The sequence below is a fragment of the Mesorhizobium sp. M0664 genome (genome assembly GCF_040320565.1).
Lineage (GTDB): Bacteria > Pseudomonadota > Alphaproteobacteria > Rhizobiales > Rhizobiaceae > Mesorhizobium.
Genome location: NZ_JAMYPW010000002.1, coordinates 227,732 through 283,812, shown reverse-complemented (window position 1 = coordinate 283,812; position 56,081 = coordinate 227,732). Strand labels below are relative to the sequence as shown.

General features: G+C 63.9%; 55 protein-coding genes and 1 pseudogene (2 of these 56 running past the window's edge). 31 read left to right on the top strand and 25 right to left on the bottom strand.

From position 1 onward, the window contains the following. The 3 genes from NKI39_RS04110 to NKI39_RS04100 form a co-directional block, all read left to right on the top strand. Positions 1-986, top strand: partial view of an ABC transporter ATP-binding protein gene (locus NKI39_RS04110; RefSeq protein ID WP_352540135.1) — the 3' portion only. The gene continues 100 nt to the left of window position 1, outside the view; the window shows 986 of its 1,086 coding nt (coding positions 101-1,086); the start codon falls outside the window, past its left edge; its stop codon occupies positions 984-986. A gap of 34 nt (positions 987-1,020) precedes the next feature. After that, positions 1,021-2,448: an aldehyde dehydrogenase family protein gene (locus NKI39_RS04105; protein WP_352830770.1), complete on the top strand. Its 1,428-nt coding sequence runs from the start codon at positions 1,021-1,023 to the stop codon at positions 2,446-2,448. Positions 2,449-2,744: 296 nt separating this feature from the next. Continuing rightward, a complete protein-coding gene (locus NKI39_RS04100) occupies positions 2,745-3,098 on the top strand; it encodes an ArsC family reductase (protein WP_352830769.1) in 354 nt (117 codons plus the stop codon). 155 nt (positions 3,099-3,253) lie between these two features. On the opposite strand, the gene NKI39_RS04095 is transcribed toward NKI39_RS04100, so the two are convergent. The 3 genes from NKI39_RS04095 to NKI39_RS04085 all read right to left on the bottom strand — a co-directional run bounded on the left by NKI39_RS04095 (position 3,254) and on the right by NKI39_RS04085 (position 5,928). After that, positions 3,254-3,619 (bottom strand): DUF488 domain-containing protein, encoded by a 366-nt coding sequence (locus tag NKI39_RS04095; RefSeq protein WP_352830767.1) that lies wholly within the window; start codon positions 3,617-3,619, stop codon positions 3,254-3,256. Between the two features lie 57 nt (positions 3,620-3,676). After that, a complete protein-coding gene (locus NKI39_RS04090; RefSeq protein ID WP_352830765.1) occupies positions 3,677-4,933 on the bottom strand; it encodes an aminopeptidase in 1,257 nt (418 codons plus the stop codon). Positions 4,934-5,013: 80 nt separating this feature from the next. Continuing rightward, positions 5,014-5,928, bottom strand: coding sequence for a LysR substrate-binding domain-containing protein (locus tag NKI39_RS04085; protein WP_352830763.1), 915 nt, complete (start codon positions 5,926-5,928; stop codon positions 5,014-5,016). A 97-nt stretch (positions 5,929-6,025) separates the two neighbouring features. On the opposite strand from NKI39_RS04085, the gene NKI39_RS04080 reads away from it, so the two are divergent. The 3 genes from NKI39_RS04080 to sbmA all read left to right on the top strand — a co-directional run bounded on the left by NKI39_RS04080 (position 6,026) and on the right by sbmA (position 8,897). Then, positions 6,026-6,235, top strand: a complete 210-nt coding sequence (locus NKI39_RS04080) for a hypothetical protein (RefSeq protein WP_352473371.1) — start codon at positions 6,026-6,028, stop codon at positions 6,233-6,235. 113 nt (positions 6,236-6,348) lie between these two features. Beyond that, positions 6,349-7,503, top strand: coding sequence for a YbfB/YjiJ family MFS transporter (locus tag NKI39_RS04075; RefSeq protein ID WP_352830761.1), 1,155 nt, complete (start codon positions 6,349-6,351; stop codon positions 7,501-7,503). A 116-nt stretch (positions 7,504-7,619) separates the two neighbouring features. Then, positions 7,620-8,897, top strand: a complete 1,278-nt coding sequence (gene sbmA / locus NKI39_RS04070; protein WP_352473368.1) for a peptide antibiotic transporter SbmA — start codon at positions 7,620-7,622, stop codon at positions 8,895-8,897. A 27-nt stretch (positions 8,898-8,924) separates the two neighbouring features. On the opposite strand, the gene NKI39_RS04065 is transcribed toward sbmA, so the two are convergent. Further along, complete coding sequence (locus NKI39_RS04065) at positions 8,925-9,917, bottom strand: polysaccharide deacetylase family protein (RefSeq protein ID WP_352830936.1); 993 nt, start codon at positions 9,915-9,917, stop codon at positions 8,925-8,927. 202 nt (positions 9,918-10,119) lie between these two features. Here NKI39_RS04065 and NKI39_RS04060 point away from each other — a divergent pair, with 202 nt between their 5' ends. After that, complete coding sequence (locus NKI39_RS04060) at positions 10,120-10,785, top strand: tetratricopeptide repeat protein (protein WP_023674063.1); 666 nt, start codon at positions 10,120-10,122, stop codon at positions 10,783-10,785. 6 nt (positions 10,786-10,791) lie between these two features. Continuing rightward, positions 10,792-12,225 (top strand): ribosome biogenesis GTPase Der, encoded by a 1,434-nt coding sequence (gene der, locus NKI39_RS04055; protein WP_352458795.1) that lies wholly within the window; start codon positions 10,792-10,794, stop codon positions 12,223-12,225. 14 nt (positions 12,226-12,239) lie between these two features. Here der and NKI39_RS04050 read toward each other — a convergent pair whose 3' ends face one another. After that, positions 12,240-13,157 (bottom strand): LysR substrate-binding domain-containing protein, encoded by a 918-nt coding sequence (locus tag NKI39_RS04050; protein ID WP_352830758.1) that lies wholly within the window; start codon positions 13,155-13,157, stop codon positions 12,240-12,242. 120 nt (positions 13,158-13,277) lie between these two features. Between NKI39_RS04050 and NKI39_RS04045 the strand changes: the two genes are divergently transcribed. The 7 genes from NKI39_RS04045 to NKI39_RS04015 all read left to right on the top strand — a co-directional run bounded on the left by NKI39_RS04045 (position 13,278) and on the right by NKI39_RS04015 (position 18,822). Beyond that, positions 13,278-14,597 carry an MFS transporter gene (locus tag NKI39_RS04045; protein ID WP_352830757.1) on the top strand — a complete coding sequence of 440 codons (1,320 nt, stop codon included), beginning with the start codon at positions 13,278-13,280 and terminating at the stop codon, positions 14,595-14,597. 106 nt (positions 14,598-14,703) lie between these two features. Continuing rightward, entirely contained in the window at positions 14,704-15,888 is a 1,185-nt protein-coding gene (locus NKI39_RS04040; RefSeq protein WP_352830755.1) for a cell wall hydrolase, read from the top strand. A gap of 255 nt (positions 15,889-16,143) precedes the next feature. After that, the gene (locus tag NKI39_RS04035) at positions 16,144-16,542 is read left to right on the top strand and encodes an AtpZ/AtpI family protein (protein ID WP_352473359.1); all 399 of its coding nucleotides are present in this window, start codon (positions 16,144-16,146) and stop codon (positions 16,540-16,542) included. A 70-nt stretch (positions 16,543-16,612) separates the two neighbouring features. Continuing rightward, positions 16,613-17,371, top strand: coding sequence for a F0F1 ATP synthase subunit A (locus NKI39_RS04030; RefSeq protein WP_352501993.1), 759 nt, complete (start codon positions 16,613-16,615; stop codon positions 17,369-17,371). Between the two features lie 67 nt (positions 17,372-17,438). After that, positions 17,439-17,663 carry a F0F1 ATP synthase subunit C gene (locus tag NKI39_RS04025; RefSeq protein WP_006206606.1) on the top strand — a complete coding sequence of 75 codons (225 nt, stop codon included), beginning with the start codon at positions 17,439-17,441 and terminating at the stop codon, positions 17,661-17,663. An 81-nt stretch (positions 17,664-17,744) separates the two neighbouring features. Further along, complete coding sequence (locus tag NKI39_RS04020; protein ID WP_352449932.1) at positions 17,745-18,320, top strand: F0F1 ATP synthase subunit B; 576 nt, start codon at positions 17,745-17,747, stop codon at positions 18,318-18,320. Positions 18,321-18,330: 10 nt separating this feature from the next. Further along, positions 18,331-18,822, top strand: coding sequence for a F0F1 ATP synthase subunit B (locus NKI39_RS04015; protein ID WP_023674071.1), 492 nt, complete (start codon positions 18,331-18,333; stop codon positions 18,820-18,822). A gap of 257 nt (positions 18,823-19,079) precedes the next feature. On the opposite strand, the gene rnhB is transcribed toward NKI39_RS04015, so the two are convergent. Both rnhB and NKI39_RS04005 read right to left on the bottom strand, forming a co-directional pair. Further along, a complete protein-coding gene (gene rnhB, locus NKI39_RS04010; RefSeq protein WP_352501990.1) occupies positions 19,080-19,775 on the bottom strand; it encodes a ribonuclease HII in 696 nt (231 codons plus the stop codon). 167 nt (positions 19,776-19,942) lie between these two features. Continuing rightward, on the bottom strand, positions 19,943-21,097 hold the full coding sequence (locus tag NKI39_RS04005) for a PA0069 family radical SAM protein (protein WP_254818651.1): 1,155 nt from the start codon (positions 21,095-21,097) through the stop codon (positions 19,943-19,945). A gap of 151 nt (positions 21,098-21,248) precedes the next feature. Between NKI39_RS04005 and NKI39_RS04000 the strand changes: the two genes are divergently transcribed. After that, positions 21,249-21,752: a glycosyltransferase gene (locus NKI39_RS04000; protein WP_352830753.1), complete on the top strand. Its 504-nt coding sequence runs from the start codon at positions 21,249-21,251 to the stop codon at positions 21,750-21,752. A 188-nt stretch (positions 21,753-21,940) separates the two neighbouring features. Next, on the top strand, positions 21,941-22,915 hold the full coding sequence (locus NKI39_RS03995; RefSeq protein WP_352830751.1) for a phytanoyl-CoA dioxygenase family protein: 975 nt from the start codon (positions 21,941-21,943) through the stop codon (positions 22,913-22,915). Between the two features lie 33 nt (positions 22,916-22,948). Here NKI39_RS03995 and moaB read toward each other — a convergent pair whose 3' ends face one another. The 6 genes from moaB to NKI39_RS03965 all read right to left on the bottom strand — a co-directional run bounded on the left by moaB (position 22,949) and on the right by NKI39_RS03965 (position 26,643). Continuing rightward, positions 22,949-23,491 carry a molybdenum cofactor biosynthesis protein B gene (gene moaB, locus NKI39_RS03990; RefSeq protein ID WP_352489568.1) on the bottom strand — a complete coding sequence of 181 codons (543 nt, stop codon included), beginning with the start codon at positions 23,489-23,491 and terminating at the stop codon, positions 22,949-22,951. Then, a complete protein-coding gene (locus NKI39_RS03985) occupies positions 23,478-24,380 on the bottom strand; it encodes a 4-(cytidine 5'-diphospho)-2-C-methyl-D-erythritol kinase (protein WP_352830934.1) in 903 nt (300 codons plus the stop codon). Before NKI39_RS03985 ends, moaB begins: the two co-directional genes overlap by 14 nt. A 26-nt stretch (positions 24,381-24,406) precedes the next feature. After that, on the bottom strand, positions 24,407-24,592 hold the full coding sequence (locus tag NKI39_RS03980) for a membrane protein (protein ID WP_023674078.1): 186 nt from the start codon (positions 24,590-24,592) through the stop codon (positions 24,407-24,409). Between the two features lie 81 nt (positions 24,593-24,673). Continuing rightward, positions 24,674-25,531, bottom strand: coding sequence for a S49 family peptidase (locus NKI39_RS03975; RefSeq protein WP_352830749.1), 858 nt, complete (start codon positions 25,529-25,531; stop codon positions 24,674-24,676). 87 nt (positions 25,532-25,618) lie between these two features. Next, positions 25,619-26,419, bottom strand: coding sequence for a tRNA1(Val) (adenine(37)-N6)-methyltransferase (locus tag NKI39_RS03970; RefSeq protein WP_352830747.1), 801 nt, complete (start codon positions 26,417-26,419; stop codon positions 25,619-25,621). Beyond that, on the bottom strand, positions 26,419-26,643 hold the full coding sequence (locus NKI39_RS03965) for a putative signal transducing protein (protein ID WP_023674082.1): 225 nt from the start codon (positions 26,641-26,643) through the stop codon (positions 26,419-26,421). Before NKI39_RS03965 ends, NKI39_RS03970 begins: the two co-directional genes overlap by 1 nt. Positions 26,644-27,069: 426 nt before the next feature. Between NKI39_RS03965 and NKI39_RS03960 the strand changes: the two genes are divergently transcribed. After that, on the top strand, positions 27,070-28,086 hold the full coding sequence (locus tag NKI39_RS03960) for a polyprenyl synthetase family protein (RefSeq protein ID WP_352540118.1): 1,017 nt from the start codon (positions 27,070-27,072) through the stop codon (positions 28,084-28,086). Positions 28,087-28,123: 37 nt separating this feature from the next. Here the strand turns inward: NKI39_RS03960 and NKI39_RS03955 are convergent, their stop codons facing one another. Next, entirely contained in the window at positions 28,124-29,557 is a 1,434-nt protein-coding gene (locus NKI39_RS03955; protein WP_352830745.1) for an MFS transporter, read from the bottom strand. A 104-nt stretch (positions 29,558-29,661) separates the two neighbouring features. On the opposite strand from NKI39_RS03955, the gene NKI39_RS03950 reads away from it, so the two are divergent. After that, entirely contained in the window at positions 29,662-30,267 is a 606-nt protein-coding gene (locus NKI39_RS03950) for a TetR/AcrR family transcriptional regulator (protein WP_352501986.1), read from the top strand. 19 nt (positions 30,268-30,286) lie between these two features. On the opposite strand, the gene NKI39_RS03945 is transcribed toward NKI39_RS03950, so the two are convergent. The 4 genes and pseudogenes from NKI39_RS03945 to NKI39_RS03930 all read right to left on the bottom strand — a co-directional run bounded on the left by NKI39_RS03945 (position 30,287) and on the right by NKI39_RS03930 (position 33,377). Beyond that, complete coding sequence (locus NKI39_RS03945; protein WP_352470686.1) at positions 30,287-30,919, bottom strand: hypothetical protein; 633 nt, start codon at positions 30,917-30,919, stop codon at positions 30,287-30,289. A 10-nt stretch (positions 30,920-30,929) separates the two neighbouring features. After that, the gene (locus tag NKI39_RS03940) at positions 30,930-31,685 is read right to left on the bottom strand and encodes a YadA C-terminal domain-containing protein (protein WP_352830932.1); all 756 of its coding nucleotides are present in this window, start codon (positions 31,683-31,685) and stop codon (positions 30,930-30,932) included. 12 nt (positions 31,686-31,697) lie between these two features. Next, a pseudogene (locus tag NKI39_RS03935) lies at positions 31,698-31,829 on the bottom strand (hypothetical protein); the annotation flags it as partial. A 462-nt stretch (positions 31,830-32,291) separates the two neighbouring features. Beyond that, the gene (locus NKI39_RS03930) at positions 32,292-33,377 is read right to left on the bottom strand and encodes a helix-turn-helix transcriptional regulator (protein ID WP_352830742.1); all 1,086 of its coding nucleotides are present in this window, start codon (positions 33,375-33,377) and stop codon (positions 32,292-32,294) included. A gap of 333 nt (positions 33,378-33,710) precedes the next feature. Between NKI39_RS03930 and NKI39_RS03925 the strand changes: the two genes are divergently transcribed. Next, positions 33,711-35,486 carry a tetratricopeptide repeat protein gene (locus tag NKI39_RS03925; RefSeq protein WP_352470709.1) on the top strand — a complete coding sequence of 592 codons (1,776 nt, stop codon included), beginning with the start codon at positions 33,711-33,713 and terminating at the stop codon, positions 35,484-35,486. Between the two features lie 266 nt (positions 35,487-35,752). Continuing rightward, complete coding sequence (locus NKI39_RS03920; protein WP_352830930.1) at positions 35,753-36,796, top strand: glycine--tRNA ligase subunit alpha; 1,044 nt, start codon at positions 35,753-35,755, stop codon at positions 36,794-36,796. On the opposite strand, the gene NKI39_RS03915 is transcribed toward NKI39_RS03920, so the two are convergent. Then, a complete protein-coding gene (locus NKI39_RS03915) occupies positions 36,793-36,966 on the bottom strand; it encodes a hypothetical protein (protein WP_352501982.1) in 174 nt (57 codons plus the stop codon). The two genes, NKI39_RS03920 and NKI39_RS03915, sit on opposite strands and share 4 nt — an antisense overlap. A 261-nt stretch (positions 36,967-37,227) precedes the next feature. On the opposite strand from NKI39_RS03915, the gene glyS reads away from it, so the two are divergent. Next, complete coding sequence (glyS, locus tag NKI39_RS03910) at positions 37,228-39,825, top strand: glycine--tRNA ligase subunit beta (protein ID WP_352830740.1); 2,598 nt, start codon at positions 37,228-37,230, stop codon at positions 39,823-39,825. 28 nt (positions 39,826-39,853) lie between these two features. Here the strand turns inward: glyS and NKI39_RS03905 are convergent, their stop codons facing one another. Further along, on the bottom strand, positions 39,854-40,285 hold the full coding sequence (locus NKI39_RS03905) for a hypothetical protein (RefSeq protein ID WP_352830738.1): 432 nt from the start codon (positions 40,283-40,285) through the stop codon (positions 39,854-39,856). Between the two features lie 159 nt (positions 40,286-40,444). Here NKI39_RS03905 and NKI39_RS03900 point away from each other — a divergent pair, with 159 nt between their 5' ends. The 3 genes from NKI39_RS03900 to NKI39_RS03890 all read left to right on the top strand — a co-directional run bounded on the left by NKI39_RS03900 (position 40,445) and on the right by NKI39_RS03890 (position 43,627). Continuing rightward, on the top strand, positions 40,445-41,425 hold the full coding sequence (locus tag NKI39_RS03900; protein WP_352737076.1) for an L-threonylcarbamoyladenylate synthase: 981 nt from the start codon (positions 40,445-40,447) through the stop codon (positions 41,423-41,425). An 18-nt stretch (positions 41,426-41,443) separates the two neighbouring features. Further along, the gene (locus tag NKI39_RS03895) at positions 41,444-42,874 is read left to right on the top strand and encodes an FAD-binding oxidoreductase (protein ID WP_352830737.1); all 1,431 of its coding nucleotides are present in this window, start codon (positions 41,444-41,446) and stop codon (positions 42,872-42,874) included. Between the two features lie 186 nt (positions 42,875-43,060). Beyond that, positions 43,061-43,627 (top strand): DUF6101 family protein, encoded by a 567-nt coding sequence (locus tag NKI39_RS03890; RefSeq protein WP_352830735.1) that lies wholly within the window; start codon positions 43,061-43,063, stop codon positions 43,625-43,627. Here NKI39_RS03890 and ubiA read toward each other — a convergent pair whose 3' ends face one another. Further along, positions 43,628-44,611, bottom strand: a complete 984-nt coding sequence (gene ubiA, locus NKI39_RS03885; protein WP_352830928.1) for a 4-hydroxybenzoate octaprenyltransferase — start codon at positions 44,609-44,611, stop codon at positions 43,628-43,630. Between the two features lie 156 nt (positions 44,612-44,767). Between ubiA and purD the strand changes: the two genes are divergently transcribed. Continuing rightward, positions 44,768-46,045, top strand: coding sequence for a phosphoribosylamine--glycine ligase (purD, locus tag NKI39_RS03880; protein ID WP_352830733.1), 1,278 nt, complete (start codon positions 44,768-44,770; stop codon positions 46,043-46,045). A gap of 10 nt (positions 46,046-46,055) precedes the next feature. Here purD and NKI39_RS03875 read toward each other — a convergent pair whose 3' ends face one another. Beyond that, positions 46,056-47,156, bottom strand: coding sequence for a glycoside hydrolase family 25 protein (locus tag NKI39_RS03875; RefSeq protein WP_352830926.1), 1,101 nt, complete (start codon positions 47,154-47,156; stop codon positions 46,056-46,058). Positions 47,157-47,767: 611 nt separating this feature from the next. On the opposite strand from NKI39_RS03875, the gene NKI39_RS03865 reads away from it, so the two are divergent. Next, entirely contained in the window at positions 47,768-49,531 is a 1,764-nt protein-coding gene (locus tag NKI39_RS03865) for an acyl-CoA dehydrogenase family protein (RefSeq protein WP_352830731.1), read from the top strand. Between the two features lie 53 nt (positions 49,532-49,584). Continuing rightward, complete coding sequence (locus NKI39_RS03860) at positions 49,585-50,337, top strand: crotonase/enoyl-CoA hydratase family protein (RefSeq protein ID WP_352830730.1); 753 nt, start codon at positions 49,585-49,587, stop codon at positions 50,335-50,337. Positions 50,338-50,409: 72 nt separating this feature from the next. On the opposite strand, the gene NKI39_RS03855 is transcribed toward NKI39_RS03860, so the two are convergent. Beyond that, a complete protein-coding gene (locus NKI39_RS03855; RefSeq protein WP_352830728.1) occupies positions 50,410-50,907 on the bottom strand; it encodes a hypothetical protein in 498 nt (165 codons plus the stop codon). 34 nt (positions 50,908-50,941) lie between these two features. After that, the gene (gene pdxH / locus NKI39_RS03850; RefSeq protein WP_352830726.1) at positions 50,942-51,559 is read right to left on the bottom strand and encodes a pyridoxamine 5'-phosphate oxidase; all 618 of its coding nucleotides are present in this window, start codon (positions 51,557-51,559) and stop codon (positions 50,942-50,944) included. Between the two features lie 39 nt (positions 51,560-51,598). Here pdxH and NKI39_RS03845 point away from each other — a divergent pair, with 39 nt between their 5' ends. Beyond that, positions 51,599-52,060 (top strand): RT0821/Lpp0805 family surface protein, encoded by a 462-nt coding sequence (locus NKI39_RS03845; RefSeq protein ID WP_352768769.1) that lies wholly within the window; start codon positions 51,599-51,601, stop codon positions 52,058-52,060. 100 nt (positions 52,061-52,160) lie between these two features. After that, on the top strand, positions 52,161-53,087 hold the full coding sequence (locus NKI39_RS03840) for a DnaJ C-terminal domain-containing protein (RefSeq protein WP_352501969.1): 927 nt from the start codon (positions 52,161-52,163) through the stop codon (positions 53,085-53,087). Positions 53,088-53,163: 76 nt separating this feature from the next. Here NKI39_RS03840 and NKI39_RS03835 read toward each other — a convergent pair whose 3' ends face one another. After that, positions 53,164-54,420, bottom strand: a complete 1,257-nt coding sequence (locus tag NKI39_RS03835; RefSeq protein ID WP_352748786.1) for a YcaO-like family protein — start codon at positions 54,418-54,420, stop codon at positions 53,164-53,166. 150 nt (positions 54,421-54,570) lie between these two features. Between NKI39_RS03835 and NKI39_RS03830 the strand changes: the two genes are divergently transcribed. Continuing rightward, a protein-coding gene (locus NKI39_RS03830; RefSeq protein WP_352748784.1) for an adenylate/guanylate cyclase domain-containing protein crosses the window boundary here: on the top strand, positions 54,571-56,081 show its 5' portion. It continues 220 nt past the right edge of the window; only the first 1,511 of its 1,731 coding nucleotides appear in the window; it begins with the start codon at positions 54,571-54,573; its stop codon lies beyond the right edge, outside the window.

Genomic DNA, 56,081 nt, shown 5'->3' with positions numbered 1-56,081 from the left:
AGTTCCTGACCTTGCTCGGACCGTCCGGCTGCGGCAAGACCACCAGCCTGCGTGTCATCGCCGGCTTCGAGAGCCCGTCGAACGGCAAGGTCCTGCTCGAAGGCCGCGACATCACGGCGCTCAGGCCCTTCGCCCGTCCTGTCAATACCGTGTTCCAGGACTACGCGCTGTTCCCACACATGAACGTTGCCGAAAATGTCGGCTTCGGCCTGTCGCTGCGCAAGCTCTCCGGTGCCGAACAGGCAAAGCGCGTCGGCGCAGCGCTCGACATGGTCGGCCTTGCCGAGAAGCCCGGCGCCCGCGTGTCCGAATTGTCGGGTGGCCAGCGCCAGCGCGTCGCACTTGCCCGCGCCATCGTCTGCGAGCCGCGTGTGCTGCTGCTCGACGAGCCGCTGTCGGCGCTCGATGCGCATCTGCGCGAGCAGATGCAGGTCGAACTGAAGCGGCTGCAGTCGCGGCTTGGCACCACTTTCGTCATGGTCACGCACGACCAGACCGAGGCGCTGTCGATCTCAGACCGCATCGTCGTCATGAACAAGGGCCGCATAGAGCAGATTGCGCCGCCGGCGACCCTTTACGACCGGCCCGCCACCAAATTCGTCGCCAGCTTCATCGGCACCATGAACCTTCTGCAGTCGCGCTTTGTCGGCCGCGATGGCGAGCGCTTGCGGTTCGCCGCCGGCGCCCTGCCGCTGGAAGCGGTTTCGGAGACGGGCGAACTGCCTGGCGAGGGCACGGTGCGCACCATCGGCGTGCGTCCGGAGGATCTTTTGGCGACGACCGAGGCCACGGCCGGCACTGTACCGGTGCGGGTGAACAGCATCGTCTTTCACGGCCGCACCTTGCGCCTTCATGCAGAGTTGGGGCAGGGGACACAGGTGGTGATCGACGCGCCGCGCCGGACAGAGGGTTTTCAATTCAGCGTCGGCGACGTGGCGCATATCAGCCTGCGCCGTGGTGCCAACTGCCCTATGCTGCCTAGCTAGTCTCACTCATTTCCACAAAACCGGAGCACGGCCCATGAGCAATCATCTCAATTTTTTCATCGGCGGCAAATGGGTCGGCCCGGTGGTTCCGGCAACGCTGGATGTGATCGATCCGTCCACTGAAGAGGCCTACACCAAAATCTCGGTCGGCTCGAAAGCCGATGTCGACAAGGCCGTGGCTGCAGCCAAGGCGGCATTCCCGGCCTTTTCGCAAACGACCAAGGCCGAGCGCCTGAAGCTGCTGAAGCGTATCCTCGACGTCTACAATGAGCGCTACGAGGACATCGCCCAGGCGGTCAGCCAGGAAATGGGCGCGCCGATCAGGTGGGCGCGCGAGGCGCAGGCCTGGGCGGGCAGGGCGCATATGGAAGCCACTATCAAGGCGCTGGAGGATTACGAATTCAGCGAGAAGCGCGGCACCACCATGGTGGTCAAGGAGCCGATCGGCGTCTGCGCGCTGATTACACCGTGGAATTGGCCGCTCAACCAGATAGTCTGCAAGGTGGCGCCGGCCATCGCCGCCGGCTGCACCGTCATTTTAAAGCCTTCCGAAATCGCGCCGATCAGCGGTATCATCTTTTCCGAGGTGATGGACGCCGCCGGCACGCCGAAGGGCGTCTACAATATGGTGAATGGCACCGGTCCGGATGTCGGCCAGGTCATGGCTGGCCATCCCGACGTAGACATGGTCTCGTTCACCGGGTCGACCCGGGCCGGCATCATCGTCGCCAAGACGGCGGCCGAGACCGTCAAGCGCGTGGCGCAGGAGCTCGGCGGCAAATCGGCCAACATCGTGCTGCCCGACGCTGACTTCGAGACGGCTGTGCGCAAGGGTGTCAACGCCTGCTTCGGCAATAGCGGCCAGTCCTGCGATGCGCCGACCCGCATGCTGGTGCCGGCCGGCCGTCACGACGAGGCGCTGACGATCGCCAGAAAGGCCGCCGAACGGCACAAGGTCGGCGACCCGCGCTCGGAGGAGACCAAGCTCGGGCCGGTGGTCAGCAACGTCCAGTTCGACAAGATCCAGCGGTTGATCGAGGCAGGTATCGCCGAGGGTGCGACGCTGGTCACCGGCGGCCCCGGCCGGCCGGAACACCTCAACCGTGGCTATTATGTGCGACCGACCGTTTTCGGCCACGTCAGGCCTGGCATGACCATCGAGAAGGAGGAGATTTTCGGGCCGGTCCTGTCGGTCATCTCCTACGATGACGATGATGATGCGGTGAAGATCGCCAACGACACCGTCTATGGCCTGGCTGCCTATGTGCAGTCCGGGGATATCGACCACGCCCGCAAGATTGCCAGCCGGCTACGCGCCGGGCAGGTGTCGATCAACTATCCGGAATGGGATACGTTCGCGCCCTTCGGCGGCTACAAGCAGTCCGGCAACGGCCGCGAATACGCCGACTGGGCGATCCACGATTTCCTCGAGATCAAGGGCATCATCGGCTACGGCGCCTGAGCGTTCAACATTGGCATTACGCCAACGTCAAGTTTGTTGCGAGCGTTGGTGCCTCGGCACCGGCGTTCGGTTGAACGGCCACGACGGCTTCGTGGCCGCAATGTGAGTGCGAAGCAGGGTCGCCTCAGATCGTCTTGAGATAGCCGGCCAACTGATCCGCCACCGTGCCCCAGCCGTCGTGAAAGCCCATCTCCTCGTGACAAGCGTGAAAATCGCCGACGGCCGGCGAGGCCGCTGGAAAAGTCAGAGGCGCGGTTTTAGGGTGCCGCTAGATTCGACCGGTCCGAGGATCCGTTTTGACGATCACCATGTACGGCATTACCAATTGCGATACGGTCAAGAAGGCGCGTTCCTGGCTGGCGAGCCATGATGTTGCCTATCGCTTTCACGACTACAGGGTAGACGGGCTTGAAGCGGATCGGCTGAACGGCTGGTCAGGCAAGGTCGGCTGGGAAATCCTGCTCAACAAGGCGAGCACAACGTTCCGTGAACTGTCGGACGAGGACAGACTGGGCTTGGACGAGAACAAGGCCAAGGCGCTTATGCTGGCCAAACCGACGATGATCAAGCGTCCGGTGCTGGAACTTGGCGACAGGGTTCTCGTTGGCTTCAAGCCTGATGTTTATCAGCAGGCGGTGAGTGGGAAATAGGACCGACCCGCCATGATCCGTCGCGTCCCCCTCTGTCCTGCCGGACATCTCCCCCACAAGGGTGGAGATTGGCAGCTTCGGCGCTCCGCTCACCACTGCGACCTTGGAGATTGGCGATAGCCGGCGACATGCCGCCGGCCTGCATATTGATCGTATCAAACGCTTGTGGTTTTCCCACGCAAATAGCTCGCCAGCGCCACCGCGTTATTGTGCTCCTCGTCATGCGCGCCGTAGAGCAGCGTCACCCGGCCTTTGTCGACCAGAGCGCACAGCTGGCCGACCGCCTCGCCGTTCCGGTCGAGCTCATCGCGGTATCGCCGCTGGAACTCCGCCCAGCGCGCCGGCTCATGGCCGAACCATTTGCGCAACCCATTGCTTGGCGCGATGTCCTTTAGCCATAGCGTCAGCGCCGCGTCCTCTTTGCGGACGCCGCGAGGCCATATGCGGTCGACGAGCACCCGCTGCCCGTCATCGGGCGCCGGCGGCTCATAGATGCGCTTGACCGCGAGCTCCATTGCCAACTCCGCATGGGCCAGCAGGCGCCGCTGCTTGCCAGCCTTCGTTTAGAGATCCCGGGCCTAAACCCACTCGCCCTTGCGCATCACCGGCACGCGGCTGCCGTCCTTATGGACGCCGTCTATGTCGATCTTGTCCGAGCCGATCATCCAGTCGATGTGGATGAAACTCTTGTTGCCGCCGCGCACCGCGATCTCGTCCTGGCCGAGCGAGGCGCCGTCGACGAAGCACTTCGAATAGCACTGGCCGAGCGCGATGTGGCAGGCGGCGTTCTCGTCGAACAGCGTGTTGAAAAACAGCAGCCCGCTCTTGGCGATCGGCGAGGAATGCGGCACCAGTGCCACCTCGCCGAGACGGCGCGAGCCTTCGTCGGTGTCGAGCACCTTTTGCAGCACATCCTCGCCCTTCGTGGCCTTGGCCTCGACAATGCGGCCCGCCTCGAAACGCACCGCAATGCCATCGATCAGGGTGCCCTGATAGGACAGCGGCTTGGTGCTGGTGACATGGCCTTCGACGCGCCTTGCATGCGGCGTGGTGAAAACCTCTTCGGTCGGGATGTTGGGGTTGCAGGTGATGCCGTTCTTGGCGGTCGAGGCGCCGCCCATCCACTCGTGGCCGTCGGCCAGCCCGACGGTCAGGTCGGTGCCGGGGCCGGTGAAATGCAGCGCGTGGAAATTGTGGCCGTTCAGCCATTCGGTGCGGCTCTTCAACGCCGCATTGTGCGCCGTCCAATTGCCGATCGGGTCTTCGACATCCACCCGCGAGGCGGCAAAGATAGCGTCAGCGAGCTTGGCCACGGCGACGTCGTCGGCGTCGTCCGGGAATACCTGCTTGGCCCAGGCCTGATCGGGATAGGCGACGATGTTCCAGTTGATGTCGAAGCCGGTGATCTTCTCCAGCGCCGGCTGGTAGGCCATCGAATTCGCCTTGTTGGCACGCGCCACCTTTGCCGGGTCCTGAGAAGAAAGCAGCGACGGATCCTCGCCGCGCACGGCGAGCCTCGCCGCATTGTTGGCGAAAGCTTTTGCCATGCCTTCGTAGAGCCAGCCGGCGGCGCGGTCGAAACCGGCGTCGGCGCCGTAGCGGAAGCGCGCGAGAGTGATCTCATCGTCGTTGAAGATCGGCGTCACCAGGCCGGCACCTGCCTTGTAGGCGTGCTCGATGATCCGCCGCGTCAGAGGCAGCGCGGCAATAGACGAGGTCAGCACCAGATCCTGCCCCGGCTGCAATTGCAGCCCGACCTTGACGGCGACCTCCGCCAGCCTGTCGAGCTTCACCGGGTCGATGCTTGCGGAAACGCCGCGCGAATGTGTGGTCATGATCCTGCCTGCCGTGATTGGGGACTGTTTCTTACATAGACCGGCGCTGCCGACCTTTCCACCGTGATGTGCCGGCAGGTCTAGCTGACGCTCTCGAGCGACCTGAACTGCGCCATCGTCGCCTCGATCTCTTCGCGGATCCAGGTCTTGAAATCCCTGACTTTGCGGCTTTCGCCCTTGCTGGCCGAAGTTACCAGCCAATAGCCGAGGCCGCTCTGGGCGCGTATGCCGAACGGCGCGACGAGACGTCCGTCGGCCAGTGCGTCGGCGGCCAGCAACTGCCAGCCGAGCATGACGCCGTGACCGGCAATCGCCGATTCCAGGCACAGCATCGGATCTGTGAAGCGCGCGCCCTTCATGAAGGTGACCGGCTTCACCCCGGCCGCTTCGAACCAGCTTTCCCAACTGATCATCGACCTTTCGTCCGTGATCGCACAGGTCAAAGCAAGGTCCTCGATCGATCTCAGCTTGCTGGCGATCACCGGTGCACAGACCGGAAACACCTCCTGCGCCAGCAGCAATTCGGCCCGCCCGCCCGGCCATTTGCCGTCGCCGAGCCGAATGGCGACGTCGATGTCCGAACGATCGAGATCGGCAAGCCGCACCGAGGCATCGATGCGCAGGAGCACGTTCGGATGGCGGGCAAAATGCCGCGACAGCCGCGGCAGCAGCCATTTCGAGGCGAAAGCCGGCGCCACCGAAACCACCAGCGTGCACTCCGAGCTTTCATCGGCAAGCGCCATCGCCTGCGCAAGTTCGCGAAACCCTGCGCTGAGCCGCGCGGCAAAGGCGGTGCCGAATTCCGTCGCCACCAGGCCAGCTGGCGTTCGTTCGAACAGCGCCCGGCCGAGCTGCTTTTCTGTCCGGTTGATCTGCTGGCTGACGGCGCTGACCGAGACGTTGAGCTCGCCGGCCGCCGCCGCGAGCGAGCCCAGGCGGGCAACGGTTTCCACGGCGCGCAAGCCGTTGAGATGGACGCGGTTCAGAGTAGCCATACAGTTTTTCTAAACTGGAGCGGCGGAAATCTCAATTGCCAGACGCTAACGAACGGCGGATTCTAAGTGGGTTACGCAGAGTGAGGAGGCAAATCCGATGAAGATTTTATCATGGCTCGGCGCCTTTTCCCCGATCGGAACGCAGCCGCACCGGCATGACAGCGAGGCCATCAATTGGGTGACCGATCCGCTGTCGCATCCGGTGCTCGACACCATGTCGGAGCGCGAACTCGCCGACATGCCGTTCAGGCTGACCGCGCGTCGTACCCGCTTCGAGACGGCCCCGCCAAGGACCTGCTGCGGCTGAACAAGGACTTGCTGGCACTTCAGGTGAGCCGGCCGCCGACGCGGCTGCGCAGCCCTTCTGGCCCAATAAAAGGCGGATTGTCTCGCCGGCAGGCGCACCTATGGTGCACCGCGATGAACATCGCTTCGCCTTTGCGCCTGGCAATCGCCGGCATGATCGCCCTGGCCGTCGCCATGGGCATCGGCCGTTTCGTCTATACGCCGATCCTGCCCGGCATGATGGAAGAGCTCGGCCTGTCGCCGGCCGATGCCGGCTGGATCGCATCGGCCAATTATCTCGGCTACCTCGTCGGCGCGCTTGCCGCCACCGGCGGCTGGGCGCAAGGCCGCGAGCGCCAGCTGATGCTGGCCGGCCTTGCCGCCACCGCGATCCTCGCCGGCCTGATGGGCCTGAGCGGCACCATGCCCGGCTTTCTCCTCATCCGCTTTCTTGCCGGCCTCGCCAGTGCCTTCGTGCTGGTCTTCATGACCAGCATCGTTTTCGGTCATCTCGCCGCGGCCGGGCGAAACGACCTGCAGGCGCTGTATTTCGGCGGTGTCGGCCTCGGCATCGCGGCATCCTCGGCGCTGTTGGCGCTCCTCGTCACCGAACATGCCGGCTGGGCGGCGGGCTGGCTGTGGTCGGCGGTGATTTCGGCCTGCGGCTTTGCCGCCGTCGCCTTGCTGGCCGGCGGCACCTCGGCCGCGAACAGCACCACCGGGAGCGAGCCGGCACTGCCGAAAGACCGGTCGCTGGTGAAGATCATTGTCGCCTACGGCCTGTTCGGCTTCGGCTATATTGTCACGGCAACGTTCCTGGTCGCCATCGTCCGCCAGGGCGGCGGCGGCCGCGTCTTCGAGGCCGTGGTCTGGATGGTCACCGGCCTTGCCGGTTTCCCCTCGGTCTGGCTGTGGCAGAAGCTTACGGCCAGGATCGGGCTCTATGCCACCTACGCACTGGGGTGCCTGGTCGAGGTGGTCGGCGTCAGCGCCAGTGTCGTCATGGGCGGGCGCACCGGGCCGCTGCTCGGCGGCCTTCTTGTCGGCGGCACCTTCATCGCCATCACCGCGCTTGGCCTGCAGGCCGGCAGGCAGCTTGCTCCGCAAGCACCACGCCGGATGCTGGCGGTGATGACGGCCGCCTTCGGCCTCGGCCAGATCATCGGCCCGATCGTTGCCGGGCTGCTTGCGCAGGCCTCGGGCAACTTTTTCCTTGCCTCGATCGTGGCCGCCGCCGTCCTGCTCGCTTCCGGCGCGATCGCCTGGTCGGCTGCGCCAAAATCGCCATGATTATGGTCTTGCTCGGTTGCGGGCATCGGGCACGGGCATTTTCTTTCCCACTAATGTGTGACTTTATGCCCGCTGACCAACGCCGCTGATTTGCGCCGACCGAGGATTTCGCCACAGTGTTCGTATCGTTTTTTCCGCAGCCGAAGCTCTTTTTCACCTCGGCCGCCGTCTGGAGTGCGGTCATGGTGGCCGTGTGGTTTCTCGGCGGCGACCAGCTAGGCGCTTTGGTCGGATTTCCCCTCCCTGCAGCGGACGCGGCGCCGATCATTGGCGTTTCCGTTTTCTGGTCGCCTCCGTTCCTTTGGTTCTACATCTATTTTACACTTGGTGTGCTGCTCTTTTACGCCTTCTGGCATTGGTATTCCCCGCACCCGTGGGACCGCTGGTCGATCCTTGGCAGCTCGCTGATCTTGTTCACGACCTATTTTCAGGTTCAGGTGAGTGTAGCGATCAATGCCTGGTACGGGCCGTTCTGGGATCTGATCCAGGGCATTGTGAGCAAAAGTGTGAAGGCGACAGAGTATGATGTTTATGCGCAGTTAATAACTTTCCTCGGCATCGCTCTGGTGGCTGTTACTGTTTACGTTCTGACAAATTTCTTTGTAAGCCATTGGGTGTTTCGCTGGCGGACAGCGATGAACGACTACTACATGTCCTATTGGCCTAGGGTGCGGAGCATCGAGGGAGCTTCCCAGCGCGTGCAGGAAGACACGATGCGCTTTTCAAAGATCATGGAAGATCTTGGGACCAGCTTTATTGATTCGATAATGACTTTGATCGCCTTCATGCCGATTTTGCTTGCCTACTCAAAGCACATTACGGCATTGCCTTTCATCGGTCAGGTGCCGCAGCCGTTGGTCTTGGCTGCGATCTTCTGGGCGATGTTTGGGACGGTATGCATTGCCACCGCCGGCATAAAGCTGCCCGGCTTGCAGTTTCGCAACCAGCGCGTCGAAGCCGCTTACCGCAAGGAACTTGTTTATGGTGAGGACGATCAGTCCCGAGCGCAGCCGCCGACCGTTTCCGAATTGTTCGGAAATGTGCGCCAGAACTACTTCCGGCTCTATTTCCACTACGTCTATTTCAATGTGGTCCGCTATCTCTACTTGCAACTAAATACCATATTCCCTCTTTTTTTGATGACTCCTTCGTTGGTCGCCGGAACCTTGACGTTGGGTCTCGTCAACCAGGTCAATTCCGCGTTCAGCCAAGTGACCAGCTCGTTCCAATATCTTGTTAATTCCTGGTCAACGATCGTTGAGCTCTTGTCAGTCCACAAGCGGCTGCGAGCGTTCGAAGCCACGATCAAGGGCGAGCCGCTGCCGGCGATCGACCAGCACTATCTGGAACGTGAGCAAGCCGGGCTGCGTCCTGAGGACCAGCCGGCAAGCTAAGACTGGCGGGCGGCGGGCGCTTGCGGCTCAGCCGCCCACCGCCGCCTGCCTTTCGCCTCGCCGCGAAACATAATCGTGAAAACTGATGCACTCGACGTCCGCTTTGATGCAGAGCTCGCCGGCAAAGCGTTCCAGCGCGTTCCAGTAGGCGCCGTCATTCATCAGCGTGAAGTGGAAGCCGAGCTCAAGCGGAATGCGCTTGCCCTGGTATTGCGCATCGAAGGCGGCGCGGAACGCGTTATAGGTCCGGTCAGCGAACTCTTCCGCCATGCTCGGCCGCTCGAAGCCGCCGGAATGTCTGACATAGAGATTGTAATCCATGGCGATCACCCGCCTTGAGCTCGGCCCTTCCGGGATCTGCGGCAGCGAAAAGCGCGTGATGCCGTTGACGGTCGGTGGCTCAACCGGCCCACGCGAAACGCCGCTTGCGTCGAGCAGGAAACCGGCCGCGGGCAGCGCCTCGTAGAGCGCCTTGTTTGCCGACAGATAAGGCGCGCGAAACCCGACCACCGACTTGCGGGCAAAATCGCGCCAGCCCTTCGGTTCAGGAGCAATGCCGTTGATCGAATAGGCGTTTTGGAGAATATGCTTGAACGAGCCGAACTCGCTCAGCCAGTCGGCCTTGCTCCAGTCCTTGCCGTCGAAATGGCCGCAGCCATGGCTGCCGATATCGTGGCCTTCCGAGGCGGCGAGGTTGATCTGCTCGAGCCGGTCGGCGACTTCCTGTTTGGAGGCGGCAAAGCCGATGTTCGATTTGCCTTCTGTCTTGCCGGGCGCGGTGTATTCCTTGCGCGTCTCGAGCGACAGCAGGAATACGCAGGAGACGAAATAGGTGAAATGCGCACCCGTGCGTGCGGCCAGCGCCCGGCTGCGCTGCCACTGCGAAATGTCGCGGGCGCTGTCGAATGAGATGATGACGATCTGCTTCGGTTTTGCCGGCGGCGCCGGCGGGTCGGCAAAAGCCGCGCCGGCAGCAAACACGGCAATGGAAAACGCAACAACGCGGGACAAACGGGGCAAAGGCATCTGACCGGGTCAAGGAATGTAGAAGCGACGCCTACCGGTGAAATATGGCACGGGTACGATCGACCTGTCGGCCGCCGTTGGCGGCGACTGCCTCGTGAATAGGCGATTTTCCTGCCGAACCCCTTCCATGCCGGCAAAATTTCGCTAAAACGCGGGCTCATCAACCGCCCCGCCCGGGGCATGAATGGTTTTGATCATGTCGGACGACAGTTTTATCCGCGAAGTCAACGAAGAGATTCGTCGCGACCAGGCGCATGCGCTGTGGGACCGTTTCGGTCCCGCCTTGCTCGTGCTGGCCGTGCTGGTGGTGCTTGGCACTGCTGCTGTCGTCGGCTACCGCTATTGGGACGAGACCCGCGCCAACCGCTCGGGCGATGCTTTTTCGCAGGCGCTCAAGCTTGCCAATGACGGCAAGAACGACGAGGCGCTTGCCGCTCTGGAGGCGTTGGAGAAGGACGGCTACGGCGCCTATCCGCTGCTCGCCCGCATGCGCGCGGCAACCGTCAAGGCGGACAAGGGCGACGTCGACGCCGCCGTCAAGGATTTCGACGAGGTCGCCGCCGACACCAAGATCCCCTCCGGCATTCGCGACATGGCTCGTCTCAGGGCAGCGCTGCTTCTGGTCGACCACGGCTCTTTCGCCGATGTCTCCAGCCGCGTCGAGGCGCTCACCGCCGACACCAACACGCTGCGCCATACGGCGCGCGAGGCGCTTGGCCTTGCCGCCTGGAAGGAAGGCAAGGCGGCGGATGCATTGAAGCTGTTCGACCAGATCGCCGCGGATGACGGCGCCCCGCGCAACACGCGCGAGCGGGCGACATTGATGTCCGAGCTGATCCGCGGCTCGGGCGGCGTGTCGTGATAGTCCATGACCTTCAAAGTCGCCATCATCGGCCGGCCTAACGTCGGCAAATCGACCCTTTTCAATCGGCTGGTGGGAAGGAAGCTGGCGCTTGTCGACGATACGCCCGGCGTCACACGCGATCGCCGCGTCCATGCCGCAAAGCTCTACGACCTGCATTTCGACGTCATCGACACCGCCGGCTTCGAGGATGCGGCTGCCTCGACGCTGCCCGGCCGCATGCGCGCCCAGACCGAGATCGCCATCCGCGAGGCCGACCTGATCTTTTTTACGATCGATGCCAAGTCCGGGCTGATGCCCGACGACAAGACGTTCGCCGAGATCGTGCGCAAGTCCGGCAAGCCGGTTGTCGTCGTTGCCAACAAGGCCGAGGCGCGCGGCGCCCAGGGCGGCATGCTGGAGGCCTGGGAGCTCGGCCTTGGCGAACCGATCCCGGTCTCGGCCGAACACGGCCAGGGCCTGCCCGATTTGCGCGACGCGGTGATCGCGGCACTTGGCGAGGCGCGCGCCTTCGGCGAGGACGAAGAGGCCGGCGAGGATGAGGTCGCCGCCAGCGAGGTGCTGATCGGCGAGGACATCACCGACCCGGACGCCGAGCCGAGCTATGACGACACCAAGCCGATGCGCATCGCCGTCGTCGGCCGCCCCAACGCCGGCAAGTCGACGCTGATCAACGCGCTGATCGGCGAGGAGCGGCTGCTGACCGGTCCTGAGGCCGGCATCACCCGCGACTCCATCTCCGTCGACTGGGACTGGCATGGCCGCCGCTTAAAACTGTTCGACACCGCCGGCATGCGCCGCAAGGCCAGGATCCACGAAAAGCTCGAAGTGATGTCGGTGCAGGACGGCTTGCGCGCCATCCGCTTTGCCGAGATCGTCATCATCGTGCTCGACGCCACCATTCCCTTCGAGAAGCAGGATCTGCAGATCGCCGACCTGATCATCCGCGAAGGCCGTGCCCCGGTGATCGCCTTCAACAAATGGGACCTTGTCGATCATCCCCAGGAGTTGCTGGCCGAGCTGCGCGAAAAAACCGAGCGGCTGCTGCCGCAGGCGCGCGGCATGCAGGCGGTGCCGGTGTCGGCCGAGACCGGGCGTGGCCTCGACAAGCTGATGGATGCCGTCATCCGGACGCATCGAGTTTGGAACAGCCGTGTGTCGACCGGCAAGCTCAACCGCTGGCTGGAAGGCATCCTGGCGCATCATCCGCCGCCCGCTGTCGCCGGGCGTCGGCTGAAGATCAAATATGTCACGCAGGCCAAGACGCGGCCGCCGGGCTTCGTCGTCTCCTGCTCACGGCCGGATGCGATGCCACAATCCTACGTCCGCTATCTCTCGAACAGCCTGCGCGAGGCTTTCGACATGCCCGGCGTGCCGATCCGCATCGCCTTGCGCACCTCGGACAATCCTTTCGCCGGCAAGGCAAAGAAGCGCCGCTAGGCGCCACTTCTCCTTTACGCCACTTTGCGCAAGACAGGCGCCGATTGCGTCTGCGGCAACGCTTCGAGCGCTGCCTGCAGCAGGATGTCGCCAAGCCGCGCCGCGACCGCGTCGGGCTCGGCCTCCTTGCGATGCAGGAACAGCGCCATCTTGGGCAAGGCGGGCAGCCCGGCGATCTCCGGCGTCATCGCCCTGACGCTGGCCGGCAGGCCGATATCGGTGCGGATCGTCAGTCCGAGCCCGGCGGCGACGGCTGCCCAGATGCCGCCAAGGCTCGGGCTGGAGAAGGCCATCCGCCATGCCAGGCCGGCGCGGTCGAGCGTTTCGGTCGCCACGCTGCGCAGCAGGCACGGCGCTTCGAGCGCCACCAGCGGCAACGCCTCGCCATCGCGCAGGCTGGTCTCGATCTGTTTTTCCGGGCCGATCCAGCGCATCTGGACGTCGGCGACATGCCGGCTGTAGGGCAGCGTCGCGCCATTGTGCCAGGCAAGCGCGATATCGAGGCTGCCCGAGATGATCCGTTCGGCCAGCTCGTGGCTGCGTGCGATCCTGGCCTCGATCTTGACCTTGGGATGGGCGCGGGCGAAGCGCCCGAGCACCTCCGGCAGCACCGCCTCGCCGAAATCCTCCTGTAGCCCAAGCCGCACCCAACCCTCCAGCTCGACATCGTGGATGGCGGAGGCGGCCTCGTCATTGAGCTCGATCAGCCGCCTCGCGTAGCCGAGCATGGTCTCGCCCGCGTCCGTCAGCGCCAGGCCACGCCCAGATTTGCGGAAGATCGGCATCGCCGCCTGCTCCTCCAGCTTCTTCAATTGCGCACTGATTGCCGAGGTCGAGCGGCCGAGCCGGTCGGCGGCCTTGGCGAAGCTGCCCAGCTCCATGCCGGTAACGAAGCTGCGCAGAACGTCGAGATCGAATGTCACGCGTCGCATGCCAATAATCCTGATATTCGGGACATTACGTCAAAAACTTCCTGATATTCAGTACGAAGCTATGGCGGTAGAGAGAGCGCGTCAAGACCGAATGCAGCCGACCCATGCAGGAGCTGAACCATGTCCGCTGTCGCCACACGAGCAGAATGCAAACCGCTTCGCCCGGCCGCCGTTACCACCCCGTCAGAGGCGGCGGTGCTTCGAGCCAATCATCGCTGGAAGGTGCTGGGCATCGGCGTCGCCGCCAATGCCTGCTTTTCCGCGACCTTCTCCGGCATTCCGGCCACGGCGGTGTTCCTGCGCTCGGGCTATCATCTCTCCAATGGCGAGCTCGGCCTGGCGCTTGGTCTTCTCGGCCTGGGTGTGGCGCTGAGCGAATTGCCGTGGGGGCTGCTGACCGATCGCTGGGGCGACCGCCGCGTGCTGCTGACGGGGCTCGGCGCAACCGCGGTCTGGCTGCTTGTCATGGCCGCGCTGGTCGTGCCGTCACCGGCCCATATTCCCGGCATCGCGCTTCTCGCCGCTGCCCTGCTGGTCACCGGATTGCTCGGCGGCAGCGTCAACGGCTCCAGCGGCCGCGCCATCATGGCCTGGTTCGGCGAAGGCGAGCGCGGCTTTGCCATGAGCATCAGGCAGACGGCGGTGCCGCTTGGCGGCGGGCTTGGCGCGCTGGTGCTGCCGTCGCTCGCTTCGGCCCATGGCTTCACGGCGGTCTTCGGACTGCTGGCGGCTGCCTCCGCGGTCTCGACCTCGCTCGCCTGGCGCTGGCTGCATCAGCCGCCGGCGCATGACGACGCCCGTTCGAGCAGCGCGGCAAAGCCGGCCGGCCCGGCGCCGCTGCGCAACCCGGCCGTCTGGCGCATCGCGACAGCCATTGGCCTGCTTTGCTTTCCGCAGGTGGCGGTGCTCACCTTTGCTTCCGTGTTCCTGCATGATTTCGCCGGCATGGGAACAGCCGTGATCAGCGCCAGCCTCGCTGCCGTGCAGGTCGGCGCCATGGTCATGCGCGTCTGGAGCGGCCGCTACACCGACCGTCACGGCAACCGCCGGTCGTTCCTGCGTCTGTACAGCATGCTGAGCGTGGCCGCCTTCACCGTGCTTGCGGCGCTCGTCTTGTTTTCGGGCCAATTCTTGTCAGGCCAAGCGCCGATGCTGTCGCCGGCGATCGTTGCGATGCTGGTCGTGGCCGGCGTCTGCGTCTCCTCCTGGCACGGCGTTGCCTACACCGAGCTTGCGACGCTGGCCGGCGCCAGCCAGGCCGGAACGGCGCTCGGCCTCGCCAACAGCCTGGTCTTCATCGCCTTCTTCCTGGTGCCGATCGCCATTCCCGGGCTTCTCGTGCTCTGCTCGTGGGCAGGCGTCTGGCTGGGTGCGGCTATTTGCGCGCTGATCGCGTGGCCGATCTTTCTTCCGCCAACGGATAGCCGCAAAAGCGCCTGACTTCGACACGAGATGGGAAAACAACGTTCTAAGCTGTTAACGCCCCATCAAGGTTAATGCATCATTGTAGCTCTCCAGTGGGGTCCGTCGCGTTCTGGAGAGTTCCGTGCATCGACGTGTTTTGACGCGGCTTGTCGCCGCCGCCGGTGAGAAAAAGCGTTCCTTCCTGTCTCCCCTCGTTATTGGCCTTGGCATCTGGATCGGCTTTCCGACGGTCGCTGCCTATCAGGACATGACCAGCCTGGTCTCCGGCCTGGAGGCGCCGAGCGTCCGCTGGAACGCCTATGTCGAGAAATCCGTCGCCGGCTCCGTTCACGCCGCCGAAATGCCCTTCCTCGATTCCAGCAGCACCGGCTCGCTCTCCGGCTCCGGTGTCCAGCTGCCCGGCATCGGCGCCGTTTCGTTTCGCGGCAAGGGCGGCATCGTCGCCACGACGCCGGACGAGAACCGCATCACGCGTGCTGACAAGAAGGGCCGCATCATCCAGGTCTCGCCCGTCTCGCCGCCGAAGAACTTCAACGCCGGCTCGATCTTCGAGCGCACCTCTTCGCTGCTCCGCCCAAGCATGGACAGCGGCCTGAGGATGGCTTTCGCCAAGCCCGAGATCAAAGGCAAGGAAATCCAGATCGCCGCCGCCTTCCACACGCGCATCGACAAGAAGCCGGATCCCGGCGTGCCGGCGATGCTTGCCGCGCTGGTCAACAATGATCATCCTGACGTGCTGGCGACCGCCTACGCCTCGTCCGCTCCCGATTATGCACAGGCGTCGCCCTTCGAGGCCTTGCTGCAGGACGAGGACCCGAACGACGGTCGCTTCATTCCGCCGCTGAGCAAGGGCGATCATTCCTGGATGCAGACGCCGCTGCCGGCGAGCGTCTTTTCCAAGCCGGAGCAGGCCTGTCTCGCCAACGGCATCTATTTCGAAGCGCGCGGCGAATCCGTGCGCGGCCAGGCCGCCGTCGCCCAGGTCATCCTCAACCGCGTCCGCAACCCCGCCTATCCGAACTCGATCTGCGGCGTCGTCTACCAGAACGACAACTGGTTCAACCGCTGCCAGTTTTCCTTCGCCTGCGACGGCAGGAAGAAGCGCATCGACAACCCCGCTGCCTACAAGACCGCCCAGGATGTCGCCATGGCCGTCACAGCCGGCAAGATCTTCATTCCGGAAGTCGGCTCGTCGACCCATTATTACGCCAACTACGTCCATCCGGGCTGGGCGCGGACGATGCAGAAAATGACCAGGATCGGCCTGCACATCTTCTACCGCACCTATGGTGGCGGCTGGAGCTGAGCGCTCGGGCAGCCCTTGCGTCTTTCGCGCGAGAGCGGCCGATCGAAGACGCATCGCCGCGGGGATTCGGCCGCAGCCCGCCAGAGACCGCGTCGGGCACGATGTCGCACCCGAGCAAGTGGCTGATTTATAACGAAAAAATACTTGAGCTTGAACGTCCGCCCGTGGCTTGACGGGCGCGGACCCTCTAACTATGTTGCCGGCGACTTTAAGAAGCGGACGGACGGTGACGGTCTGACCGGGCAGGGGGGTTGCGTGGCCGACAAGAATGGGCCAGACGGAACCGGCAAAACCGGCCGCGGCAAGCAGCATGAAGCCGACATCCGCGACGACGATCTTGAGCGCCGCCGGCGCGACCTTGAAGCATCGCTTGCGACAAGGCGGCCGGACCGGCTCGAGGGGAAAGACGACGGGAAAACGGGCAGTGTGGCCGGGTACGGCCAGGCGCTCAAGCTGTCCAGCGAGTTCATCGCCGGGATAGTGGTCGGTGCGGCTCTCGGCTGGTTTATCGATCGCGTGGCGGGGACATCGCCATGGGGTCTGATAGTCGGGCTGCTGCTGGGTTTTGTCGCCGGCGTGCTCAACGTTCTGCGTTCAGCCGGGCTTGTGTCGGAATTCGGAACGGGCGACAAACCGCGCGATCCGAAAGAATGAATTGAGGCGCCGCATGCCGGCGCATTGAACAGAATGCTGAAGCCGTCTGCGGCTTTGATGGGGATTTAAAGTGGCTGCTGACAAGGTCGATCCGATCCACCAGTTCCAGATCCATCCGATCATTCCGATTCACATCGGCGGCTACGACCTGTCCTTCACCAATTCGGCTCTGTTCATGCTTGCGACGGTCGCTGTCGCATCGGCGTTTCTCTACCTCAGCACGTCGAGCCGCAGCCTGGTTCCGGGCCGCCTTCAGTCGGTCTCGGAAATGGCCTATGAATTTGTCGGCAATATGCTGAGGGACGCCGCGGGCACGCAAGGCATGAAGTTCTTCCCCTTCGTGTTCTCGCTGTTTATGTTCGTGCTTGTCGCCAACCTGCTTGGCCTGTTCCCGTATTTCTTCACCATCACCAGCCACATCATCGTCACTTTCGGCCTCGCTGCGCTGGTGATCGGAACGGTCCTCGTCTACGGCTTCACCAAGCACGGCCTTGGCTTCCTGAAGCTGTTCGTCCCGCATGGCGTGCCGGTCTACCTGCTGCCGCTGGTGGTGCTGATCGAGGTGATTTCCTTCGTCTCGCGTCCGGTCAGCCTGTCGGTTCGTCTGTTCGCCAACATGCTCGCCGGTCACATCACGCTGAAGGTGTTCTCGGGGTTTGTTGTCAGCCTGAGCGCGCTCGGCGCGGTCGGCGTGGCTGGTTCGGTTCTGCCGCTGGCGATGGCCGTGGCGCTGACGGCGCTGGAGCTGCTGGTCGCGTTCCTGCAGGCCTACGTCTTTGCGGTGCTGACCTGCATGTATCTCAACGACGCCCTGCATCCCGGGCACTGACAAGGTTTCCGGCATTGCCGCCGGATCGATTTTGCAACGGAATTTTAGATCCAAAGGAGTTGAACAAATGGACGCAGAAGCAGCAAAGTACATCGGTGCCGGCATCGCATGCCTCGGCATGGGCGGCGCGGGCATTGGCCTCGGCAACATTTTCGGCAGCTATCTGGCGGGCGCGCTGCGCAACCCGTCGGCAGCCGACGGCCAGTTCGGCCGGCTGATCTTCGGCTTCGCCGTGACCGAAGCGCTGGGTATTTTCTCGCTTCTCATCGCGCTTCTCGCGTTGTTCGGCTGAATGCTTGTTCGGCTGAACATTGGGAAGAATTGAACAGGCCGGCCGCGATCCTGCGGCGGGCCTGAATTTCGGGGATAGTCCATGTTCGTGACATCTGCCTTTGCGCAAGAGTCCGCGCCCGCCGTCGAAGGCGGCAGCGCTGGCACCGGCGTGCCTGCCGAGGCGCACGGCACGTTCCCGCCATTCAATCCGGCGACGTACCCCTCGCAGCTTCTATGGCTGGCAATCACCTTCGGGCTGTTTTATCTCTTCTTGAAACGGGTGGTGATGCCGCGCGTTGGCGGCATCATCGACGTGCGCAACGACCGCATTACCCAGGATCTCGACCATGCTGCCCGGCTGAAAAGCGAGGCCGATGCCGCCGTTGCCGCCTATGAGCAGGAATTGGCGGAAGCCAAGGGCAAGGCCAATGCGATCGGCCAGCAGGCCAACGATGCGGCCAAGGCGGAAGCCGAGGCTGCCCGCAAGACGATCGAGGCAGCGCTTGACCAGAAGCTTGGCGAGGCCGAGGCGCGTATATCTTCCATCAAGGCCAATGCCATGAAGGAAGTCGGCACGATCGCCGAGGACACCGCTTCGGCCATCGTCGAGGCGCTTGTCGGCGGCAAGGCCAGCAAGGCCGAAATCGCGGCCGCGGTCAAATCCGTGGCCGGGTGAGGAGCGCATCATGGACGCCACATCTCTCGCGACGCTTTGGGCAACTGTTGCCCTCGTAATCTTCCTCGGCATCGCCATCTACATCAAGGTGCCGGGCATGATCGCCAAGGCGCTCGATGCGCGTGCCGACAAGATCAGCTCCGAGCTCGAGGAAGCGCGCCGGTTGCGCGAAGAAGCCCAGCAGCTGCTTGGCCAATACCAGCGCAAGCGCAAGGAAGCCGAGCAGGAGGCCGCGGCCATCGTCGCCGCCGCCAAGCGCGAAGCCGACATGCTTGCCGCCGAGGCGCACAAGAAAACCGAGGACTATGTCGCTCGGCGCACCGCCTTGGCCGAGCAGAAGATCGGCCAGGCCGAGCGCGAAGCGATCGGCGAAGTGCGTGCCAGCGCTGTCGACATCGCGGTCGAAGCCGCGCGGGCGCTGCTGGCCGGCAAGATCGACGCCAAGGCCGGCGCCGACCTGTTCAACGCCTCGCTGCAGGATTTGAAGTCGAAGCTGAACTGAACGGCTGCATGAACAAGTCATCGAAGCCGCCCGGGAAACCTGGCGGCTTTTTTTGTTGGCGAAAGCGACTGAGCGCGTAATCTCCCCCCTCGAGGGGGAGATGTCGCCAAAGGCGACAGAGGGGGTCGGTACGTCCTGGCGCGACGCCCTATGGAACGAAAGAGAACGTTGGCGCTTCACGCGAGGCGACCCCCTCTGGCCTGCCGGCCATCTCCCCCTCGAGGGGGGAGATCCGCGCCTAGCCGCCTTCGCAAATGTCAATCCAAACCCGAAAAACCCTCTTCCTCCAGCACCTCGGTGCCGCCGAACCGGAACGGTGCGAAGGAGGCGCGGTGCAGTCGTGCCACTGGCCCGTGCAGATCGATCGCCGTGCGATGGCGCACAGTGGCGTAGCCCATATGCAGTTCGAAGCCGTAACGCGCATGATGGCTGCCGCAGCCGCACATCATGCGGTCGCGCATCACCTTGGCGACGATCGAGGCTGCGGCGATCGACTGCGAGCGCTGGTCGCCCTTGATCAGTGCTTTGCCCTCGCAGGGCAGGCCGGGCGGCACGTCGCGGCCGTCGGCCAGTGCCAGCTTCGGCCGGATTGACAGGCCGGCCACGGCACGGCGCATCGCCTCCAGGCTGGCCTTGAGGATGTTGGAGGCATCGATGCCTTCGGCGCTGACCGAGGCCATCGATACGGCGAGCGCGGAGCCGAGGATTTTCAGGAACAGCGCCTCACGCTGCAAATGCGTCAGCCGCTTGGAATCGTCGAGGCCGTCGGGGATGTTGGCGGGATCGAGCACCACCGCTGCCGCCACCACCGGCCCGGCGAGCGGGCCGCGGCCGGCCTCGTCCATCCCCGCCACCGGCCAAAGGCCTTCGGCCATCGCCCTCGTCTCGAACGAGAAGTCGGGTTTCTCGACGATTTCGAAGAGAAGCGGAGAATCGGAACGCGGGCGAGCCATGGTGCGGCGAGGTTCGCATCGGCTCCGATTCTCCGCAAGTCCCCTCCGGGTCGGGCGGGGCACCGGACCAGGAGGGGGCTACCGTCTGCAAGCCCGGGGACAGGACAGGCCGGACGGGATTTTTCGCCTGCTGCGGCCGCTTCAAGCGGCTGGCGCGAGACGCTTTGTCACAGCAGCATCAGCTGCTCGGTAGCCTTGGCGGCGGGGACGAACTGGTCGGTCCTGAGCGAGCGCCGCTCGGCGTTGAGGCCGAGCCGTTTGGCAGCTATCTCGAAACGCCGGCCGATCTGCCAGGCATAGGGACCGGAGCCTTTCATGCGCTTGCCCCATTCCGAATCGTAGTCCTTGCCGTCGCGCATCGAACGGATCAGCGACATGACGTGGCGATAGCGGTCGGGATAGTGGCGCAGCAGCCAGTCCTTGAAGATCGGCGCGACCTCCAGCGGCAGGCGCAGCAGCACATAGCCGGCCTCGCGCGCGCCCGCTGCCTGCGCCGAATCGAGGATGCGCTCCATCTCCGGGTCGGTCAGTCCGGGGATGATCGGCGCGACCATCACCGAGGCCGGAATGCCGGCATCCGAAAGCTGCCTGATCGCCTCCAGCCGCTTGGTCGGCGTCGACGCTCGCGGCTCCATCGTTCTGGCCAGCATCCTGTCCAATGTCGTCACCGACAATGCCACCTTGGCCAGCCCGCGTTCGGCCATGCGTGACAGAATGTCGATATCGCGTGTCACCAGCGCCGACTTGGTGACGATGCCGACCGGATGGCCGCGCGCCTCCAGCACTTCGAGGATCTCGCGCATGATCCGGTATTGCTTCTCGATCGGCTGATAAGGATCGGTATTGGTGCCGATGGCGATGGTGCGCGGCTGGTAATTATCCCTGGACAATTCCTTGTCGAGCAGCCGCGCCGCATCCGGCTTGGCAAACAGCTTCGATTCGAAATCCAGCCCCGGCGACAGGCCCATGAAGCTGTGCGTCGGCCGCGCGAAACAATAGACGCAGCCATGTTCGCAGCCGCGATAGGGATTGATCGAGCGGTCGAAGGAGATGTCGGGCGATTCGTTGCGCGTGATGATGGTGCGCGGCTTCTCGACCTGTACCTCGGTCTTGAACGGCGGCAGCTCCTCCAGCGAATTCCATCCATCGTCGAACACATGCCGGCTGACCGGCTCGAAACGGCCGGACGGATTGATGCCCGCCGACCTGCCGCGATTGCGGTCCGGACGGACACGCATGCCGCTCTGCTCGATCATCGCATTCGCCATTTCGGCCCTGCCAGCGCCGAAGGCTGCAATATCGGCACGCACGATCTGTTCCATCTTGGCCCTTTCCCAGGGACTGTCCGCCCGCTGTCGAATCGCTCTGCTCATGAATGTATTCCTATCGTATCGATGAGAACAAAGCAAGAACTTTCTCGCGGTGCGCCGCAAAAACTGGCGCTGCCCACCGCTTTCCGCTATTCGGCTAAACATGCTCAGCGTCCTGATCGAAACCCTGAATGACGAGGAGGGCCTTGCCCGCACGCTCGCCTCGCTGATCGGCGGCGCGGTCGAAGGCGTGGTGCGCGACGTTCTCGTCTGCGACACCGGCTCGACCGATCAGACGCACCGCGTCGCCGAACATGCCGGCTGCCACTATGTCAGCGGCGGCATCGCCGCCGGCATCAGGCAGGCCAAGGGCGACTGGCTGCTCTTGCTGGAACCGGGCGCGCGGCTGGGAGAGGGCTGGATCGACGAGGTCGCCGCCCATACCGCCAGGCAAACCATGGCGGCGCGGTTCTCGCGGGCACGCGGCAGCCGCACGCCGTTCCTGTCGCGCGTCTTTGCCGGAAATCGCGCTCTCGCCGAAGGCTTGGTGATCAGCAAGCGTCAGGCCGCGGCGCTGTCGAAGAACGCCCGCAGCGCCGAAGCGATCGCCCGCGGCCTGGCGACCAGGAGGCTCCACGCCGAGATCTGGGTCGCGCCGCGGAAGTGACGGCTTACCGTCCCGGTTATGGGAACTCCGCCCAAGCACATTTTCTGGCGGGTCGTCGTTTATTGTGCATTGCACAAAATCTGGCCGGGGGTTACCATTCCCGGCGATATGGGCGAATAGGGTTTGGGGTGTGCCGGAGCGGCGACGGCTAACGTCGATGCTGTTCCCTCGACATTTTGAGGACCCCGATGACCCTTTCAAGCCCTGACAAGTCCGGCGCTGCAAGCCTCGAGGCGATCGCACGAAACGGCGGCACGCTGCGCCGCATCGCCGCCCGCATCCCGACCTATCTTTCCGACCTTCGCGAGAATCCGGCATGGCTGCCGATGTTCATGCTGGCCCGCACCATGCCGGCGCGGCGCCTGCACTGGCGCGGTGCAAAGCCCGTTCCGCCGGCGCGCAATGTCGGTGAAACGATGTTCGCCGGCGTCGATCGCGATGCCGTCGTCGGCGCGCTGCGGACGGAGGGGCTCTATTCGGGCCTGATGCTGCCGGCCGCCATCCATGAGGAGATTGTCCGCTTCGCCGAGCGCACGCCATGCTTCGGCAATTTCGACCGTCGGCTGGAATTCCTGCCCGAAAAACACGCCGATGCCGAAAAGCATTTCGGCCGCCCGCTGCTCAGCGGTCACTATTTCGAACGGGTCCTCGACTGCAACGCTGCGGTCGCCGTGCAGCGCGATCCGCTGCTTCTCGATATCGCAGCGCACTATCTCGGCAGCCAGGCCAAGCTGATCACCACCCGCGTCTGGTGGAGCTTTCCGACCGGTGGCGTCTCGGACGCCGACAAGAACATGGCCTCGCTCGGCAAATACCATTTCGACCTCGACGACTGGCGCATGCTGAAGTTCTTTTTCTACCTGGTGCCGGTCGACGCCGACACTGGGCCGCATGTCTATGTCCGCGGCTCCCATAACCGCCGCATCCTGAAGCATCAGCTGACGCTGCTGGTCGGCCATTCGGCGGAAGAGGTGCTGGGCGTCTACGGCGAGCAGAGCCCGGTCACGCTGACCGGGCCGGCCGGCCTCGGCTTTGTCGAGGATCCGTTCGGCTTCCATATGGGCACCGTGCCGACGCTCACGCCGCGGCTGATGATGGAGGTTGGCTTCGGCGTGTCGCCGCCGTCGCGCCGGCGTTTTCACGGCGAGCCGGTCATTCGCTAAACCGAGGTCGCTTGGCTGATACCTCGGTTCGTCTCAGCCGCGCCGCAAATGCTCGTCCAGCCGCGGCATGATCTCGACGAAGTTGCAGGGCATGTGCCGATAGTCGAGCTGCGGCTTCAAGATGCCGTCCCAGGCGTCCTTGCAGGCGCCGGGCGAGCCCGGCAGCACGAAAACGAAGGTGGCGTTGACGACGCCGCCGGTTGCCCGGCTCTGGATCGTCGAAGTGCCGATCTTGTCGTAGGAGATGCGGTGGAACACTTCGGAAAAGCCGTCCATGCGCTTTTCGAAGATCGGCTCCAGCGCTTCCGGCGTCACGTCGCGGCCGGTGAAGCCGGTGCCGCCGGTGGTGATGACGACATCAATCGCCTCGTCCCTTGACCAGCCCAGGACCTTGTCGCGGATCTTGTCGCGGTCGTCGGTGACGATGTCGCGGGCGGCCAGGACATGGCCGGCCTCGGCAATGCGGTCGGCCAGCGTCTGCCCGGATTTGTCGTCGGCGAGGCTGCGCGTATCGGAAACGGTCAGTACCGCGATGCGCACGGGAACGAAGGGGCGGCTCTCGTCAATCCTGGCCATGGGCGTCAGCCTCCGATGTCACGCTTCGCGTCGCCGCGACAAACCAGTCGGGATGGCGGCCGCGGATATCGACGGCCGCGCGCTTGGCCACATTGCCGGTCTCGAACAGCCCGAAGCAGGTGGCGCCTGAACCGGACATCCTGGCAAAACCGGCTCCGGCCTTGTTGAGCACGGAAAGCGCCTTGCCGATGGCGGGCTGGATTGCGCGCGCCGCAGGCTCGAGGTCGTTGCGGGTGATCTCCAGCCAGTTGCGGATGCTGTGGAAGTCGAGGTTGCGCGGCAGCGGCGGCAGCCCCGCATTGTCGCGGCGGCCAAGCGCCTCGAACACGTCGCCCGTCGAGACGGCAGTGCCGGGATTGACGAGCACCAGACCCAGCGCCGGGAAACCCGGCACGAGCGTCAGCTCGTCGCCGATGCCGCGGGCTATCAGCGGCTTGGCTGCGAGGCACATCGGCACGTCGGCGCCGAGTGACAGGCCGATCCACGCCAGTTCGGCATCGCCGATGTCGAGCCTCCAGGTCCGGACCAGGGCGCGCAGCACAGCCGCCGCATCGCTCGACCCGCCGCCGACACCGGACGCGACCGGCAGGTTCTTTTCGAGCCTGATGGCGACAGCCGGTGCGTGCTGGGGACCGGCCTCGCGCCGCAGTGCATCGCGCGCTCTCACCACCAGATTATTGTCGTCGACGGGCACCGCGGAGGCGTATTTGCCGGACACGGAAAACCCATCGCTGTCGGCAAGCTCCGTTTCGATGCGGTCGCCGAAGCGCGTGAACACAGCCAGGCTTTCGATCGTGTGATAGCCGTCGGCGCGCTGGCCGGTGACGTGCAGCGCGAGATTTATCTTGGCGTGCGCATGCGACGCGCGGATGCTGGCCTCGGCGTTCACTGGCTCGGCCGCGAGGGGGACGACGGTCAATCCTTGGCCAGACGGTATTCGCCGGTCTTCGGGTCCTTGACCAATGTTCCCATCGTACCGTTGGCAGCCTGCTTTTCGGTACGCCGCACCTTGGCGGTCACACGCTCGGCTTCCCTGACGAAGGAGCGGTAGCCGAAATAGGCGGCAATGCCGACGACGGCGAAGAAAATGATCTGCGGCATGTCAAACTCCTCCCTCGCAAGGCCGGCAAGGCCGCCGGTCGGGTCGGTTGATGATTAATGCTAGACGCTTTCACCGGCTTTTCAAAGCCCGAAGCGCGCCCACAGCGCGCGCTCTTCCGCCGCATCGATGACGCCGCTTGCCGCGGCGGCGGCGATATCGGGCGCCGAAAAGCTCGAGCCGAACAGGCCGAAGCGGCCGAACAGGCCGCGCGGCGCGGTTATCAGCTTGAGCTGGGTTTTCGGCCCGAAACGGCTCTTCAGCACGCTGCGCATGTCGCCGAGCGCATCGACCAGCCCGAGGTCAAGCCCCTTCTTGGCCGTCCAGAACAGGCCGGTGAACAGGTCGGGATCGTCCTTGAGCTTGCTGCCGCGCCTGTCCTTGACGAGGTCGATGAAGGTCTCGTGGACCTCCAGCTGCAGCGCCTTCAGGCGCTCGACGTCCTCCTTCTTTTCCGGCTTGAACGGGTCGAGCACCGCCTTGTTCTGGCCGGCGGTGTGGACGCGGCGCTCGATGCCGATCTTCTTCAACAGCTCCGGAAAGCCGAACGAGGCCGACACCACGCCGATCGAGCCGACGATGGAGGACGGGTCGGCAAAGATCTCGTCGCCGGCGACCGCGATCATGTAGCCGCCCGATGCCGCCACGTCCTCGACGAAAACCAGGACCTTCTTGTTCTTCTCGCTCGCCAGGTCGCGGATGCGCCTGAAGATCAGCCGCGACTGCACCGGCGAGCCGCCTGGCGAGTTGATCGAGATGGCGACCGCAGGCGCGTCGAAGGAAAACAGCTTTTCGAGAAGGCCGGCGGTGGAAGCGAGCGACAGGCTCGGCCGGAACTGGCCGCCGCCGGGCATGATGGTGCCGTGCAGCCGGATGACCGGAATGGTGACGACGGCGGAGCGCCAGGATTTCGGCAGCAGGCGGTTGAAAAGGCGTTTCACGAGGGGGCGGTCTCCGGTCGATTTGCTTGAGGCATGTAGGAATTCGCCGGCCAACGGCAATGCCGTCACCCCGGCAATCAGAATGGATCAGTCTCCGAACAGCGACGCCAGCCCGTTATTGATCAGCTCTGCCCGCTCCGAAGGGCCATTGCCTGAATAGGCATGCAGCATCAGCGGCGGCTGGATCGACAGTTTGCCGCGTGCGCCAAGTGCTGCCCGGACGACGATGCGGATCGCCGCCGCTTCGGGGCGAGGATGGACGGCCAGCATCTCGGCATCGCCGAAGCGGCCGGCGATGGCATCGAGGATGGCGCCGAGCTGTTCCGGCCGGGCGATGACGGCCAGCCCGCCGCCCGGCCTGACCACCGCGGCCGCGCTGCGGATCCAGCTGTCGAAAAGCCCGTCCTCCGAGACATGCGCGGCCTTTCTCAGCGGATCGGGCGTCGCGCGATCCTCGGCGGCATTGAACGGCGGGTTCATGATGACGAAATCGAAGCTGTTGTCCTCGAGGCCGGCGGCCGTTCGCGCCCGGCCCGACAGCGCGACATCGGCGACGAGCATCGAGGCGCGGTCGCTGAGATGTGCATTGCCGGGGTGGGCAAGCGTGGTTGTGGCGAAGGCCGCCATTTCCGGGGAACGCTCGACGAGCACCGCCGCGGCACCGGGGCAGCGCGACAGGACCGCCAGGCCGGCGGCACCGGCACCCGCGCCAAAGTCGGCAAGCCGCCCGGCGAACGAGGACGGCACGGCAGCCGCCAGCATCATCGCATCCATGCCGGCGCGGTGGCCTGCCTTTCTCGGCTGAACCAGCCAGAAGCGACCGCGATGAAAGGCATCGACCGTATGAGCCGGCATGTCCGGGACAAGGGCAGCGGGCGACGCGGACATTATTTTTGGCGGATCTCGTTGGCGATGCCGGCATCCGTCAGGATGCGCCGCGCCGCATCGGCCTTGTCGGCGTCCACCATGACACGGCGGGGCAGGATGCCGATCGAGCCGTCGAGGACGCTCATGTTCTGGTCGGCGACGAAACAGCCGATGCCGGCATCGCGCATCAGCGATTCGACAAACGAAATGATGACGGCGTCGTTGGTGCGGATGAGCTCTATCATCGGATTAGGGCCATGATCTATCGATATGGTCGAAATGGCGCCTGAAACGGCAAGAAGATGCGAGGAGAAGCGTGAAGGTCGGGGTCTTTCCCCCGGCCGGGCGGTTCGACGACGCAGCTTGCAGCCGTTTCGGCGTCCGGAGGATGTGGTCCATCTGCCCGGCTACTTTGTCGCGAAGGACTTGAAAGCCGAATGGCTTCCTGCGCCTTCGCTCCGCGTATCCGGACAGATGGCCTCACACCATTTCGATCATATCGATAGATCATGGCCCTAAACTCGCAGTTTGCGGCGTTGATGTAAACGTGGGCGTGATCATGTACCAGAGCCGGCGCGCCAATTCGCCTCTTGCCGCAGCAGTGGGTGACACCCTAGAGTCTGTTCAGGGACCATGTTGCCGTCGTGCATATCGAGGTTGGGAGTTTTGCCGTGGGTGTCGTTCTCAACATTGAAAACGGGAAGCGCGAAGCCGCCTCGATAAAGGACCTCATCGACCTGACAGCGGCCGACATGGGGCGCGTCAACAAATTGATCCTGTCGAAGGCCGGCTCCGATGTCGAGATGATCCCGGAGATTGCCAACCATCTGATCTCGTCCGGCGGCAAACGGCTGCGGCCGATGCTGACGCTCGCCGCCGCCCAGATGTTCGGCTATTCCGGCGACGGCCATGTCAAGCTCGCCACATCGGTCGAATTCATGCATACCGCGACACTTCTCCACGACGACGTCGTCGACGAAAGCGGCATGCGGCGCGGCAAGAAGACGGCGCGTATGATCTGGGGCAACCAGGCCAGTGTTCTGGTCGGCGATTTCCTGCTCGGCCAGGCCTTTCGCATGATGGTCGATGTCGGCTCGCTTGAAGCGCTCGACATCCTGTCCAGCGCTGCTTCGATCATCGCCGAAGGCGAGGTGATGCAGCTTGCCGCCGCCAAAAACCTCGAGACCACCGAGGACGAGCATTTCGCGGTGATCAAGGCCAAGACCGCGGCGCTGTTCTCGGCTGCCGCCGAGGTCGGCCCGGTCATCGCCCAGGCGACGCGCAACGATCGCGCAGCACTCCGCTCCTACGGCATGAATCTCGGCCTTGCCTTCCAGCTGATCGATGACGCGCTGGATTACGGCGGCACCAGCAAGGATCTCGGCAAGAATGTCGGCGACGATTTCCGCGAGGGCAAGGTGACGCTGCCGGTGATCCTCGCCTATCGGCGCGGCACCAAGGCCGAGCGCAGCTTCTGGAAACGCGCCATCGAGGACAATGCCGCCGACGATGCCGGGCTGGAAAAGGCCATCGGCCTGATGCTCCGCCACGGGGCGATTGCCGACACCATCGGGCGCGCCCGCCATTTCGGCGAGATAGCCCGCGACGCGCTGGCGCCGCTCGAGGCGACGCCGCAGAAGTCTGCACTGATCGACGTCATCGATTTCTGCATCAGCCGGGTGAATTGACAGGCGTCGCGGCGCGAGGCCGGGACGCCGCCTGTTCTCATCGAGCCTTTGCCGGAAGCACTATTGCTGCCAGCAAACTGACGACGATGCCGCCCGCCGCGAGCCGGAAGGCAACCTGGATGCCGTCGGCGACGGCAATTTTCAACGCATCGCCGGACAATTCGCCGATTTGGCTGTTCGCAATCGCAATCAGCACGGCCATGCCGATGGCGTTGCCGACATTGAGCGTCGTCGAAGCCATCCCCGAGGCGACGCCTTGCTGGTCATGGGCAACGCCGGAAGCGGCGGCAATCCACATTGCGGTCCAGACGATGCCTTGTCCGACGCCGGAGACGATCAGGCCGGGTACGATGGCCAGATAGCTGCTGTCGGCAGTCGCGCCTGATACCATCAATGCTGTGCCGACCGCGCCGACGATCATGCCGCCGACCAGGGTGCTGCGCGTCGAAAAGCGCGTTGCCAGACGCTCGCCGAGTTGCGTGCCGGTGGCGATGGCGACCGACGGCACGAGAAAGGCGAGGCCCGTCTGCAAGGCAGTGAAGCCGTGCACGTTCTGCAGCAGCACGGTGAGGAAGTAGGGCAGCGCGCCGAAAGTGGCCATGTAGAGGAAGGTTATCGTCATGCCGGCGACAAGGCTGCGGTTGTGGAACAGGCGCAGCGGCATCAGCGGGTCGGCGCAGTTGGCCTCGATCACGGTGAAGGCGATCAGGAACAATGCCGCCAGTGCCGCGCTGGCGATGATTGCGCCAGAGCCCCAGCCATATTCGGGCCCCTGAACCAGGGTGAAGACAAGCAGCGTCGCGCCGGCGGTGACGGTCAGCGCGCCCGGCAGATCGAAGCTGCACTGCTCGTGCCGCTTGCGATCGCGCGGGATGATGGCGAAAGCCGCGATGATGGCGATCCCGGCCAACAGCACGTTGACGTAGAAGACCGACGGCCAGCCGAAGGCGCTGGTCAGAAACCCGCCGGCAAGCGAACCGAGCGTCAGGCCGCTGGCGCCCGCGCCGCCCCAGACGGCGAGCGCCCGGTTGCGTTCCGGTCCCTCGGCGAACAGGCGGTTGATCAGCGACAACGTCGCAGGAAACAGGAACGCGGCGCCGATGCCTTGCACGGCGCGGGCCGCGATGATGATTTCCGGCGACCAGGCGAGGCCGCCGACCAGAGATGAGAGCGCGTAGAGCCAGAGCGCGAAGATGAAGACGCGGCGCTGGCCGATCAGGTCGGCGGCCCGGCCGCCGAACAGCAGGAAGCCGCCGGTGAAGACGGTGTAGGCGCTGACCACCCACTGCAGGGTCTGGCCTGAAAATCCGAGGCCGGCGCCGATCTCCGGCAACGCCACGAAGACTATGTTGAGGTCGAGCGAGATGATGAGCTGCGCGAAGGCGAGCAGCGCCAGCGTTGCGCCATGTTTCGCCCTGCTTGCTCCCTGCGTTATCGCCCCGAGCGGCGCGCCTTGATCCAGTGAACTCATGCCGGTCTCCTTGTCGACAATTATTTAATGATCGACAAAGAATTGAGATTTGCAATCCGAAGTCAAGCGGATTATTTGTTGATCGACAAAAATTGGAGACCGCCATGGCGGGAAGGCCAAGGGAGTTCGACCGCGACCAGGCGCTGGAGAAAGCCCGCGACGCTTTCTGGAGACGCGGCTACGAGGGCACCTCGATGGCCGATCTCGTATCGGCGCTTGGTCTCGCATCGGCGCGCATCTATGCCGCCTTCGGCTCGAAGGAGGATCTGTTTCGCGAAGCGGTGGCACTTTACGAGGCCAATGAGGGCGGCTTCGCCACACGCGCACTGCAGGAAGAACCAAATGTCCGGCGCGTCATCGAGCGCATGCTTCGCGACGCCGTCGAAATCTATACGCGGCCGGGGCAGCCGCAGGGCTGCATGGTGGTGACGGCCGCGACCAATTGCGCCGTCGAAAATGACGCCGTGCTGCAATGGCTGGCGGAGCATCGGCTGGCGCGTACCGCATCGATCGTCGAGCGGTTGAAGCAGGCGGTGCGCGATGGCGAATTGAAGCCGGACACCGATGCCGAGACGTTGGGGGATTATTACGCCACGCTGATGCACGGCCTTTCGGTGCAGGCACGCGACGGCGTGCCGAAAAAGCGGCTGCACGATCTTGTCACCGTCGCCATGCAGGCGCTGGACGCAAGCCTTTCGCAAACGTCCTGAGTTTCAGGGCCGTGATGCCTCACTTGCCGGCTTGTTCGGCGGCCCTTCTGGGATTGACCGCCGGCGTCGGCGGGTCGGGTATTTCGGTGGCGACAGGCTTTGGCGGTTGCGGCTCCGTCGCCGGCGCTTCGGGGCCGGCCTTGCTGAGCGCGACCGAGATGCCGAACACCTTCCATTGCCGTTCGACCGGCGCAAACAACAGCTCGAAATTGACCTGCATCGGCACCGAGGGAAAGAAACCGGCCATATGCAACATGCCGTTGGACTCGATCTGCGGCAGCAGCGTCAATTGCGGCTCCAGCACCGCGACGCCGCCGAGGTCGATGCCGTCATTGCGGTGGCTGGCGAAGATCTCGGCAAGCTTGGCCGCATTGTTGGTCTGGAAGCCCGGCGCGCCGAGATCGCGCAGCACCGTGTAATTCCCCGTCTTGTTGGCATGGTCGAGCGCCAGCAGCGAGCCGCGCACCAGGATCAGCACGCCGTTGCGGTCGATATTGGCCGGCTTCGGCGCCTGGGGCTTGGCCGATTTCTGGATTTTCGACGTTTGCGCCAGGGCAGGCTGGACAAGCTGCGGAACGGCTGCCGTCAGCACCAAGGCGGCCAGCAACATTCTGCCCGTCGGCCGCACCGATCCCGGCAAGATTGAGGTCATGCCCGCTGCATCAGTTGAGTGTCCACGATGCGCCGACGCTGACGCCGACATCGCCACGGTTGGTGGAGGCCGACACGGCGGCGTTGAGGCGGAAATCCAGGCTCGTGCTATAGCCAAGGCCGAGCGCCAGGCCCGACTGGCCCTTGAAATGGCCAAAGCCGCCGGCCAGCGACAATTTGCCGGGCCTGTCGTCGTAACGCAATCCCGCTGTCGCCAGCGCAAGCGCCGTTCCGGCGCGGGCTTCCGAGCGGTTTTCGCTGACCTGCTCGCCAAGGTTCTGCAACCCGCCCTCCAGCGCGCTGACGCGGCCGTCGAGCAGGGCGATGTTAGCCTCGTTGATCGTGGTGCGACTGTCGAGGCTGAAAATCTGTGCGGTGTGCAGGTTGAGCGTGTTGGTATTGTTGGTGATACGCGCCTCGTGATCGGCAAGCTGGATCGTATGATCGCCGACCGTCGTGTTGAGCGCGTTGATCTGGTTGGTGTTGTTGACAATGCGCGTCTCGTGATCGGCAAGCTGCATCGTGTGGCTGCTTACCGTGGTGTTGAGCGAGGCGATCTGGGTGGTATGGGCTGCAACGTCGTCGGCCAGTCCTTCGAGTTCGTCGATGTTCACGGAAGCCGTCGCCAGATTGCCCGCAGCGTCCGATGTCACCAGATATTTCATGCCTCCCTGGGCGGTCTTGCTGTCATAGCTGTTGATTCCTGCCAGCGTATAGGTGTTGACTTCCCAGCCGATGACGACCTGACCGGCGCGGGTCGCGTTCACGTTGGTCCCGATGGCTATCGTGTTGTTGAAATTGGCCCTTGCATGGTAGCCGAGAGCTACGCTGTCGGATCCTGCCGCCTGAGAAGAAAGTCCGATTGCTGTCGCAATATCCCCCGGGGCAATCGAGTAACCGCCACACGCCATGCCTGTGGGTGACGCGCCGGCGAAGCCGCCACCACCCCCAACCTCTTCGCATACGAAAGCAGAGGCCGGTGATGGCATCGAACCCAGGAACAGGCCTGCGAAAATCGCTCCGCCTGAGAGGTATGTTTTCCAAGAGCGCCTCGGGGGCGGAGATCTCTCCGGCCCGCCCGCTCTCAAGGAAAAATTGTTTCCACTGCGACCTGTCATTACAGACCCCCTTCTTCGAAGCCGCCATGCGGGCGGCAAGCCCAGTCCTTGTTCGTCAGGAGCTTTGAACGTCGGTATCAGCGATGCCTAAGGCGGTGCGGCCGCAAGCTCCAGGATGTGCGGATCATGCGTGAAGCCGGATGCCGCCGGACAGTCGGCAAATGCCTACAATGCGCCGAAAATTCCCTGTTTTCGCAGCGTTTCCGACGCCTGCTGTTGTCATAGTGCAACACCGGCACGAGGTGGCTTCCGAGATCACGAAAACGGCCGCGCGCTTCTCAGCAACGCCAGGAGCTGGCTCTGGCGAACGGTTCCGGTTTTCCGAAAAATTCGATCGAGATAAGTACGGGCCGATTTGACGGCGACGCCGATTTCGAGGGCGGCTTCCTGCACGGACCGGCCGGTGGCAAGCACAACCGCAAGCCGGGCTTCCGCCGGCGTCAAGTCGAACAGGCCCGAAAGGATATCGGGCGACGGCACCGTCGCGCTGACGCTGACGGCAGTTGCCGCGACAAGGATATCCGCGCACGAAAAGATGTCATGTGCGGCACGGCGCAACGGCAAAAGGTGAACGATCAGCGCAGGCCGCCCCTCAACGGCTGGGACAGGGATGGACCGCACAACGCGATGATCGGCGTTGTGCATGATGGCTTGCTGGAAAAGCGCGTTTGCAGATAGGTCCGCAAGCACCATGCCGCCGCCGGCCTGGGGGATGAAGACGTCCTTCATATCTTCCAGCAGGCGGTTGACCGTCAGCACACGGCCTGATCCGCTCATGACAGCGGCCGGCAGTCCGATTTCGCCCAGCGCCGATGCGGCGGTCCTGGCGCGTTCCATGCCAAGACGCGCGGCAACAAGGCCGGCCCGCGCCAGATGCGGACGCAGTCCGTTCAGCAGGTCGATCGCCGCTTGATCGTACTTGCCGTCCTTCAGCCAGCGCTGGAAAACGAACAGCACAAGCTCTCCGCTCGGCATGGGAATCGACGTGCAGACGGGCGATCCGACGCCGAAATCTCTTGCCCACGCATAGATCGGGTCCCGCTCGATCTCATCGCCGGTCATGAAGTCGTCGACCCGCACAAAGCTTGCCGGCTGGGTGCTGCACATGCGCTGCACGCTTTCGGAAAATTTCCAATCGGCCATGAAAGCGTCGATCAAGGGTTCGGCCCGCGCCTCGCCGATGGCGCGAAGCGGCGAATGATCGCTGATCATGAAGATCGCGCCGCTTGCCGAGCGCGAGATCGCGCTGGTCGCCTCCAAGGCATCCGGCCACAGCTCGGCTGCGAATGCGGCTTCGTAGATACGGTCGACGATGGCGAAGGCTTCTTCGTTTCGCGGCATTTCCAGCATCGGCACCCCCTGACGGCTGGCGAGGCAAGAACTGAGCGCGCATCTTGCCACGCAAGGTTGCATGGCGGAAGCTTTCAACCGCTGGCGCTTATGGATCGCTTACGGCGTCGGGAAATAGCGCCGCGCAGGCACCGCCAAAGCGGACGCCACGCGGTCAAGAGTCGCAGTTCAGGCCCTTTCGGCATGGTTTATTAATTGCTTGACCCGATTGTGAATTCGGGCCGGGTTGAAGCACGACCCCAAAAAGGCCATGCTTTACCTGTAAAAATCGAGTCTACGGCGATCCCGCTGACGCGGAGATGGCGTTTGGCTGAAAGGGATATGATGCGGCAAGGATATGCGCGCTGGCTGACGGGGCTGGCAATCGCGACGGGCATGGCGATCTCGGCTTTGCCGGCGCATGCCAAACAGACCGCCGAGCCGGTCAGGATCACATCCTTCTCGGGGGCCTATCTCGCCGCCAGGATTGCCGACGGCGACAACGACCTCGACAGCGCCATTTCCTATTACAAGCAGGCGCTTGCGTTCGATCCGAACGATACGGGACTGCAGCAGAGCCTGATGCTGTCGCTGATCGCGCAGGGGCGCTTCGACGAATCCCTGGTCTATGCCGACAAGCTCAAGGCGGTTCCCGATGTCGAGCGCTTCTCGCGCCTGGCGCTGGCCATCGATTCCTTCCACAAGAAGGATTTCTCCAAGGCCGAATACTGGCTCAAGCTGTCGCTCGAGTCCGATCTCGACCGGCTGATCTCCGGCGTCATGACCGGCTGGGCCAAGCAGGGTGCGGGTGACGCCGGCGAGGCCATGGCTTCCATCGACAAGCTGCAAGGCCCCGACTGGTTCAGCCTGTTCAAGTCCTTCCACCGCGCCTTGATTGCCGACGCCTCCGGCCTGCCCGACAGGGCGGATGCGCTCTACACCGCCACCGTGCAGGACACGGCCGCCGGCGGTGCGGCCCCCGAAACATGGATGCGCAACGCGCAGGCCTACGCCTCTTTCCTCGCCCGCAAAGGCGACAAGGCCAAGGCGCTGTCGGTGCTCGACAAGGCCGAGGCGTTTGCGCCCGGCAAGGTCGAGATTGCGGCCCTTCGCGACAAGATCAACAAGGGCGAAAAGATCGAGCCCTTCGTTGCCGGTCCGTCGGACGGCGCCTCGGAAATCCTACTCGATCTCGCCACCGCGCTCAACCGTGGCGGCGGCGAGCCGTTCGTGCGGCTTTATCTGCAATATGCCCTGGCGCTGCGGCCCGACAACGACGCGGCGCTCGTTCAGCTTGCCGCCGTTGCCGAGCAGTTGAAAGATGGCGAGGGCGCCATCGCGCTCTATCGCCGCATTCCCGCCGGCTCGCCGCTGAAGCAGCTTTCGGACCTGCAGCTTGGCCTCAACCTTGCCGATCTCGACCGCAACGACGAGGCGATCACTCACCTCAAGGCCATCGTCGATGCGCATCCAGACGACATGCGCGCCTATCTGGCGCTCGGCGGCGTCTATTCCTCGAAGGAGGATTTCCGCTCCGCCGCCAATCTTTACGACAAGGCAGTCGAGGTGCTGAAGACGCCGACCGCCGCCAACTGGAACATCTTCTACCAGCGCGGCATCGCCTATGAGCGGCTGAAGGAATGGCCGAAGGCCGAGCCGAATTTCCGCAAGGCGCTGGAGCTCTACCCCGACCAGCCGCAGGTTCTGAACTATCTCGGCTATTCCTGGGTCGACAAGAACATGAACCTCAAGGAAGGCCTCGCGATGATCCAGAAGGCCGTCGACCTGAGGCCGAGCGACGGCTACATCGTCGATTCACTGGGCTGGGCCTATTACCGCCTTGGCCAGTTCGACGATGCAGTGCGCGAAATGGAACGCGCCGTTTCGTTGAAGCCGGAGGATCCGGTGCTCAACGATCACCTCGGCGACGCTTACTGGCGCGTCGGCCGCAAGCTGGAAGCCACCTTCCAGTGGAACCAGGCCCGCGACCTGAAGCCGGACCCGGATGTGCTTGCCGCCTTGCAGCAAAAGCTGATGAAAGGCCTGCCGCCGATCGAATCCAACACGGCGCAGGAAACCCCGAACGTAAAGCCCTTGCCGGCGCCCGCCCCTAAGGGGTGACCCTTCTTCCTTCTCCCCTTGTGGGAGAAGGTGGATCGGCGCGCAGCGCCGAGACGGTTGAGGGGTGTCGGACGGATTGCCGTCGGTGCCAAGCTGGAACACCCCTCATCCGACCGAGCTTCGCTCGGCCACCTTCTCCCACAAGGGGAGAAGGGAACACCTTCAAAGGCCTGCCCCCCTCTGCCTTGACGCTTGCTGGCCAGGCATCTAGGACGTGCCGGCATCCCGCCTTTCCCGCCGAGGCCGCCGTGACCATTCCTGCCCACATGCACCCCAGCCGCTCGTTCCAGGGGCTGATCCTGACGTTGCATAATTATTGGGCGGACTATGGCTGCGTCGTCCTCCAGCCTTACGACATGGAAGTCGGCGCCGGCACATTCCATCCGGCAACGACATTGCGCGCGCTCGGCCCAAAACGCTGGAACGCGGCCTATGTCCAGCCCTCGCGCCGCCCCAAGGACGGCCGCTATGGCGAGAACCCGAACCGGCTGCAGCACTATTACCAATACCAGGTGATCCTGAAGCCCAATCCGCCCAATCTGCAGGAGCCTTACCTCGGCTCGCTGGCCGCGATCGGCATCGATCCGCTGCTGCATGACATCCGCTTCGTCGAGGACGACTGGGAAAGCCCGACGCTGGGCGCCTGGGGGCTCGGCTGGGAGTGCTGGTGCGACGGCATGGAGGTGTCGCAGTTCACCTATTTCCAGCAGGTCTGCGGCATCGAATGCGCACCGGTGGCGGGCGAGCTCACTTACGGGCTGGAACGGCTGGCCATGTATGTGCAGGGCGTCGACAATGTCTACGACCTCAACTTCAACGGCCGCGAAGGCGCCGACAAGGTGACCTATGGCGACGTCTTCCTGCAGGCCGAGCAGGAATATTCGCGCCATAATTTCGAATTCGCCAACACCGCAATGCTGCTCAGGCATTTCGAGGACGCCGAAGCCGAGTGCAAGGCGCTGCTCGAAGCCGGCGCGCCTGTCTCCCCCCTTGAGGGGGAGATGCCCGCGAAGCGGGCAGAGGGGGTCACCTCAGAAGGCACCACAAGTAAAACGTCGAGCACTGCACGAGCGACCCCTCCCGGCCAGACCTTGTCTGGCCACCTTCCGCTCAAGAGGGAGGGATATCACCGCCTTGTATTCCCCGCCTACGACCAGTGCATCAAGGCCAGCCACGTCTTCAATCTGCTCGATGCCCGCGGCGTCATTTCGGTCACCGAGCGCCAGAGTTACATCCTGCGCGTTCGCAATCTGGCCAAGGCCTGCGGCGAGGCGTTTTTGCTGACGCAGGCGGGCGGCTTGGCGGCTTAGCTCCAGGCGGTTTCGGCAGGGGCGCTGATTGGCAACGTGCCTTGGCCGCTTGCACCGGCTATTGTCCGCAGCGCCTGCCTGACGCCGGGCATCGAGAACGTGCCATGAACTTGCGCCGTGAAGCAGGCGCTGAGCGCGAGGATCTGCAGGAATGTCGATGCCGTTCTCATGGTCGGTCAGCCAATAGCTCTCTGCCTGAGCGTTGGTCGCTTCAGCGCTGCGTTCGGTTCAGGGAAATCTTTGATCCAAGGACGGGCGGACCGGCGCGTGTCCGACAGGCGGCTGAATTTTTTCGGAAATCGCCGTTAGATGTCCCGATCGAGCGGGGAAGGGTGACAGCGGCCAGCCGAGTTGCTATGCCCCCGCTTACCTCCCCTCGATGGGGGAGGTCGCCGCGAAGCGGCGGCTATTTTTGTCCATGAGTTCCTTCGATGCCCGACCTGCTTTTAGAACTCCGTTCGGAAGAGATTCCCGCCCGCATGCAGCGCAAGGCTGCCGGCGATCTCAGGAAGCTTTTGACCGACGGGCTGGTCGACGCCGGGCTGACCTACGAGGCGGCGCGCGAATATTGGACGCCGCGCCGGTTGACGCTCGACATTCGCGGCCTGACCGCCCGCTCGAAGGACATCAGCGAGGAGATCAAGGGGCCCTCGACCAAGGCGCCCGAGCCGGCGGTGCAGGGTTTTCTGCGCAAGGTCGGCCTTGCCTCGATTGCCGAGGCGCATGTTCATTCCGATCCGAAGAAGGGCGACTTCTACGTCGCCCATATTTCCAGGCCGGGCAGGCCGGCGGAGCAGATCATCGCCGAGCTGGTGCCGGGCATCATCCGCAACTTCCCCTGGCCGAAATCGATGCGCTGGGGGCCGGCTTCGGCCAAGCCCGGCTCGCTGCGCTGGGTGCGGCCGCTGCAATCGATCCTGTGCACCTTTGGCCCCGAAACCGAGGAGCCGGTGGTCGTCGATTTCGAGATCGACGGCATCCGCTCAGGCAATATCACCTACGGCCACCGTTTCCATGCGCCTGGCGCCATCACGGTGCGCCGCTTCGACGATTATGTCGCCAGGCTTGAGGCGGCCAAGGTCGTGCTCGATGCCGACAGGCGCAAAGAGATCATCCTTGCCGATGCCAGGAACCTCGCCTTCGCCAGCGGGCTCGACCTCGTCGAGGACGAGGGGCTGCTGGAGGAAGTGTCGGGCCTGGTCGAATGGCCTGTCGTGCTGATGGGCGAATTCGAGCAGGATTTTCTCGCCATTCCGGCCGAGGTAATCAGGCTCACCATCCGCGCCAACCAGAAGTGCTTCGTGACGCGGCCACATGGCGCGGGCGAAGAGCTTTCCAACCGCTTTATCCTGACCGCCAATATCGAGGCCAAGGATGGCGGCAAGGAGATCGCCCATGGCAATGGCAAGGTGGTGCGCGCGCGCCTGTCCGACGCGCTCTATTTCTGGAAGACCGACCAGGGCGACCTGCCGGATCTCGACCAGCTGCAGGCATCGGCGGAAAAGTTCGGGCTTGATCTAGAAAAACCGCTCGACCAGCGCATGGCCCGCCTCGACCACCTCAATGTAACGTTTCATGCCAAGCTCGGCACGCAGGGCGAGCGGGTGGAGCGGATTGCCAGGTTGGCCGAAGAATTGGCGCCGCTCGTGGCGCAGTCGATCTCCCCCCTTGAGGGGGAGATGGCCGGCAGGCCAGAGGGGGTCGCCTCGCGTGAAGCGCCGGCATCCTCTGTCCGCGAGAGGGCGTCGCGTCAGGACGTGCCGACCCCCTCTGTCGCCTTCGGCGACATCTCCCCCTCGAGGGGGGAGATTACCGCGCTGGCGCGCCGCGCCGCCGTGCTCGCCAAGGCCGACCTCACCACCGAAGTGGTTGGCGAGTTCCCGGAACTGCAAGGCGCCATGGGCCGCAAATACGCACTGCTGCAGGGCGAGCATCCTTCCGTTGCCGCGGCGATCGAGGAACACTACAAGCCGCAGGGACCGTCCGATCGCGTGCCAACTGATCCGGTTTCGGTGGCCGTGGCGCTTGCCGACAAGCTCGACACGCTGGTCGGGTTCTGGGCTATTGATGAAAAGCCGACCGGATCGAAGGACCCCTATGCGCTCAGAAGAGCGGCGCTGGGAGTGGTCAGGACTTTGGTCGAGAACGGGGTGAGACTGCCGCTCCAGCGCCAGTTTTTAAACTCGCTGTTCGGGCTTACCTTCAATCGCGGCAATCGGTTTTCGGTGGTTTGGCGAGCGGACGACGAGGGCGATTTCACTACTGGCGTTGGATCAGCCGACGATTTGATCAGTGAACGGGCAGGTTCGCTGTCCTCGGAAATACGCGGCGTCGAATTACCGGACCATTCCGCGTCTGAGATAATTGCCGATCTCCTGTCCTTCTTCCACGACCGCCTGAAAGTCTATCTCCGCGATCAGGGCGCGCGGCATGATCTGATCGACGCGGTTCTGGCGGCAGGTTCGCGCCCGATCTCCCCCCTAGAGGGGGAGATGTCGGCGCAGCCGACAGAGGGGGGCGCTGTCCCGCCAGCCTCTCATTCTGTCGCGCCCCCCTCTGCCCTGCCGGGCATCTCCCCCTCTAGGGGGGAGATCGGCCAATCGTCCAACGACGACCTCCTGCAAATCGTCCGCCGCGTCGAAGCGCTTGGCTCCTTCCTCGACAGCGAGGACGGCAGGAACCTGCTTGCCGGCACCAAGCGCGCTGCCAACATCGTGGCTGCCGAGGAGAAGAAGAACACGACGATCGCCGACCGTGTTGAGCCGGCGCTGTTCCGGGAGGGCGCCGAAAAAACCTTGTACGCCGCGGTCAATCAGGCCGAGAAGCAAGCCGGCGAAGCAATTCAAAACGAAGACTTTTCCGCCGCCATGCTGGCGCTTAGCGTGTTGCGCGAGCCGGTTGATTCATTCTTTGAGAAAGTCCTGGTAAACGATGAGGACCAGGCCGTGCGTGCCAATCGCCTGGCATTGCTCGCCCGCATCCGCGCGGCGACCGACCGGGTCGCGGATTTCTCCAAGATAGCCGGCTGACGTCCGGGAAAAATCATCGCTTGTGGCGCTATTTCGGCTGGTCGGGAGCTGCTAGCGGCGCAGGCTGCTGCGCAGCTGGTTCAGGGGTTTTGCTGGCGACCTTTGGGTCGGCCTTGCTGTCCGCGGCGGGCGCGGCAGCGGTGGCCGGCGCGGCCTTGGGCGCGGGCGTTGCAAAGGCATCGCCGACGATACCGCCGCGAATGATCATCGGACTTCCGTCGAAGCCATGACTCGGCTGGCTCGGGATTGCCGCGACCTTTTCATCGGCGACGTTTTCATTGACGTCAGGCAACTTCTCGCCGAGCGCGACGATCGACGGTGTTTTCGCCCGTTCGAGCGCGCCGGCATTTACAACCGAAGGCGTCGCCGTCGTTTGCCCGAGAAAAACGAGCGACGAGGCCTGTGCCGTGCCGGCCATAAACGCCAGACCAAGCGCTCCAAGGATACGCATCGAAAGCATGATAATTCCCCTTGCCCAACAAGGCGGCACCCTAGCCGAGGGCAGTTGATGCCGGCTTGCGGGGAAACATAGCATTTTAGCGATTTGCGATTCGCCTACGCCCGGACTTGCTCCGTCGGCGTCAGCGTATTAGGCACCCGCATCCGTGAGGTGACGACAGTGGCTGAAATTCGTGCCGTCGGCGAGGCGATGGAAAGGGCGTTGGCGCTGCTCGAGAGCGGCGATGTCGTCGCCATCCCGACCGAGACCGTCTATGGGCTGGCCGGCGACGCGACCAACGGCGTTGCCGTGGCCCGCATCTTCGAAGCCAAGGGCCGCCCTCGCTTCAACCCGCTGATCGCCCATATAGCCGACCCGGCGATGGCCGAGCGCATCGCGCTGTTCGACCCGCTGTCGGAAAGATTGGCGCACGCATTCTGGCCGGGGCCGCTGACGCTGGTGCTGCCGCAACGGCCCGGCAACGGCATTCATCCGCTGGTCACCGCCGGTCTGGAAACGATCGCGCTGCGCATGCCGAAAGGCTTTGGCGGCGAGCTGATCGCCAGGTTCGGCCGCGCGCTGGCGGCGCCAAGCGCCAATTCCTCGGGCAGGATCAGCGCCACGACGGCCGAGGCCGTGGCCGCCGATCTCGGTCCCCGGATCAAGCTTGTGGTCGACGGCGGCGCGACGCCGGTCGGGCTGGAATCGACCATTGTCAAGGTCGAAGCTGGAAAGCTGCGGCTGCTGCGGCCGGGCGGCATTGCCGCCGAAGAGATCGAAGCAGTGGCCGGGACAAAGTTGCTGCGCGGCGCTTCGGGCATCGAGGCGCCCGGCATGCTCGCCTCGCACTATGCGCCAGGTGCGGCAGTGCGGCTCAATGCTGCGAAGGTCGCGCCGGGCGAAGCCTTGCTGGCCTTCGGCCGCCGCCGTGCCGAAGGCTGGCGCGATGCAGCCGCACTGCGCAATTTGTCGGAGACCGGCGACCTGCGCGAGGCGGCAAGCAATCTCTTCGCCCATCTGCAGGATCTCGATGGCAGCGGCGCCAAAACCATCGCCGTCGAGCCGATCCCGTTCGACGGGCTGGGCGAGGCGATCAATGACCGGCTTTCGCGCGCCGCCGCCCCGCGTGACAAGATCGCCCCGCGTGACAAGATGGATTGAGCACCATAGTTTCCACCCATGAACGACATTTCCCCCGATCTCGACCCCGCCGTCATCGCGCGCTTTGCGGCAATCGTCGGCGATAAATATGCGCTGCGCGATCAGCAGGACATCGCACCTTACCTCACCGAGCGGCGCGGACTTTGGCACGGCAGGACGGCGCTGGTGCTGAGGCCGGGGAGCGTCGAGGAGGTCAGCCGCATCATGCGGCTGGCAACCGAAACCGGCACGCCCATCGTGCCGCAAAGCGGCAACACCGGGCTGGTCGGCGCCCAGGTGCCGGACGCATCCGGCCGCGAGATCGTGCTGTCGCTGTCGCGGCTGAACCGCATCCGCGAGATCGATACGCTGTCCAACACGGTGACGGTCGAAACCGGCGTCATCCTGCAGACGCTGCAGGAAGCGGCCGATGCCGCCGACCGGCTGTTTCCGCTGTCGCTTGCCGCGCAAGGCTCCTGCCAGATCGGCGGCAATCTCTCCTCCAACGCCGGCGGCACCGGCGTGCTTGCCTACGGCAATGCGCGCGAGCTGTGCCTCGGCGTCGAAGTGGTGCTGCCGACCGGTGAAGTGTTCGACGATCTGCGCAAGCTGAAAAAAGACAATACCGGCTACGATCTGAAGAACCTGTTCGTCGGCGCCGAGGGTACGCTCGGCATCATTACCGCCGCCGTGCTCAAGCTGTTCCCCAAGCCCAAGGGGCGCGAGGTGGCGTTTGCCGGCCTGTCATCGCCGGAGGCGGCATTGTCGCTGTTCAGCCTGGCGATGGACCGTGCAGGGGCAGCGCTCACCGCCTTCGAGCTGATCGGCCAGAGGCCTTACGACTTCACGCTTGCCCACGCACAAGGCGTGGTGCGGCCGCTTGCCGGCGATTGGCCGTGGTATGTGCTGATGCAGATCTCGTCGGGCCGTTCGGCCGACGATGCAAGGGCGCTGATCGAGGAGGTGCTGGAGGCAGGCCTCGAGCAAGGGATCGTCGGCGATGCGGTAATCGCGGCAAGCATGGCCCAGGGCGATGCGTTCTGGAATTTCCGCGAGGTGCTGCCCGAGGCGCAGAAACCGGAAGGTGCCTCGATCAAGCACGACATCTCGGTGCCGGTGGCGTCAATCCCGACCTTCATTGAAAAGGCCGCCGGCGCCGTGCAATCGGTCAGTCCCGGCGCGCGCGTCGTCTGCTTCGGCCACATGGGCGACGGCAACCTGCACTATAACATCTCCCGGCCGGTCGACGGCGATGACGAGGCGTTTCTCGGCCTTTACCACGTCATGAACAAGGCCGTGCACGACGTCGTGCGCGCGTTTCATGGCTCGATCTCGGCCGAGCACGGCATCGGCCAGTTGAAGCGGGACGAATTGATCGCGACGGCGCCGCCGATGGCGATCGAGCTGATGCGCAGGGTGAAGGCCGCCTTCGATCCGGCCGGCATCATGAATCCGGGTAAGGTTATCTGATCCTTTCGCCGGCCTGCGCCGGTTGGCATTCCGATAACCATCCGCCCCGGATCAGCAAAATTTAACCGACTTTCTTAAGCGCGAGGATAAGAAGCCCGCGCTAATGTTTCTCCACAAACGAGGCTGGGAAAACCGGCCCGGAGAACCGGAAACACCGGCTCTCAGGAGAAACAGGAAAGGCACGATATGAACACTGGACTGAAGCCAGTCTGGGCCGGGCGCAATATGCGCCTCGACCCATTCCGCCTGCCGCAAGTGGTGAGCTACGCCACCCGCGACGACTATGGCGACGTTACCTTCACCATCGACCAGCGCGGCGCGGTTATCCGCCGCACGCTGGAGATGAGCGGCGTGCCGGCGATCATCGCTCTGCCCGCCAACGCGTTTCGCGGCGTCGCCGCCCGCGCGATGGAGGATCCGGATGGCAATGTCACAGTGACGCTTGAGCTTCTGCACAATGACCCGATGCTGTCGGTGCCGCTGCTGGTCGCCGACGATCTCGACGGCGTCGCCGCCGACTGGCGCGCCTGGGCCGACGCTTACCGCCTGCCGATGCTGCTGATCGAGGCCGACGGCATCGCCCGCACGCTGGAAGAATCGCTCGGCGCCGCCATCAAGGCGCTGCCGGCGCAGGACCGCCGCAAGGGTCGCGTCTCGACCATGCGCCGCCCGCGCTTCCTCGCCCGCCGCCGCGCCGGCGACCTCGGCCTCAGGCTGGTCATCGGCGGCGAAGAGCTTATTTCGCGGGAATAGCTAAACCAGCGGCTTCAGCGCCACCCAGACCGCGCCGCCGATCAGGCCGAGGAAGATCAGCCAGCCGACCTGGTTGTTCGATCTGAACAGCCTCAGGCACTGGTCCGGATCGTCGATGTCGAGCACGCCGATCTGCCGCGCCAGATTCGCGCCGGCGGCGATCAGCCCGGCCAGTGCAGGCACCGGTGCCTGTGCCGAGGCAAAGGCGATGGCGAAGCAGACCAGCGCTCCGCCATAAAGCCCGGCCAGCCAGACCTTGGTATTGTCGCCGAACAGGCGCGCCGTCGAGCGCACGCCGACAATAGCGTCGTCTTCCTTGTCCTGATGCGCATAGATCGTGTCATAGCCGATCACCCACAGGATCGAGCCGATATAGAGCATGATTGCCGGCCTATCGAGATCGCCGAACTCGACCGCCCATCCCATCAGCGCTCCCCAGGAAAAGGCAAGGCCGAGAACGAGTTGCGGCCAATTGGTGTACCGCTTCATGAACGGGTAGACGGCGACGATGACCAGCGAGCCGATGCCGAGCAAGATGGCGAAGCTGTTGAACTGCAAAAGCACGGCAAGGCCGACCAGTGCCTGCACGACAACAAACATCCAGGCCTGCCGGCGCGTGACCTTGCCGGCCGGCAGCGGCCGCGAGCGCGTGCGTTCCACCTGGTTGTCGATGTCCTCGTCGACCAAATCATTGTAGGTGCAGCCGGCGCCGCGCATGGCGAACGCGCCAAGAAAAAACAGCAGCAGATACCACGGCGACGGCAGCAGCGAGAGCAGCGGGTCCGTCGGACGCGGATAGGCGCTCGCGGCAAGCGCAGCCGACCACCAGCATGGCCACAGCAGCAATTGCCAGCCGATCGGCCGGTCCCACCGGGCAAGCTGCGCATAGGGCCACAACCGCCGCGGCAGCACGCGATAGACCCAGTGGCCGCTCGGCGCATCGGCGACGCGGCCCTGGGCCGCTTTCGACTGGACGGTTTCCATTTTGCTGGAGTGGCAGCAGAGGCGAATGCCGTCAAGCGTCAAGCAGCCTCCGCACGCTCGCCACGCGCAATCGGCGCTTCGGCAGCCAAATGTCTTGACCCGTCGCGCGCGGCGCAATAGCGCAGTCCTGGTCGTGAAATGGCAAGGAATCTGGGCATGCGTGTTTTGCTGATCGGCTCCGGCGGACGAGAGCATGCGCTTGCCTGGAAGATCACGGCGTCGCCGCTGCTGACCAAACTCTACGCGGTGCCCGGCAATCCGGGCATCGGCCGCGAAGCCGAGCTGGTGAGGCTCGATATTGCGGATCACCCGGCGGTTGCCCGGTTTTGCCTCGAGAATGAAATAGGCCTAGTCGTGGTCGGGCCGGAAGGGCCGCTGGTCGCCGGCATTGCCGACGACCTGCGCGCCGAGGGCATCCGTGTCTTCGGACCGTCAAAGGCAGCGGCACGGCTGGAAGGCTCGAAAGGTTTCACCAAGGACCTCTGCGCCAGATACGGCATCCCGACCGCCGCCTATGGCCGCTTCGACGATCTGGCTTCGGCCAGGACCTATGTCGAGAAGACGGGTGCGCCGATCGTCATCAAGGCCGACGGCCTCGCTGCCGGCAAGGGCGTCACCGTCGCCATGACGCTTGACGAGGCGCTGGCCGCGCTCGACGCCTGTTTTGACGGCTCCTTCGGCCAGGCCGGCGCGGAAGTGGTGGTCGAGGAGTTTCTCGTCGGCGAAGAAGCAAGTTTCTTCTGCCTGTGCGACGGCACCACCGCGCTGCCCTTCGGCACCGCGCAGGACCACAAGCGCCTCAGTGACGGCGACACCGGCCCGAACACCGGCGGCATGGGCGCCTATTCGCCGGCGCCGGTGATGACGCCGGAAATGATCGACCGAACCATGCGCGAGATCGTCGAGCCGACCATGCGCGGCATGGCTGAAACAGGCGCTCCGTTTTCCGGCGTGCTGTTTGCCGGGCTGATGATTACTGACAAGGGGCCGAAGCTGATCGAATACAACACCCGTTTCGGCGACCCGGAATGCCAGGTGCTGATGATGCGGCTGAAGGACGATCTGCTCGTCCTGCTCAACGCAGCCGCCGACGGCCAGCTGGCGCATACTTCGGTGCGCTGGCGCGACGAGGCGGCGCTCACCGTGGTGATGGCAGCCAGGGGCTATCCCGGCACGCCGGAAAGGGGCTCGGTCATCCGCGGCGTCGAGGCGGCGGCGGCTGAGGGCGTCGAGATATTTCATGCCGGCACCGCCATAAACGGCGGCGCACTCGTCGCCAATGGCGGTCGCGTGCTCAACATCACGGCGACCGGCCGCACGGTCGGCGAGGCGCAGAAGAAGGCTTACGCCGCGCTCGAGCGGATCGACTGGCCGCAAGGCTTTTGCCGCCGCGACATTGGCTGGCTGGCGGTGGCGCGCGAGCAGGCGAACTGATGCTTCGGCCTCAGCGCAAGCCGTGGTCGAATTCGGTCGAGAAGCTGCTGACCGCATCGGCGGTGGAGACAAATCCTGGCACCGATGCCGCACGCTTTTCGTTTCGCGTCCAGGCGACATATTCGGCAATCCCGCGCAGAAGGCCCGGTGCCGCCTTCGCCGCAGCCATTTGAAAGCCGCTGCTGAACCTGGCCAGGCGCGCCCTGAATACCGCGACCATCTCCTCGAAGCTTGCTGGCGTCACGCTTGCGTAAGTGATGGTGCCGCCGGCGAGCCCGGCTTCGCGTGAGAGCGGCACCGGTATCGAGGCGAGATAATCCGGCTGCACGTCGATCAGGCCGCCGAACGGCCACTGCGCGCGCAATTCCGTGGCGTTCATCGGCGCGACGCTGACGTCGATATCGTTGGGTGTGCCCGCGACCCTGTAAGGGCAGCGGAACCGGCCGCAATTTGCTCGCGCCGAAAACTGCCAGAGCGCATAACCCTGCCAGTTGCCCATCGGAAAATGCACGCCGATGTCTGGCTTGTAGCGCGCATACCACAGCGGCAGCCGGGACAGGAGCGGGTATTTATACTTGTTGTCGGCGATATGCCGGGCTGTCGTGTCGTTGGTGTAGAGCACCGGAAAGCGGCCAACCCGACGATGCACATGGCGCACGAATTCCTCGGCATCCTCGAGCGACATCCATTGGGTGGGATCATCGTCCTCGATGTCGAGGGCAAGCAGGTCATCCGGCCCGGGTTTCACGAAATTGATGAAATTATTGGCCTGTCCCACGGGGTTGCCGGGGCGGGCGAGATGATAGGCACCCCATTTCAGGCCCAGCGCCTTGGCCACCACCTTGCGCGTCTGGAACAGTTCCTGTGCCATCGCATGGCGTTTCCAGAGCGTCTTGCACAGCCGCGTCTCGGTCTCGTCGCCGAAACAGAAATAGGGTGGCGGCATTCCGTCCGATGCTTTGTTGATGAAGCCGACAAGACGCTTGTCGGCGGCTAGTCGGGTCCAGTCGATGGAATTGTATTCGTAGGCGTCGACGACCAGCGCCCGGTCGGCATCCTTCCAAGGTTCGGAGAAATCCGAGGCCTTTGCCGGCGTCAGTGCCAGGGTCATCGCGGCCGCGACAACGAGAAGCGCTGAGCGGACAAGGGCGCGCGCCGGCGTTTTCAAACAGCACATCCTTGCTGGCCAAAGCCAAATCCTGAACCGCCCTGGTTAAGGAAATGCTTTCGATCGCGGCCCGCGCATGCCACGGCTCGGTCAGCTTCTCCGTCGATGGTCTTGATGGTTGTCACTGGCGAGAGGGGATATGAAACGGGTCGAGCGCCGGCACTTGCAACAGCGTTCCCTCGGCCTCGCGTTTGCGATGAGGGGTCAGCGAACATGGTGGTGAGCACAATATGCCGCGATCCGACCAATAGGCTGCACCGTTCTCGACCTTACCTTCATGATAGCAAAAACCGGCCGTCCGCCAGAGCAGGCGCATTCGCTACAGCGATAGGTGTCAGGTCGTGCGAGCACGAGGCAATCCTATTTCGGTGTTCTGCTCTCTCTTGCCGAATTTAGCCTGCGTCGTGGCAATTGCAAAATCCGCGTGACAAAGTTTGACGTTTACGTAAAAAGAAGATGGACAGGGAACTCCGAAAGCAGATGATTTGCATCGGCACAGGTCTTAAGTAGACCTGCCAGACTGGGGAGGGCCGGACTGAGGAGGAGCGAGCGCCATGTATCGGGCACCGGTCGAGGAAATCGCCTTCACCCTGAAGCATGTCGCCGGCTTGAAGCCGGCGCTCGATGCCGGCACTTTTGGCGAACTCGGTGAGGACCTCGTCGACGCCATTCTGTCCGAGGCGGGCCGCTTCGCCAGCGAGGAGGTGGCGCCGCTCTACACGATCGGCGACCAGCACGGCGCTGTGCTCGACGGTGCTGCCGTCACTACCCCGCCCGGCTGGAAGGAACTTTATCGCCGCTGGATCGGCGGCGGCTGGAATGCGCTGTCCGCGCCGGAAGCGTATGGCGGCCAGGCGCTGCCGGCCATGGTCGGCGTCGCCGCGCTCGAAATGTGGAACTCCGCCTCGATGGCATTCGGCATCGCCCCGACGCTGACCATGGGCGCGGTCGAAGCACTCGACAAGCACGGCTCGCAGGCGCTCAAGGCCAAATACCTGGAAAAGCTGGTCTCCGGCGAATGGATGGGCACCATGAACCTGACCGAGCCGCAGGCAGGCTCGGACCTGAATGCCTTGCGAACCCGCGCCGAGCCGGCCGGCGACGGCACCTACCGCATCTTCGGGCAAAAGATATTCATCACCTATGGCGAGCACGATTTCACCGACAACATCATCCATATGGTGCTGGCGCGGCTGCCGGACGCGCCGGCCGGCACGCGCGGCCTGTCGTTGTTCCTGGTGCCGAAATTCCTGGTCGGAGACGATGGCGCGCTGGGCGCACGCAACGACGTCTTCTGCTCCGGGCTGGAGCACAAACTGGGCATCCACGCTTCGCCGACCTGCACGATGATTTATGGCGATGGCTTCGAAGGCACCGCGCCCGGCGCGATCGGCTGGCTGGTCGGCGGGGAGAACAAGGGCCTCGCCTGCATGTTCACCATGATGAATAATGCGCGCCTTGCCGTCGGCATTCAGGGTGTCGCGGTCGCCGAGGCGGCGACGCAGAAGGCGCTCGCCTATGCAAACGATCGCCGCCAAGGCAAGGCGGCGAGCTATCGCGGTGCCGGCATGGCGCCGATCGTGCATCACCCCGACATCCAGCGCAGTCTTCTGACCATGAAGGCGCTGACCCAGATTGCCCGTGCCATCTGCTATTCCTGCGCCCACGCCATCGATCTTGCGTCGCAGAGCGAAGATGCAAAGCACTGGCAGGAACGCGCCAATCTGTTGACGCCGCTGGCCAAGGCCTTTTCGACCGACGTCGGCGTCGAGGTCGCCTCGCTTGGGCTGCAGGTGCATGGCGGCATGGGGTTCATCGAGGAGACAGGGGCCGCAGCACTTTATCGCGACGCGCGCATCGCGCCCATTTACGAAGGCACCAATGGCATCCAGGCGATCGATCTGGTGACACGCAAGCTGCCGCTCGGCGGCGGCCGGCATGTGCATGGCTACATCGCCGAACTCAAGGCCGTCGCCGATGCGGTGCGAGCGTCGAACCTTGAAGGCTTCGGCCGGACCGCCGATCGCCTCGACCAGGCGCTCGACGAGCTCTCCCAGGCAACCCGTTTGCTGCAAGACCTGCAGGCCGAAGGTCGTTCGGACGAGGCGCTGGCCAGCGCCACACCCTATCTCAGGCTGATCTCGCTTGCCGCAGGCGGGGCCTATCTGGCGCGCGGCGCGCTTGCCGACCAAAACCGCATCGCGCTTTGCCGGTTCTTCGCCGAGAACCTGCTTGGCGAAGTGGCCGCGCTCAAAGAGCGCGTCGTCGGCGGCGCCGACAGCCTTGCCGTTGCCGGCAAGGCGCTGATTTCAGCCTGAGGTTCGCACGCGCCGAAATTCACAAAGGCCCGAAATTCACAAAGGACCAATCCGTGACAGACCACATCCTCGTCGAACGCCGGGGCGCCATCCAGATCATCCGCATCAACCGTCCGGACAAGAAGAACGCCCTGACCCGCGCCATGTACGCGACGATGTCGGCGGCCCTTGCCGGGGGCGACGCCGATCCGGCGATCCGCGTCCATGTCTTTCTCGGCGTGCCCGGTGCCTTCTCGTCCGGCAACGACCTTGCCGATTTCATGATTGTCGCCTCGGGCGGTGAAGGCGGTACCGAGGTCTGGGATTTCCTGATGGCGCTGGCCAAGGTGGAAAAGCCGATGGTTTCCGGTGTCGACGGCATTGCGGTCGGTATCGGCACCACGCTCAACCTGCATTGCGACCTGACCTTCGCCACGCCGCGCACACTATTCCGGACGCCCTTCGTCGATCTCGGCCTTGTGCCGGAGGCCGGTTCGAGCCTGCTCGCGCCGCAGATCCTCGGCCGCCAAGGCGCCTTCGCGCTGCTTGGCCTCGGCGAGGGCTTTTCGGCCGAGCGCGCGAAGGCCGCCGGGCTGATCTACGAGGTGGTCGAGGAGAGGGAACTCGAAGCATCGGTATTGGCGGCGGCGGGCCAGATCGCTGCCAAACCGCCGCAAGCGCTGAAGATCGCGCGCGACCTGATGCGCGGCTCGCGCGACGCCCTTGTCGAACGCATCGGCCAGGAAAGCCAGCATTTCCGCGAGCGGCTCAAATCCGACGAGGCCCGCGCAGCCTTGACGGCCTTCATGACCAGGAAGAAGGCCTAGACCTTCTGGCCTTGTCTCGCATCGTGGACCCGCCGGCAGCAACCGGCGGGTTTTCTTGCCATGATCTCTTTGTTACATCGCCATTTTTTTACATTCGGCCTGGGCCTTTGCCGAAGACGTGTCGATCATGAATGTCTTGCCTTTGGCGTCGGTCATCAACATCATGCAATGCTTGATCGGTTTCGCCATTTTCATCATTTCGGCGCTCATCTTCGCGTCGGGCATCATGGTGCCCATATGCCCATCGGGCATGATCGCCATGACCTCCCCACCCTTCATCACCGTCATTGTCCCCATCGCGTCCTCCGCAAAGGCTTGCGAAGCGAAAAGGCAGGCAAGACCGGCTATCGTGACCAACCTGAGTGAATGCATTGCTTCCTCCTGAATTTGCGCCGGCGGCGCGTTGAGCCCTTTCCTGGTTCGTTGCGGCAAGCTGGAACGTTTCACGCACACGAGATCGTGATCGTAGGAATTTGGAAATCCGGCAGAAGCGGCCCGGCCTTGGCCGCCTTCATGACCAGGAAGAAGGGCTGAAAAAATGGGCGCCGGTGCGGAAGCTGCCTGTCTCACTACAAGGGGGAGATCGGCGGTCCACCGTCGTCCCCTAGGGATAAAGCCTCACCTTGTCCCAGCCGCCCTCGGCGTTGCGCGAAAACACGACACGGTCGTGCAGCCGGAACGGACGGTCGTGCCAGAACTCGATGGTCTGCGGCACGATGCGAAAGCCCGACCAGTGTTTTGGCCGCGGGATGTCGCCGATCGCGTGGCGCGCCGTATATTCGGCAACCGCCTTTTCCAGCGCGAAGCGGCTTTCCAGCGGCCGCGACTGCTTGGAGGCCCAGGCGCCGATGCGGCTGCCGCGCGGACGGGTCGCGTAATAGGCATCGGCTTCGGCCTCGGTGACGATCTCCACCGGGCCGCGCGCCCGCACCTGCCGGCGCAACGATTTCCAGTGGAAGCAAATCGCCGCTTTCATGCTGCCAAGAATCTCGCGGCCCTTGGCGCTTTCGAAATTCGTGTAGAAGACAAAGCCGCCCTCATCGACCCCCTTGAGCAGCACCATGCGGACATTCGGCATGCCCTCGGCGTCGACCGTCGCCAGCGCCATGCCGTTGGGGTCGTTGATTTCGCTCTTCGTCGCGTCGTCGAGCCACGCCGCAAAAAGCCGGAACGGCTCCGCCGCCTCGGTAAAGTCACCGCTTGTTAACCCGGTTTCGCTCATAGTTTTCCCAAATTTGTCGCCGGCTGGGGAGATTGCCGATTGTCGCGTATCGCGCAAGCTTTTGACAGTGGGCAATGGAGCGTTATCGCTTCGGCCAGCGCCAAAGCCATGATCGTGACAATCATCCTGCCGCTTGCCGCCTGTGGCGGGGGCGGCTTCAGCCTGGAGCAGGCGGAGGTGGACCGCTCGATACTGACCTCGAGCACGCCGGCCTCAGTCACGCCGCTCGATCAGGACCGCGCTTCCGACCAGGCTACGATCCGCAACGCCGTGTCCTCCGCCGACGTCGAGCAACTGGCCGGGCAGGCCATTCCCTGGGCGAATGCCGACACCGGCTCGCGCGGCTCCATCACCGAGCTCGCAGAATTCAGGGCTAGCGGTGAGACATGCCGTCGCTTCACCGCGTCGCGCGAGAGCTTCGACGGCGTCGCGCTGTTCAAAGGCGAAGTATGCCTGGCCGGCGGCAGCGCCTGGCGAATGCAGGACTTCAAGGCGCTCTGATTTTCCGCCGGCTATATAGCGGTAAGCCACTGGAATTTCTTCCTATGCAAGCGCATATAGGAGGCGATCATGGAACCACTCCTTCTCCAGGGCAGTAAGCATGCGCGACCCCTATGAGGTGCTGGGCGTTGCCAAGAACGCATCGGCCAAGGACATAAAATCGGCGTACCGGAAGCTCGCCAAGAAGTATCATCCGGACCAGAATCCGGATCCCAAGGCAAAGGAGCGTTTTGCCGCCGCCAACCAGGCTTACGAGATCGTCGGCGACGAGAAGAACCGGGCGGCTTTCGATCGCGGTGAGATCGACGCCGAAGGCAAACCGCGGTTTCAGGGTTTCGAGAGTGCGGCCGGCGGCGCCGATCCTTTCGCCGGTTTCCGCCGGCAGCAAGGGCCGGGCGGCGCGCATTTCGAATTCCGCACGGGCCGTCCCGGCGGCGATCCGTTCGACGGCAACAGCGACATCTTCAGCCAGATCTTCGGCGATGCTTTCAGCCAGCAGCGCGGCGCCGGCACGGGCGGCCGCCGTCAGGCGCCGACGGCCGCAGATCTCAACGTGACGCTGGACGTCACCATCGAGGAAGCCGCCACCGCCGAGAAAGTGACGGCGATGTTCCCCGACGGCCGCAAGATGGCGGTCAAGTTGCCGGCCTATGTCGAGGACGGCCAGACCATCCGGTTGAAAGGCCAGGGTGAGCAAGGACCGGGGCAGCCGGGCGATGCGCTGGTCAAGATCCGTTTCCGCCGGCACCCGCGCTACCGCGTCGAGGGCCGCGACCTGCATGTCGACCTGCCGGTGGAACTGGCCGATGCGGTGCATGGCGCCAAGGTGGCAGTCGAAACTCCGACCGGCAGGATTGCGGTCAACGTCCCCCCTTGGTCGAGCTCGGACAAGGTTCTGCGGCTGAAGGGCAGGGGCCTGCCGGAAAAGGCCGGCGGTCACGGCGACCTCTACGCGCACGTGCGGCTGATGCTGCCGGAAGGCGGCGACGCCGAGCTAGAGGCGCTGATGCGCCGGCGAAAGCGCTGACGGTCGAAAAGGCTGGCGCTTGATACCGTGTGTGAAAAGCGTGCCTTCCGCGGTGGGCATGCCCGCGACCATACGATCACAATGGAAAGGGAACCTCGTGGATGGCCTGGGAAACTGATGGCCTCAAACCTAGGCGCACAGGGACATCATAGAGCCTGCCGCCGCCCAACCGGGGCTTGGTAGGACGAAGTCCAGGTACAAACACTCGTGCAACAGGCGATTCGGCGTTGTGCGTCAGGTTGACCGCAAAGATCTCAAGTTCGTGCTCGCGGCAGATGTCGAGGCAATAGTTCCAATCCAGTCGCAACTCGGCCGAAGAGGCCTGAATTGCTGAATTGCCAGACAGGTGAGGAAGGCGATGAATGTTCTCGTCCATGTGCCACCGATAGAGGTGCAGCGCGCCGGGGGTGAAGGCCGCCGTGCCGGACGTATCGGCGTTCCGTTTGAGCAGGGTTAGGTTCGCCTCACATTCTGCAAGTTCCCCCACCGCGCGCCGGGCCGCCTCCGACATGGATCGTCCGGCCGCGAATCCGAACGCAATCGCGCCACCCCCGACGTGATGAGAAATTGCAGCGACAATGGGGATGGGCAGGTCAAGCGTCAGGAGCAGAAGCCGCAATTCGCGGTTCTGCGTCAGCAGCCAATCGGCGTATTGGGATGCCAGTCCATCCGACAGCGAAGTCAGGTCTATCCGAGGCAGAACCAGCCGATTGTACCACCATATGGCCGTTGCATCGCGCTCCACGACTTCGCAGAAGCCGCGCACGACCGCGTCCTCCATGCTCGATCCCCTCGCAAGACCATTGGAGTCAGCCGGGGGCAGACCTGATGACTCATCGTTGGGATACCCGAGAAAGCACAATCCCGCAGGCACCCAGGCCTCGCTCGTGCTGAAGCGCGGATCACTCCGGATCCAGTCCAGCGGCTGCGACCTGCGCCAGCGGATCGGGACCGCGCGGCTATCATCGACGTTTTTGTTCCAATGCAGCCGCTCGCAATACTGCGCGTCACTGAAAAGTGTGAGTGCAGGCGGCTCGATCACGCGCCCGCGCAATTCGCCGGCGCGGGCGCGTGACAGTCGCTCATGAGGGATCATCTGGGCGAAATAGGTTTCATCGGCCTCATACACGCAGGCGGTTGCCGCCTCCTGCGTGCTGTTGCCCCACCCTGACACAAAACGAGAAGGTCTGGCCCCTCGTACGGGACCGACCGCGACCGTGATCGGGCATCCGAGCGTGGGATCGGTGATCACGATGGGGCCGTAAACCAGGCTTGACCCGCCGGCACCTGCCTCGGCCGCCTGCCGCTCCGGCCTTATGGACCCTTCACCCAAGCACGGCCCTCACTGTTCAATCCTCTACATTATCGGCACCAATTGCTCATTCGCACGCTGACACGCACTGGAGTATGATGCAAACTCCTGCGAGACGCTTTGATATCGTCAAGCCACCGTCGAACATAATATAACCCGCCGAGGGAGAGAATGAACGCGGGCGACAGCAATCTTCAGCGACGTCTGACGGCTATCCTGGCTGCTGACATGGTCGGTTACTCGTCGCTGATGGCCCGGGACGAGGAGCGCACCTTCGCGCTCGTCAAGCATCTCATGCAGGACGAAATAGAGCCTAGGATCACGCAGCACCGGGGACGGGTTGTGCGAACGACCGGAGACGGGATGCTCGCCGAGTTCCCAAGCGCTTTCGAAGCCGTGCAGTCAGCAGTGGAAGTCCAGGAACTGCTTGTCGGCCAGTCTTCGGCGAAAGCCAGCCAGGAAATTTTTCTCCGGATTGGGATCAACTTCGGTGATATCATTGTCGATACCGATGGCGATGTGTTTGGAGATACCGTCAACATAGCCGCGCGCCTGGAACAGTTCGCCAGTCCGGGCGGAATCTGCCTTTCCGGAAAGGTGCACGACGAAGTTCGCGACAAAATTCATCTTCCGTTTGAGTTTTGCGGCGAACAGCATCTCAAGAACATTCCACGCCCGATTCCCGTATACTCGTTGTTCCACAAGCCTAAAGGGCTGCCGCCTGCATCGACTGCACAGTTGGCTGGTCCGAGCAAGCCCTCCATCCTCGTTCGCCCGTTCAAGAGCGCGGGCGACGTCCAACCCTATTTCAGTGGCGGCTTCACCGAAGACTTCGTCACGGAACTGACGCGCTTTACTCAGCTTACGGTTGCGTCTCATTACACGTCGACGCGGCTCGAGGATGTGGACCTGGTGGCGGATAGTGGCGTGGATTTCGTCATTGAAGGCGGCATCCGCCGCATGGGCCGGCGAATGCGCATTACATGCGAACTGGTCGACGCAACCTCGGGTGAGTGCTTATGGGCCGAGCGCTACGACGGGGACGAGCAGGACATCTTCGATGTCCAGGACGAACTGATCGGGAAGATCGTCGGGACCGTTATCGGCCGTCTTACGGCCGCAGGCGCCGAGAAGGCGCGGCGTAAACCACCTGCCAATCTCGCGGCCTATGAGTGCGTGCTCCGGGGCAATGCCCTGCCCCTGGGCGACATCGCGGCCGAAATGGAGGCTCGACAGTGGTATCAGCGAGCGATCGAGCTCGATCCATCCTACGGGCGCGCGTACGCCAAGCTCGCCCACTATAAACAGCTTGAATGGTTTCGCGACATGGGGCCGTCGGATGCGGTGCTTGCCGAGGCTTATGACATCGCAAAAAAAGCGGTGGCGCTTTCCCCCAATGATCCAGTCTGCCTGAACATACTGGGCTGGGTGCTCCTCCACCGTCGTGATTTCGACGTCGCATCTCAGCTATACGCACGCGCGCTCGAACTCAATCCGCACGATCCCGAGCAGGTCTCCTATCAAGGGACTTATCAAACATTTGCCGGCGAGCCCCAAAGTGCCTTGGACTGGTTCGAACGGGCGCGAGTGCTCGATCCCCTGTACGAGCCTTCATGGTATTGGCCGTTCCGCGGTCTTGCCCATTTCATTGCCCACCGTCCGGATAAGGCAGTTGTCGATCT

What these genes read in the sequence shown, in the direction of transcription:
- NKI39_RS04105 (WP_352830770.1), top strand. Translation starts at nt 1,021, where the DNA reads ATGAGCAATCATCTCAATTTTTTCATCGGCGGCAAATGGGTCGGCCCG.
- NKI39_RS04090 (WP_352830765.1), bottom strand. Translation starts at nt 4,933, where the DNA reads ATGACCACACATTCGCGCGGCGTTTCCGCAAGCATCGACCCGGTGAAG.
- NKI39_RS04085 (WP_352830763.1), bottom strand. Translation starts at nt 5,928, where the DNA reads ATGGCTACTCTGAACCGCGTCCATCTCAACGGCTTGCGCGCCGTGGAA.
- NKI39_RS04080 (WP_352473371.1), top strand. Translation starts at nt 6,026, where the DNA reads ATGAAGATTTTATCATGGCTCGGCGCCTTTTCCCCGATCGGAACGCAG.
- NKI39_RS04075 (WP_352830761.1), top strand. Translation starts at nt 6,349, where the DNA reads ATGAACATCGCTTCGCCTTTGCGCCTGGCAATCGCCGGCATGATCGCC.
- NKI39_RS04060 (WP_023674063.1), top strand. Translation starts at nt 10,120, where the DNA reads ATGTCGGACGACAGTTTTATCCGCGAAGTCAACGAAGAGATTCGTCGC.
- der (WP_352458795.1), top strand. Translation starts at nt 10,792, where the DNA reads ATGACCTTCAAAGTCGCCATCATCGGCCGGCCTAACGTCGGCAAATCG.
- NKI39_RS04050 (WP_352830758.1), bottom strand. Translation starts at nt 13,157, where the DNA reads ATGCGACGCGTGACATTCGATCTCGACGTTCTGCGCAGCTTCGTTACC.
- NKI39_RS04045 (WP_352830757.1), top strand. Translation starts at nt 13,278, where the DNA reads ATGTCCGCTGTCGCCACACGAGCAGAATGCAAACCGCTTCGCCCGGCC.
- NKI39_RS04025 (WP_006206606.1), top strand. Translation starts at nt 17,439, where the DNA reads ATGGACGCAGAAGCAGCAAAGTACATCGGTGCCGGCATCGCATGCCTC.
- NKI39_RS04020 (WP_352449932.1), top strand. Translation starts at nt 17,745, where the DNA reads ATGTTCGTGACATCTGCCTTTGCGCAAGAGTCCGCGCCCGCCGTCGAA.
- NKI39_RS04015 (WP_023674071.1), top strand. Translation starts at nt 18,331, where the DNA reads ATGGACGCCACATCTCTCGCGACGCTTTGGGCAACTGTTGCCCTCGTA.
- rnhB (WP_352501990.1), bottom strand. Translation starts at nt 19,775, where the DNA reads ATGGCTCGCCCGCGTTCCGATTCTCCGCTTCTCTTCGAAATCGTCGAG.
- NKI39_RS04005 (WP_254818651.1), bottom strand. Translation starts at nt 21,097, where the DNA reads ATGGAACAGATCGTGCGTGCCGATATTGCAGCCTTCGGCGCTGGCAGG.
- NKI39_RS04000 (WP_352830753.1), top strand. Translation starts at nt 21,249, where the DNA reads ATGCTCAGCGTCCTGATCGAAACCCTGAATGACGAGGAGGGCCTTGCC.
- NKI39_RS03995 (WP_352830751.1), top strand. Translation starts at nt 21,941, where the DNA reads ATGACCCTTTCAAGCCCTGACAAGTCCGGCGCTGCAAGCCTCGAGGCG.
- moaB (WP_352489568.1), bottom strand. Translation starts at nt 23,491, where the DNA reads ATGGCCAGGATTGACGAGAGCCGCCCCTTCGTTCCCGTGCGCATCGCG.
- NKI39_RS03980 (WP_023674078.1), bottom strand. Translation starts at nt 24,592, where the DNA reads ATGCCGCAGATCATTTTCTTCGCCGTCGTCGGCATTGCCGCCTATTTC.
- NKI39_RS03970 (WP_352830747.1), bottom strand. Translation starts at nt 26,419, where the DNA reads ATGTCCGCGTCGCCCGCTGCCCTTGTCCCGGACATGCCGGCTCATACG.
- NKI39_RS03965 (WP_023674082.1), bottom strand. Translation starts at nt 26,643, where the DNA reads ATGATAGAGCTCATCCGCACCAACGACGCCGTCATCATTTCGTTTGTC.
- NKI39_RS03955 (WP_352830745.1), bottom strand. Translation starts at nt 29,557, where the DNA reads ATGAGTTCACTGGATCAAGGCGCGCCGCTCGGGGCGATAACGCAGGGA.
- NKI39_RS03950 (WP_352501986.1), top strand. Translation starts at nt 29,662, where the DNA reads ATGGCGGGAAGGCCAAGGGAGTTCGACCGCGACCAGGCGCTGGAGAAA.
- NKI39_RS03945 (WP_352470686.1), bottom strand. Translation starts at nt 30,919, where the DNA reads ATGACCTCAATCTTGCCGGGATCGGTGCGGCCGACGGGCAGAATGTTG.
- NKI39_RS03930 (WP_352830742.1), bottom strand. Translation starts at nt 33,377, where the DNA reads ATGCCGCGAAACGAAGAAGCCTTCGCCATCGTCGACCGTATCTACGAA.
- NKI39_RS03925 (WP_352470709.1), top strand. Translation starts at nt 33,711, where the DNA reads ATGCGGCAAGGATATGCGCGCTGGCTGACGGGGCTGGCAATCGCGACG.
- NKI39_RS03920 (WP_352830930.1), top strand. Translation starts at nt 35,753, where the DNA reads ATGCACCCCAGCCGCTCGTTCCAGGGGCTGATCCTGACGTTGCATAAT.
- NKI39_RS03915 (WP_352501982.1), bottom strand. Translation starts at nt 36,966, where the DNA reads ATGAGAACGGCATCGACATTCCTGCAGATCCTCGCGCTCAGCGCCTGC.
- glyS (WP_352830740.1), top strand. Translation starts at nt 37,228, where the DNA reads ATGCCCGACCTGCTTTTAGAACTCCGTTCGGAAGAGATTCCCGCCCGC.
- NKI39_RS03905 (WP_352830738.1), bottom strand. Translation starts at nt 40,285, where the DNA reads ATGCTTTCGATGCGTATCCTTGGAGCGCTTGGTCTGGCGTTTATGGCC.
- NKI39_RS03895 (WP_352830737.1), top strand. Translation starts at nt 41,444, where the DNA reads ATGAACGACATTTCCCCCGATCTCGACCCCGCCGTCATCGCGCGCTTT.
- NKI39_RS03890 (WP_352830735.1), top strand. Translation starts at nt 43,061, where the DNA reads ATGAACACTGGACTGAAGCCAGTCTGGGCCGGGCGCAATATGCGCCTC.
- ubiA (WP_352830928.1), bottom strand. Translation starts at nt 44,611, where the DNA reads ATGGAAACCGTCCAGTCGAAAGCGGCCCAGGGCCGCGTCGCCGATGCG.
- purD (WP_352830733.1), top strand. Translation starts at nt 44,768, where the DNA reads ATGCGTGTTTTGCTGATCGGCTCCGGCGGACGAGAGCATGCGCTTGCC.
- NKI39_RS03875 (WP_352830926.1), bottom strand. Translation starts at nt 47,156, where the DNA reads ATGACCCTGGCACTGACGCCGGCAAAGGCCTCGGATTTCTCCGAACCT.
- NKI39_RS03865 (WP_352830731.1), top strand. Translation starts at nt 47,768, where the DNA reads ATGTATCGGGCACCGGTCGAGGAAATCGCCTTCACCCTGAAGCATGTC.
- pdxH (WP_352830726.1), bottom strand. Translation starts at nt 51,559, where the DNA reads ATGAGCGAAACCGGGTTAACAAGCGGTGACTTTACCGAGGCGGCGGAG.
- NKI39_RS03840 (WP_352501969.1), top strand. Translation starts at nt 52,161, where the DNA reads ATGCGCGACCCCTATGAGGTGCTGGGCGTTGCCAAGAACGCATCGGCC.